Here is a 57,671-nt window from a genome sequence, read left to right as displayed (position 1 = left end):
GTGACCGATTCGCCAACCAGTTGCGCAGTGCTCTGCACGCTGGTGCGAACGTTGGAAAAATCCGCCGTCGGCGCAACCTCGGCGGTGCTATCCACCGAAGACGTCACGTTGGAAAAATCTGCTTTCTTGTCGACATTCATTGCCGCAATCCCTGTGCATCACGATGACTGCAGGGTGCGCGGTGCGCTGTTAAGCGTGGATCGCGCCACCGTGAAGCTGGCGCGATCCTTGGTTGGGCGCGATCACTGGCGCAGGTCGCGGAAGATCGACAACGGTGTCGGCACGTTGGGCGAACTACGCAACGGGTTGATGTCCAGCCCGCCACGGCGGGTATACCGCGCCTCCACCACCAACCATTCGGGTGCGCAACGGAGCAGCACGTCATTGAAAATACGCTCCACGCATTGCTCATGAAACCCGGCGTGGTCACGGAAACTCACCAGATAGCGCAGCAGGCCTTCGCGATCGATCGGTGCGCCGCGGTAACGCAGCGTGACGCTGGCCCAATCCGGTTGACCGGTGACCGGACAATTGGATTTGAGCAGGGCCGAGGTCAGCACTTCTTCCACGATCGGTTGTGCGTGCGCCGACAGATATGCCGCATTGGGCGGGCCGTAGTCGTCGATGCTGACATCCAGCGCGTCGATCGATTCGCCCTCGCCCACCGCATCGATCGGCGGCAGACCGAATTCCAGCGCCACATCGGCGCCGGCGCGCGTGGACAGGTCCGAGACGATGCGCGTGCGCACCGCTTCGGCGCTATTGAAGCGGGTGGCATTGAGCGAGTTGAGATACAGCTTGAGCGACTTGGATTCGATCAGCGACGGCGAATCGCTGGGCACATGCAGGGTCGCCGTGGCCACGCACGGCTTGCCCTGTGCATCGAGCCAGCTGAGTTCGTAGGCATGCCAGCGATCGCGACCGATAAAGGGCAGGACCGCGGTCAGGCCGATCGCCTTGCGTCCGGCCGCGCGTGGAATCGGGAACAACAGCGACGGATCGTAGCCGCTGGGATAGGCGACCTCACGACCGAGGGCGGAATCTTCTGGGGTATTCATCGCGCCATTTTAGGCCGAGCGGGCTGGCCGTGAGATATATGGCGGACGCTGGAGTATCCAGCTGGCAGCAGAGCAGCGGGCCTTCAAACGGCCCGCCGCCACCGCACGATCACCAACGCTCAGCGGAAACAGCGCAACTGCACAGGATTCCCGATTCCCGATTCAGCTAGCCTCACCCTGATGCAGGTAATCCAGCGAGACCTGCAACAACGCGCGCAAGCCCACGTCCAGCGACGATTCGTCGAGCAGGAACTGCGGCGAATGGTTGCTGGGCGCGGTCGCCGGGTCGATGCCCTTGGCGGTGGAGCCGACGAAGAAGAACATCGACGGCACCTGCTGGGCGTAGAACGAGAAGTCTTCCGCGCCCATCTGCAACGGCGGCTCGTAGACATTGTCGGCGCCGACCACGGCCTGCAGGCTGGGCAGCATCCTGGCGGTCAGCGCCGGGTCGTTGACCGTGGCCGGGTTGCCGGGCTGGTCCGGCACCTGCGCCTGCACCTTGGCCCCGTGGGCGGCTGCGGTGTGCTCGGCCACCATCTTGAGGTCGGCGAAGATCTGCTGGCGCATGGCTTCGTCGAAAGTGCGGATGGTGCCGACCATTTCCACGTCGTCGGGGATGATGTTGTAGCGGATGCCGCCCTTGATCGCGCCGAAGCTCAACACCGCCGGTTGTTTGGACAGGTTGGCGCGGCGGCTGATCACGGTCTGCGCGGCGCCGATCATGTCGGCGCTGGCCACGATCGGGTCGATGCCGTTCCACGGCGCCGAGCCATGCGTCTGGCGGCCGATCATCTTGATAGCGAACCGGTCCGAGGCCGCCATCAGCGGGCCGCTGCGCACCGCGATCTTGCCGGCCTGCACGCTGGAGAACACATGCAGGCCGAACACCGCCTGCGGGGTGAAGTCGGCGAACAGGCCTTCCTTGAGCATCAGCGACGCGCCGCCCTCTTCATTGCCCGGCGCGCCTTCTTCGGAGGGCTGGAAGATCAGCATCACTTCGCCAGGCAGCTGCTCGCGCATGCCGACCAGCGCTTCGGCCACCCCGAGCAGGATCGCGGTGTGGGCGTCGTGGCCGCAGGCATGCATCACCCCGACCTGCTCGCCGCGGTACTCGGCGGTGACCTTGGAAGCGAACGGCAGGCCGGTCTGCTCCTTGACCGGCAGTGCGTCCATGTCGGCGCGCAAGGCGATCTTCGGACCCGGCTTGCCGCCCTTGATGATGGCGACCACGCCGTGATGGGCGATGCCGATGCGCGGCTTGAGGCCGAGCTTGCGCAGCTGCGCGGCCACGGTGGCGGCGGTGCGCTCCTCGCGGTTGGACAGTTCCGGGTGCTGATGGAAGTCGCGGCGCCACTGCACCAACTTGCTCTGCAACGGCGCGGCAGCGGCCTGGACCTCGGGCCGGGGCGCAGCCTGGGCGGCGGCGAGGGTGGGCAGGGCGAGCAGCAACGCGCTGGTCAGCAGACGGGAGTGGCGCATCGGCGATCCTCTAAAGACGGTTGCCTAATGTAGTGCAGATGCGCGCTCGGTGGGCTGCGGTGGGGCTCGATTCAGGCCAGCGGTCAACCGCATCGGCCCTGGTGCGTTGCCGCTGAACCGCATCTGTGAACGCTGCGGTCGTCTGGTCCGGCGGGCCGTTACTTCAGTAACGCTCAATTGCCTGATCGCAACGATATGCTTCGCACAGCCGCCCCACGGTCGCACCAGCGCCCGGCCCGCCCTCAGGAGTTTCGCATGTCGCGTTTTTGGAAGATCACACTGCTGGTCGTAGCGGTGCTCGTCTTGGTGTTCGTCGCAATGCGGATGTTCGGTGGGGGCAACCACGGCAAGCGGGCGGACGCGCCGGACGGCGATGGCACCGAGAACAGCGGCCCGGTACCGGTCACGGTCGTGGCCGCCACCACCCAGGATGTGCCGGTCTACGCCAGCGCGCTGGGCACGGTGACCGCGCTCAACACCGTCACGGTCAGCCCGCAGGTCGGCGGCCAGCTGATGAGCCTGAATTTCAAGGAAGGCCAGGAGGTGAAGAAGGGCGAGCTGCTGGCGCAGATCGACCCACGCACGCTGCAGGCCAGCTATGACCAGGCGCTGGCGGCCAAGCGCCAGAACCAGGCGCTGCTGGCGACCTCGCGGGTGAACTACCAGCGCTCCAACGACCCGGCCTACAAGCAGTACGTCTCGCGCACAGACCTGGATACCCAGCGTAACCAGGTGTCGCAGTACGAGGCGGCGGTGTCGGCCAACGATGCGCAGATGCGCTCGGCGCAGGTGCAACTGCAATTCACCCGCGTGACCGCACCGATCGACGGCATCGCCGGTATCCGCGGCGTGGACGTGGGCAATATCGTCAGCGCCAGCTCCACCATCGTCACCCTGACCCAGATCCGCCCGATCTACGTGTCCTTCAACCTGCCCGAGCGCGAGTTGCAGGCGGTGCGCAGCGGCCAGGCGGCCGCCCCGCTGGACGTGGCGGCGCTGGATCGCGGCGACGCGCACGTGATCAGCGGCGACGGCAAGCTGGAGGTGATCGACAACCGCATCGCCGCCGACAGCGGCACCTTCGGTGCGCGTGCGATCTTCGCCAATACCGACAATGCGCTGTGGCCGGGCCAGTTCGTCAACGTGCGCCTGCAGCTGCGCACCATCTCCGGCGGCACCGTGGTGCCGACCCAGGCCGTGCAGCGCGGCCCGGACGGCGATTACGTCTACGTAGTCGGCAGCGACAACACCGCGCAGATGCGCACCGTGGTGCAGGGCGTGGAAGTGGACGACAGCCATGTGCAGGTCACCAAGGGACTCAAGCCGGGCGAGCGCGTGGTGACCGAAGGCCAGTTCCGGCTCAAGCCGGGCAGCAAGGTCAGCGCGCTCAAGCCGGGCGAAACCCCGCCGGAGCCGACCGAGGCCGAATTCAAGGCCGCGCAGGACAAGAGCCGTGACGGTGCCGGCGGCCGACGCGGCGGCGGCGGTCCGCGCTAACTCGCGAGCACCGGCGACGGGACTTCCGTCGCCGGTGTGCCTCGGCGCTGCGCGCGCCGGCATCGATTGACGTCTTCAGCAAGGACACCCCCCGTGGGCTTTTCGACCATCTTCATCCGCCGTCCCATCGCCACCTCGTTGTTGATGGCGGGCATCCTGCTGCTGGGCATCCTGGGCTACCGGCAATTGCCGGTCTCGGCGCTGCCGGAAATCGACGCGCCCAGTCTGGTCGTCACCACCCAGTATCCCGGCGCCAACGCGACCACCATGGCCTCGCTGGTGACCACGCCGCTGGAGCGCCAGTTCGGGCAGATCTCCGGGCTGCAGATGATGACCTCCGATTCGTCGGCAGGCCTGTCCACGATCATCCTGCAGTTCTCGATGGACCGCGACATCGACATCGCCGCGCAGGATGTGCAGGCGGCGATCCGTCAGGCCACCCTGCCCTCGTCGCTGCCGTACCAACCGGTGTACAACCGCGTCAATCCGGCCGACGCGGCGATCCTGACCCTCAAGCTCACCTCCGACTCGCTGCCGCTGCGCGAGGTCAACCGCTATGCCGATGCGATCCTGGCCCAGCGCCTGTCGCAGGTACCGGGCGTGGGGCTGGTGTCGATCGCCGGCAACGTGCGGCCTGCCGTGCGCATCCAGGTCAACCCGGCACAGCTGTCGAACATGGGCCTGACCATGGAGTCGCTGCGCAGCGCGCTGACCCAGACCAATGTCAGCGCGCCCAAGGGCTCGCTCAACGGCAAGACCCAGTCCTACAGCATCGGCACCAACGACCAGCTCACCGACGCGGCGCAGTACCGCGAGACCATCATCAGCTACAGCAACGGCCGCCCGGTGCGGCTGGCCGATGTGGCCAACGTGGTCGACGGCGTGGAGAACGACCAGCTCGCCGCCTGGGCAGACAACAAGCCGGCGGTGCTGCTGGAAATTCGCCGCCAGCCCGGCGCCAACATCGTGCAGACGGTGGAACAGATCCGCAACATCCTGCCGCAGCTGCAGTCGGTGCTGCCGGCCGATGTGCATCTGGAGGTGTTCTCCGACCGTACCGAAACCATCCGCGCCTCGGTGCATGAGGTGAAGTTCACCCTGGTGCTGACCATCGCGCTGGTGGTGGCAGTGATCTTTCTCTTCCTGCGCCGGTTGTGGGCCACCATCATTCCCTCCGTGGCGGTGCCGCTGTCGCTGGCCGGTACCTTCGGGGTGATGGCGTTTGCCGGTATGTCGCTGGACAACCTGTCGCTGATGGCGCTGGTGGTGGCGACCGGGTTCGTGGTCGACGATGCGATCGTGATGATCGAAAACATCGTGCGCTACATCGAACAGGGCAAGAGCGGGCAGGAAGCGGCCGAGATCGGCGCCAAGCAGATCGGTTTCACCGTGTTGTCGCTGACCGTGTCGCTGGTGGCAGTGTTCCTGCCGCTGCTGCTGATGCCGGGCGTGACCGGGCGCCTGTTCCATGAGTTTGCGTGGGTGCTGTCGATTGCAGTGGTGATCTCGATGCTGGTGTCGCTGACGCTGACGCCGATGATGTGTGCCTACCTGCTCAAGCCCGACGCCCTGCCCGAAGGCGAGGACGCGCACGAGCGCGCCGCCGCCGCCGGCAAGACCAACCTGTGGACGCGCACCGTGGGCGCCTACGAGCGCAGCCTGGACTGGGTGCTGGCGCACCAGCCGCTGACCTTGGCGGTGGCGATCGGCGCGGTGGCGCTGACCGTGGTGCTGTATGTGGCGATCCCTAAGGGCTTGCTGCCCGAGCAGGACACCGGCCTGATCACCGGCGTGGTGCAGGCCGACCAGAACGTGGCATTCCCGCAGATGGAGCAGCGCACCCAGGCGGTCGCTGCGGCGCTGCAGAAAGACCCGGCCGTGACCGGCGTGGCCGCCTTCATCGGCGCCGGCACCATGAACCCGACCATCAACCAGGGCCAGCTGTCGATCGTGCTGAAGACGCGCGGCGACCGCGAGGGCCTGGACGAGGTGCTGCCGCGCCTGCAAAAGGCGGTGGCCGGCATTCCCGGCGTGGCGCTGTTCCTCAAGCCGGTCCAGGACGTCACCCTGGACACCCGCGTGGCCGCCACCGAATACCAGTATTCGCTGTCGGATGTGGACAGCAGCGAGCTGGCCACCTGGGCCGGGCGCATGACCGAGGCGATGCGCAAGCTGCCCGAGCTGGCCGATGTGGACAACAACCTGGCCAACCAGGGCCGTGCGCTGGAACTGAGCATCGATCGCGACAAGGCCAGCATGCTCGGCGTGCCGATGCAGACCATCGACGACACGCTGTACGACGCCTTCGGCCAACGCCAGATCTCCACGATCTTCACCGAGCTCAATCAGTACCGGGTGGTGCTGGAAGTGGCGCCGGAGTTCCGCAGCAGCACCGCATTGATGAACCAGCTGGCGGTGGCCAGCAACGGCAGCGGCGCGCTGACCGGCACCAATGCCACCAGCTTCGGCCAGCTGACCTCGTCCAACTCCTCCACCGCCACCGGCGTGGGCGCGCAGAACACCGGCATCGTGGTCGGCGCCGGCAGCATCATTCCGCTGGCCGCACTGGCCGAGGCCAAGGTCACCAACACGCCGCTGGTGGTCAGCCACCAGCAACAGCTGCCGGCGGTCACGATCTCGTTCAATCTGGCGCCGGGCCATTCGCTGTCGCAGGCGGTGGAGGCGATCGAGCAGGTGCGCCAGGATCTGAAGATCCCGACCCAGGTGCATGCGGCGTTCGTCGGCAAGGCGGCCGAATTCACCGGCAGCCAGACCGATATCGTGTGGCTGCTGCTGGCCTCGATCGTGGTGATCTACATCGTGCTGGGGGTGCTCTACGAGAGCTACATCCATCCGCTGACGATCATCTCCACGCTGCCGCCGGCCGGCGTCGGTGCGCTGCTGGCGCTGATGATGTGCGGGCTGAGCCTGTCGGTGGACGGCATCGTCGGCATCGTGCTGCTGATCGGCATCGTCAAGAAGAACGCGATCATGATGATCGACTTCGCCATCGATGCCCGCCGCGAAGGCGCCAACGCGCACGAAGCGATCCGGCGCGCCTGCCTGCTGCGCTTCCGCCCGATCATGATGACCACCGCCGCCGCGATGCTGGGCGCGCTGCCGCTGGCCCTGGGCACCGGCATCGGCTCGGAACTGCGGCGCCCGCTCGGCATCGCCATCGTCGGCGGCCTGCTGCTGTCGCAGCTGGTGACGCTGTACACCACCCCGGTGATCTACCTGTACATGGAGCGTGCCGGCGAGCGCCTGCGCGATTGGCGCGCGCGGCGTGCCGCCCGCCATGACGGCGTGCCCCCGGCCTCCAGCTCGGAGCGCCCGGCATGATGACCGATGGCGTCATCGCTGATCGGTCTGCCGGCCCACGGCACCGCCTTCCCGCACGCGCGTATGGCAACTGCGCTGGCTGTTGCCTTTCCCGATTCCCGGCAGTCACCCCATGAACATCTCCGCGCCCTTCATCAAGCGCCCGATCGGCACCGCGCTACTGGCGATCGGCTTGTTCGTGATCGGATTGATGTGCTACCTGCGGCTGGGTGTGGCGGCATTGCCGAACATCCAGATTCCGGTGATCTTCGTGCATGCCACGCAATCCGGCGCCGATGCCGGCACCATGGCCTCCACCGTCACCGCACCGCTGGAACGCCACCTGGGCCAGCTGCCCGGCATCGACCGCATGCGCTCCTCCAGTTCGGAGAGCAGCAGCATGGTGTTCATGGTATTTCAGAGCAATCGCGACATCGATTCGGCCGCGCAGGACGTGCAGACCGCCATCAACGCGTCGCAATCGGACCTGCCCTCCGGCCTGGGCACTCCGATGTACCAGAAGGCCAATCCGAACGACGACCCGGTCATCGCCATTGCGCTGACCTCGGACACGCAATCGGCCGATGAGCTCTACAACGTTGCCGACTCGCTGCTGGCGCAACGGCTGCGTCAGATCACCGGCATCAGTTCGGTCGATATCGCCGGCGCCTCCACGCCGGCGGTACGCGTGGACGTGGACCTGCGCGCGCTCAACGCGCTGGGCCTGACCCCGGACGATCTGCGCAACGCCGTGCGCGCGGCCAACGTCACCTCGCCGACCGGGTTCCTGTCCGACGGCAACACCACCATGGCCATCGTGGCCAACGATTCGGTGGCCAAGGCTGCCGATTTCGCCCAGCTGGCGATCTCCACCCAGTCCAACGGACGCATCGTGCGGCTGGGCGATGTGGCCACTGTCTACGACGGCCAGCAGGATGCCTATCAAGCGGCCTGGTTCGATGGCAAACCGGCGGTGGTGATGTACGCATTCACCCGCGCCGGCGCCAACATCGTCGAAACCGTGGACCAGGTAAAGGCCCAGATTCCCGAGTTGCGCGCCTATCTGCAGCCCGGCACCACATTGACGCCCTACTTCGACCGCACCCCGACCATCCGCGCCTCGCTGCACGAAGTGCAGGCCACGCTGATGATCAGCCTGGCAATGGTGATCCTGACCATGGCGCTGTTCCTGCGCCGCCTGGCACCCACGCTGATCGCGGCGGTCACCGTGCCGCTGTCGCTGGCCGGCTCGGCGCTGGTGATGTACATGCTGGGCTTCACCTTGAACAACCTCAGCCTGCTGGCGCTGGTGATCGCCATTGGCTTTGTGGTCGACGATGCGATCGTGGTGATCGAAAACATCATGCGTCATCTGGACGAAGGCATGCCGCGTCTGGATGCCGCACTGGCGGGTGCGCGCGAGATCGGCTTCACCATCGTGTCGATCACCGCCTCGCTGGTGGCGGTGTTCATTCCGATGCTGTTTGCCAGCGGCATGATCGGCGCGTTCTTCCGCGAGTTCACCGTGACCCTGGTGGCGGCGATCGTGGTGTCGATGCTGGTATCGCTGACCTTGACGCCGGCGCTGTGCAGCCGCTTTCTGTCGGCGCATACCGAGCCGGAAAAACCCGGCCGCTTCGGCGCCTGGTTGGACCGCATGCACGAGCGCATGCTCGCGGTGTACACGGTGGCGCTGGATTTCTCGCTGCGGCACGCCTTGCTGCTGTCGCTGACGCCGCTGCTGCTGATCGCCGCCACCGTCTTTCTCGGCGGCGCGGTCAAGAAGGGCTCGTTCCCTGCGCAGGACACCGGCCTGATCTGGGGCCGCGCCAATTCCAGCGCGACGGTGTCGTTTGCCGACATGGTCAGCCGCCAGCGCCGCATCACCGACATGCTGATGGCCGACCCGGCGGTGAAGACCGTCGGCGCGCGACTGGGCTCCGGCCGGCAGGGCTCCAGCGCCTCGTTCAACATCGAGTTGAAGAAGCGTGACGAAGGCCGCCGCGATACCACCGCGCAGGTGGTCGCGCGGCTGAGCGCCAAGGCCGACCGCTACCCGGATCTGGATCTGCGCCTGCGCGCGATCCAGGACCTGCCCAGCGACGGCGGTGGCGGCACCAGCCAGGGCGCGCAGTACCGCGTCTCGCTGCAGGGCAACGACCTGGCGCAGCTGCAGGAATGGCTGCCCAAACTGCAGGCCGCGTTGAAGAAGAATCCGCGCCTGCGCGATGTCGGCACCGACGTGGACACATCGGGCTTGCGCCAGAACATCGTGATCGACCGCGCCAAGGCCGCGCGCCTGGGGATTTCGGTCGGTGCCATCGATGGTGCGCTGTATGGCGCGTTCGGCCAGCGCTCCATCTCCACCATCTATTCGGATCTCAACCAGTACAGCGTGGTGGTCAATGCGCTGCCCTCGCAGACGGCAACGCCCAAGGCGCTGGATCAGATTTTCGTACCCAACAGCGCCGGCCTGATGGTGCCGATCACTGCCGTCGCGATCCAGGTGCCCGGGCTGGCGCCGCCGCAGATCGTCCACGAAAACCAGTACACCACGATGGATTTGAGCTACAACCTCGCACCGGGCGTCAGCACCGGCGAGGCAGATCTGATCATCAAGTCCACCGTGGAAGGCTTGCGCATGCCCGACGGCATCCGTCTCAGTGGCGACGACAGCTTCAACGTGCAACTCAGCCCCAACTCGATGGGTGTGTTGCTGCTGGCCGCGGTGCTCACCGTCTATATCGTGCTGGGCATGCTCTACGAGAGCCTGATCCATCCGGTCACCATCCTGTCCACGTTGCCGGCCGCCGGCGTCGGCGCGCTGCTGGCGTTGTTCCTCACCAACACCGAATTGTCGGTGATCTCGATGATCGCGCTGGTGCTGCTGATCGGCATCGTCAAGAAGAACGCGATCATGATGATCGATTTCGCGCTAGTGGCGCAGCGCGTGCACGGCATGGATGCGCGCGCGGCCGCACGCGAGGCCTCGATCGTGCGCTTCCGCCCGATCATGATGACCACAATGGTGGCGATCCTGGCCGCAGTCCCGCTGGCGGTCGGCCTGGGCGAAGGCTCCGAACTGCGCCGCCCGTTGGGCATCGCGATGATCGGCGGGCTGATCTTCTCGCAGAGCCTGACCCTGCTCAGTACCCCGGCGCTCTACGTGATCTTCTCTTGCCTGAGCGAACGCTGGAAGGCGCGTCGCGCACGTGCGCGTGCACGCCGGGCAGAGCGCGCGGCGGCACGGCGCCCGGCTGCGTCGGCGCACTGAGGCGAAGCGGCACATGCGCCGGTCTGCATGGGCCGGCGCGTGCCGGCTGGTCAGCGGCTCTGGCGCGGCATCCATGCGGCTCAAGGTCCCGCGACGGTGAGCGGGCAAGGACCAGTCGAGATCATCGGTGTGCACAGTTAAGAACAGCAAGAGCACCACCGACCGACTCTCTGGTGCGGTGTCCTCGCCGGTTGCGGGACCCTTGGCGGCATGGATGTCGCCACCGAGCCTCCACGGACGGATTCACGGCGTGTCCCGCAAGCGATGAGGGCACCGCGCACTCGACTTACCAAGCTTTTGACTTAAGCATCGGATCGCGCCTAAACGCCGCCACTGTTGCAAATCCCGATTGCTTTGGCGATCGTGCTCCGAAAGCCTGGTCAGCGCGGATCGATCAGTTGCAGAGCGGATGATCTGCGGCTTGGTTGCAGGGCCCTTGCCCGCCCACCATCGCAGGACACGCCGCAAGTACGTCCTTGTAGGCTCTGGCGCGGCATCCATGCCGCTCAAGGTCCCGCGACGGTGGGCGGGCAAGGACCTGTCGAGATCATCGGTGTGCACAGTTAAGAACAGTAAGAGCAGTGCGTGATGCGCGTTGTTCGATACTGATGCGCCGGCTCGAGGTCCGACACATGTTCGACAAGCGGCTTTTCACCCAACCACCGACCGACTCTCTGGTGCGGTGTCCTCGCCGGTTGCGGGACCCTTGGCGGCATGGATGCCGCCAAGGAGCCTCCACGGACGGATTCACGGCGTGTCCCGCAAGCGGTGAGGACACCGCGCGATCGACTCACTGGGCTTTTGAGCTGAGCCCAGGCGCTTGACCGCATCCAGACGCCGAGACGAGCAAAGATCTCGGTTGCTGTCTTTGTCCTGCTCTCCAGAGTACGCGCCATCCGGATCAGCAGCGGCGCACATTCGTGCAATGTGCACCGCGCGATCACGACACGCCATACGCGACAGGGCCGGCAGATCGCAGGCATGCAAATGCACGCGCCGCGCCGTGACCGCTACACCAGCAACGCCTGCAGCGACGCCCGCTCCAGCTGTGCGTACAACGCGCACTCATCGTGCACCTGCGCACCCAGCGCCTGTTCGAAGCTGCGCTTGCTCGAATGGGCGGCGTAGGCGCGTTGTTCGGCGCCACCGAGATTGGACTGGAAGATGCCGGCCGCACTCACCGGCAAGAAATCTTCATAGATGATCGGATCGGCACTGAGCAGACCGAGCGCAATGGCGGTTTCTGCCGGCATTGCCGCCACCTGCGCAGGGTCGGCACGTCCAGCCTCGGTCAGCGCGTAGCGGAAATAGCCCAGGCCTTCCTGACGCAGCACGGCTTCGTCGTCGGGAAACGCCACGAACGCGGTCTGCAGCCGCGTCGCGTAATCGGTACCGGTGCTGCCCGCGCCATCGCTGTCGCGCGCCTGCGCCAGTAGCGCGTCGTACAGCGCGCGGCCCTTGGGGGTCAGCGCGAGCCCGCGTTGTTCGATCTCGCCGAAGCGCGCGGTATGCGTACCGTGCTCGGCCTGCCCGCCGTCGCCGACAAAACGCACCGGCTCCTCCAGAGCCTTGAAGCTGGTCTGGCGCAATAGGATCGGCACACGTCGACGCGGCGGCCCTTCGATCACCGCCTTGGCATCGATACCGGCGCGCTGCATCTGCGCCTGCGCCGCGTCGATATCCAGCGTGCGTGGCGTCAGGTGATTGATATGCGGGCCGTGGAAGCTCACAACGTCGGCAATCAACTTGTGCGCCTCGCTCAGCGCGCGGTAGGTCGGCAGCGACACCGTGGCATCGCCGTGCCAGCGGAAGGTTTCCAGCGCCTCGGCCACGAACTGCTGCGCCTGCGCCGCCTCCAGCCCGCCGTGACGCTCGTGCTGCTCGATCAGGTCCAACGCGGCGGCGGTGAAGATCTGCCGCTGCTCCAGGATCTGCGCCGCCTGCGCGCGCAGCGTGGCGTCTTCGATCAATTCCAGCCGCAGCAACGAGGTGAACACGCGGAACGGATTGGCCGACAGCGCCGCCTCGTCGATCGGGCGGAACGCGGTGGAATGCACCGGCACACCGGCCACCGATAAATCGTAATACCCCACCGGATGCATGCCCATCACCGCAAACAGCCGCCGCAGCGTGGCCAGTTCCTGCGCCGTGCCGACCCGGATCGCGCCATGCCGTTCCAGGTCCAGCCGCGCGCGCTCGTCGTTGCGCTGCAGGCGCGCGGCCAGGGCGGGATCGGCGCTCAGGGTGTCGGCATTGACCTGCGCCACCAGCGTCATCAGGTCGCCGTACAACGGCACCTCGGCGCGATACATGTCCGACATCGCCTGCGCGAACAGGCTGCGGATGTGATCGGGGGAGACAAACACGGTATCGCGCATGGGCTGGTCTTGGCAGTGCCGGCCAACGCCGGCGTTGCGGCATTCTCGCCGACCGCGCCCTGCGGCGACCAGCTGCACGGCAGCATGCCGGCGCCTGTGTTGCCGCGCAGACAGGCGCGCAGCCTGTTGGTCACCTCACGTCTTGCCACTGCGCAGGTTCCCACCAGGCATAAACCGCACGCAGTGGCGGCGGGCAAGCCGCGGCGAGCAGTCGTCGGCTGGATGCGGCTGGCGGGCAAGCTCGGAATCCCAGCGCACGGCGTGGTCCATGCCGGTCCTAACGCCGGCTGCACCCATGTGGCCGGGAGCGCAGTCATCTTGTGGGTCCTCCGAGGATGGCTACAAGCGAGAGAAGCCGCCAGCCTCGCCCAGGCTCAGCGCATCGAACGGCTGGCACAGCTCCGGTGCCACGACCTGCAGCGAGTTGAAGCCGAATAGCACGCTGCCGCACCGGTAGCCGACACCACCTTGAGCCGGCAGCCGCCGGATGTGCGTGGACGGCGCGCAGGAAACGCAGCGTACGAGTGGTCACGCCGGTTCCCATCGCCGCACCCGCCTGGCGGCTACGCAGTCGGCTTGCCAGCCGCTCTAAAGTCCGGCCTGCGCCGCCGCCTCGGCCGCCTCGCTGGCCTGGCGCGCGGCTTCCAGCCGTTGCGCGTGATCGCCGAGCTGGCGGCGCAGGAGTGCGTCCAGGGTGATCGGACGTTCCCAGCGGTCGTAACTGGCGACGATGGCGTGCCGCAGCGCGCGCAGATGCACGGTCTCCGGCGTGACCGACAGCCGCGTGATCACGCCCTCCCAGCCGTCATGATGGTCGCGGCTGTAGGCACGCACGGTGTCGCGGCAGGACAACTGCAGCGTCTGCGCCCAGAAACAGGCGAAATAGATGTCGCCGGCGTGCCAGCCATGCACCTGCAGCAGCGCCTGCACATAACCGCGCGGGGTGCCGGTGTAACGCGCAACTTCGCCGATGAAACTGTCCGGGTAACGCTGCGCGTAGCTGCCCATGTCGGCCAGATGCTGGTCCACCCAGGCATCGCCGGTGCCCGGCGTCACCACGGGCGCAGCAGCGGCGGGCGCGGACCCGGGTGCGGGCGGCGTCTGCGCAATTGCCAGCATCGGCAGCAGCAGCGCGGTCAGCAGCAGGGATCGCAACAGCGAAGTAAGCAGCGAAGGCATGCGCCGATGATGCCGCATGCCGGCGTCGGTGTCAGGCCGACCGCAGCGTGCCGGCCAACTGCATCTGCAGATCCAGGCCGCGGCGCTGGCCGCGACGGAGGTCAGCTTGGCGCGTGCCGCCGGGCCAATGCATCCAGCGCATGCACCGCCGCCGGCCAGCCGGCGGCATCGGGCACTTCGCGCATGCGCGGCTCGTCGGCGGCCACGCCGTGCTCCTGCTCGTGCGCCCAGGTCACCGCGTAAGGGGTGTAGATCCCCCAACCGCCGATGGCCAGCACCGGCTCCACGTCCGAGCGCAACGAATTGCCGATCATCACAAAGCGCTGCGCCGGCAGGTCGAATTCGCCCAGCACGCGCGCATAGGTCTGGGGATCCTTTTCGGACACCACCTCCACGCGCGGAAACAGATCGGCCAGACCGGATTGCTCGATCTTCTGCTCCTGATGGAACAGGTCGCCCTTGGTGATCAGCACCACCGCATAATCGGCAGCAATCGCGCCGACCGCCTCGCGCACCCCGGCAATCACTTCCACCGGATGCTGCAGCGTGGCGCGGCCGATCTCGACGATGCGCTGGATGTCGCGTGCGGCAATGCGCGCCTGCGTCAGTTCGATCGCCGTCTCGATCATCGACAGCGTCATGCCCTTGGCGCCGTAACCGAACACCTTGAGATTGCGCCGCTCCACCGCCAGCAGGTGCTGCTGCATGCGGCTATCGGCCAGATCCAGGTAACCGGCCAGGATCGCTTCGAAATCCGCTTCGGCACTGCGGTAATAGTCCTCGCTTTTCCAGAGGGTATCGTCGCCGTCGAAGCCGACCAGTTGGATCGCCTGGCCGTCGCGCTGTGCAGAAGAGGTCATCGCGCCAGTTTAGCAGCGCACTGGAGCGCTGCTGCGATCAATCCCCTGCAGCATCGCCCGGACCGGGCTGGTAGCTGGCGAATTCGTCGCGCGACAGGCGCCCATCGCCATTGTTGTCGAAGCTGGCAAAATTCTCGCGCAGGACAGGGTCGGCGCCGGCTTCGGCCATGGTCAATGAGCCGTCGGCGTCGCTGTCCAGGTTACGGAATGTACGAGGCGCCAATGTGCCGGCCTGCGGCGCCAGCGCCGCTTCCGCACCGCCTTTGGCAGCCGATGGCGCTGCAGCATCGGCCGGCAGCAAGGGTGTGGTGGCAGGCGGTGGCGGGTCGATCGGCAACGGCGCCATTGCCGGTGCTGCCGGCCCTGCGGTGGAGGTCCCACGCGGTGGGTTGGCTGGCGGCAACTCCGGTGGCGCCGCGAGCGCCCACAGTGGACTCGACAGGCCGATCAGCACGGCGATACGCAACAACATGACGGCATGCCGAAACGATGGACTCGTGACTTTAGCGCGGCGCACGTAAAAAAAAACGGGAGCGACCCTGGCAGATCGCTCCCGCATGTCCATCCTGTTGCGTGGTGATGCGTTTGCTTACCGATGTTGGACATCCGCACGGATGCCACTGGTTGACGACAACGCCTACTCAAACGGCTGCTGTTGCGAAAGCTGCCTCCTGATGTCGAAAAATACGTCAGCAAACCAACTCACTACCTTGCGACCTACTACCTCAGTTGCCTTGCGACCCACTTCCCGCTGCGCCGCTTTGCTGCTTGGCGACAAACGCCTTGTATTCATCAGGGGTCAGCTTACCGTTCTTGTCGGAATCTGCGTCATTGAAGATCTGCGCAAGCCCGGCGTTGACCTGGGCTTCCTGTGTGCTGATGGCACCGTCGCTATCGGTGTCGACGCTCGCCCAGGTCTGGCCGCCGCCGGATTGCGCAGGCTGTGCCGCCGTGGTGGCAGAACTGCCCGACTGGGCCGACGTCGCGGCGGCATCCTGTGGCGCGCTCTGTGCCATGGCCGGCAGCGCCATGGCGGCGGCAAGGGCGGCGGTGGCGGCGAGCAGCGAGGTGCGGTTGCGATTCTTCATTTGGGTGGTCTCCTTGGCTTGGGAATGCGCGGTGTCGCCGCACATGGCCCCACCTTACCCAGCCCGAATGAACGTAAAACCCGCCGCAATTTCGCGCAAAACATCCTCTTAACCACCGGCCGGGTGTTTGCGCCTAGCCATCTGTTAGCCATCGGTGAGCCAAACAGAAGCACCTCATTCAATGCATCGGAATATGCGAACCACGCCGCGTTTTAGCGTGTGGACTCACGCATTCGGCGTCTCGTCATCCCAGCTTCCGGAACTGAACAGTTTCCAACCCGTCACCACACCGGCGATCGCCCCGGCCACTTCCAGCACCACGCGCGACCCCAGTTCGTTGGGATCGTGGATCTTGGCCAGCGCCAGACGCGCATAGAGCGGCGACTCCAGCCGCACGATGCTGGTGTAGACGAGATTCCAGATGTCGTAACCGCCGCCGATGGCGACCGCGAGCAGACAGGCGATGCCCAGCGTATGCCCGTGGGTGAAGTGCAGACGCCGGCCGATGTGCTCCACCGCAGCGAAGACCAGCACGCCCAGCACCAACGCGATCAGGCCGGCCTCCAGCGAGCCGAGCAGACCGAAGTGCAGGGGCAGATTCATCGTCGGGATCCAGGTGGCAGGCGCATCAGTCTAGCGGTTGCGGGCGATGGATCCGCGCCGGAGCCGCAAGCGCAGGCGGTCAGGCGCGTGCGGATCGACCAAGCGCTCCGATTGCCCGCTGCTGCGACATGCCGCGCTCACGCATCGTCCTGCCCCCGCGCACTCACCTGCGCCTCGCCTTCTTCGTCCCATCGCACGCTGACCGAGATCGGCTTGCAGCACACCTGACAATCCTCGATGTAATGCTGGTCGCCGCCGGTCAGATCCAGCGTCAGGGTGATCCACTCCCCGCAATACGGGCAGGCGATATCGATGAAGCGTTCCGGGTCGGACATGGCAATTCCTTGCAGCGGCGTGGGGGTGATGCACAACATGGACAGTCCGGTGGCCGGGTCACCGCCTGCGGCGCGGTTGCTCAGTTGACCGGCACATCGAACGCGGTATCCGGCATCGGCTCGGGACGGAAGGTGAAATGCCACCACTCCATCGGATAGTTGGCAAATCCCTCCGCCGCCATCGCACCCAACAGCTGCTGGCGATGGGCACGCTGGGCAGGACTGATGTCGCGCGCATCGGTGTGCGCACGCGCATCGAAGAAATCGAAGTCGGTGCCCATCGCCACCGGCTGGCACGGGCCCTGCCGGCAATCGAGCAAGCCCAGATCCAGCGTTGCGCCACGGCTATGCCCGGAAGTCTCGGCGATGTAGTCGCCCAGTAGCGCACGCTTGTCCACGCGCGGGTAGTACTGCGCCTTGGTCGACTGGTCCTGCAGATCCGCGGCCCAGGCCACGAACGCCTGCACCGCCCGCACCGGCCGGTAGCAGTCGAACACCTGCAGTCGATATCCCTGAGCCTTGAGCGACCGCGCCACCCGCGCCAGGGCCTGCGCCGCCGGACGCAGCAAATAGCATGTGGGCGCCTCATACCCCGGCACCACGCGCCCGGTGAAGTTGTTGCTGCCCGCATAACGCATGTCCACCGCGATCTCCGGCGCAAGGCCCCGCACATCGACCAGACCGGCCTGTGCGGCGGTCGTTGCCGGCGAGAGGATGGGAGCCGCTTGCACGTTGAGGCCTGCGCACAGAAGAACCAGCGCAGACACCTGCCACCCGATGCGCTGCAGGGTGCATGCGATGTGGTGCGATACGCGATTTACCGGGGATCGTGCTTGCGTCATGCGCCAAGCATAAGCCACCACAAGCAAGCTGCCTGCACAGGAGCGCTCGAACAGGCAAAGCACGTGGCTCGCTTGACGAACAACGGCTCGGGACGGACAGACCGGATCGCTGCGCTCGCCACCCACACATCGACGCACTATCCCCGCTCCTGCGCAATCGCCAGTCCGGTCGAATGCCGGACTGGCGATTGCTGTCGCACAGATTCGCAACCTGATGAGAGGTGCCTAGCGCGCAGGACCCGATTGCGTCTGCGCGGTCTGCGTGCGCTGCTGATCCTCCTGGTTCTGCCGCTGCGTTTCCGCTGTGAGCTGTTGCTGACTCTGCTCCAGCGGCACCGATGCGGCCTGCTGCTTGTCCACATAGGCACGATTCACATCGAGCGGGTTGTTGGGATTGCGCTCCACTGCAATCAACCCCTTGCCATTGGTGCTCGGCAGCAACTCGTCGATACGCGACATCCCACTGACCTTGGCTTCGAACGCGATTTGGCCAGCGGCACGCTGCATTTCGTCGCGACTATTGAAGCCGCCGTTCGGCCCATGCTTCTGAAGATGGTCCATTGCCTGCTTGACCAAAGGATCGACTGGACGTTGCGTTTCCCCAGCGACAGACGCGGAGAGCTTGGCCTCGCCAGCGTTCTTAGCCTGGCCCTGTTGCTTGCCGAGCGCTTCGAGCGTGGCCTTATCGGCGATCCCCGTCGGCTCCATGCCCTTCTCGCGCTGCAGGTTTGCTACCACTTCCTTGGTCCTGTCGCCGTAATAGCCGGTACCGGACAGCAACTTGCCGCTGTTGTCCTTCATCCCGAGTTCGATCAGGGCCTGCTGCATTGCCTTTATATCCGCACCTTGCTCGCCCGGCCGCAACGATGTGCGTGTCGGATGGTCCTGATTCTGCGACTGCGTCTGCTGCCTGTCCTGCAGCAGGTCGCGCGCCTTGGCGAACGGATCGGACGCAAACAACCTGGCGTTCTGGTTGTTGGCCAGATACGTGTCCAAGGGCATGGTGTTGACGCCCTTTGTGCCGCTGGACTGGCTGACCTGCAGTTCGCCGCTCTTCGGGTCGCGCACCACCATCAGGATGTGATCGATGCCCTTCCAATGGTCATGCCCCGAATTCCGGCTGGCATCCACGCCGATGACCATGCCTTCCTTCAACGCACCGGGCTTGAACAGGTCCTGGCCCTGTAGCAGCACGCCGGAATCGTCAAACGCTTTCTTGACAATGCCGCCGGAGCCATTCATTCCTTGCGCCAGCATGTCCTGGCGGCCGAAGACGTCGCGGCCGGCCTTCTGATTGATCTCCCGCATCGTGGCGTTCTGCAGCTCGGACACCCAGCCGGAGCAGTCGATGTAGCCCTGCTCCAGGTGCTTGCCGTCCACGCCCGGATGGAAGAGCCGGTGGCCTTTGATATTGATCGCGTACTTCACATCGTCGTACTTGACGCCCATCTCATACGCGGCGGTGAGCTTGATTGCGTCTTGACTGGCCTGCCCGGCCGCAGCAGCCGGATGCGACTGCACGCGGGCCGGCGCAGCCGGCTGCTGCGACTGGCCCTCGGCAACCGGCTTGATGCCCTTTTCCGGGATGGCGATATGGTCGAACTTGGTGTCCCAGTATTTCAGAAAGGTCTTGGCCATGTCCTGATCGGACATCTTCTTGAACTCGGCCAGCGAGCTGCCGGTGTAAGCCTCGAACTGTTTGGCACCGGCCGCATCCTTTTCGCGCGGCACGTTGTTGATGATGTTCGCGCGCGTATCTGCACGCGCGAAACTGCCGCCGGCAACCGCCGCCTGGACCGACCGATAGCCGGCAGCGCCCTGCTGGTGCGCCATGTACATATCCAGCCCGTCGGGCTGCGGCTTGCCAGACAGGTAAGGACGATTGTCTTTATCGTGCTGGCGGGTCAGCGACCTCGCATTGTCCTGATACAAACGCGCCGCGGCGTCGGTATTGGCCACAGCATCCAATTCACGGCCGCTGATGCCATAGGCCGCGGCGGTACCCGGAGTGAACTGGAACAAGCCCTTGGCGCTGTTGGGGCCACGGCTGGCCTGCTCGTCGAACCTGCCGCCGGTTTCGATATAGGCAAAACGCATGAAATCGTCGACCGGAATGCGGCGTTCCCTGGCTTCACGCTCGATGATGTCGAGGTTCTCGGCCTTCGTGTAATCGCGTGCCATCTCGTGTTACTCCTTGAGGTTGATATACGGCGCTGGGCGCCGACAAGGTCAACCGAGCTCGTCCATGAGCTAATTGGTGTGCGGTCAACAAGACTGTTCGGTGTTGCAAGTCGCAATTTCTTGCTGCTGCCGCTGCATCGCTCCGTGGAGCGGCGCACCGACCGATTCACTAGAGGTCTTTCGGCAGGTACTGGCCGCTCGCTTGGTCATACACATAGACCACCGCATCGGATGCATCGAGCATGCGCACCCGGCCGGGACCGGAAACAACCGTGCCCTGCAACGCCACCTGCATGGCCGGCATCCGCTCGCCGGGCACCGGCTGGAAGCTCAGCGTGCCGGTGCTGGAGACGTGCGGAACGCTGCCCTGTTCGTCGCTGCTGAGCTCGTTCTCTTCGCCGGCTGCAAGCGTTCCACGGTAGACCCAGCCCTGGTAGTCGCCCAGGTCGTTCTTGTCCGGATCGAAGGTAAATAGCGCAAAACCGAAGCTGGTGACGCCATTGTCGACACTGGAGGTCGGCACCGCCAACAGTAGGTGGCCGTTGTCCAGGATGTGCCGCTGCGGCTTGCGCGCCTCGTCGACGGCGTCGGCGCGCTCGTAACCACCGAAACGGCCCACGTACTGTTGCGCATGGAACAGCATCCACGGCCGCTCGCTGTCCGGCGCGGTCAGCAGAAACGTGGCCTGGCTGATCGACACGCCTTCGCCCGGATCCGGGAAGGTCTCGGCTTCGTCATTGCCGTACTTGTTGGGCGTGGCGTAGGCGAAACCGGTGTAGTACTGCTTGCCGCCCAGATCGAAATGCTGGCCGTGCCAGAAACTGGCAACAGCACCGTTATCGATCTGGTACGAGAGCGCGCCGTCCCCATCCATGCCGTAAATCAGATACAGCACGCTCCCCGGGTAGGGCGGTGCCACGGTCGTGACGGCTACTTGAGTGTCGTTGGACATGTGCAGAACATCCTGTATGTGTTGAAGAAGCCGGAACTACAACCGCAAATCCCGACATGTCATGCCCCGTGTCCGGAAAGGCCGTCATCTTGCGCATCGCGGACATCGCCCGACCCGCACAGACGCAGCTGTCGCAGGCGCGGCTTCGGACAGAAAACGGTGGATTGCGATCCGGCCCCAAGACAGGGGCGGTGATGGCGATTCGCGCATGGCAAACCGCAAGCCGGCGATCCACTCCGGCATTTCGGGCGAGTGCAGCATCCATTGCCGCTCGCGAATGACTCGCCTGATCATCAGGCCCCGTGGGCGAATCTTATCCAGTTCCCGCGCCCGAAACCAGCCGGCTCTGCCGACCGGTCCGCGCCCCGTGCCGCCCCGCAACGGACCGGCACACGGAAAGGCTCAGCGATCCAGCGGCGGTGTGTACTGGTGTTTGGCTGCGTCGTAGGTATAGGTGACCCCGTCGGCCGGGCCGAGGCTGCGGACCTTGCCGGGGCCGACAATGGCGGTACCACGCATGGCCACACGCAGGCTCGGCATCGATCCACTGCCGGGTTCGAAGCTCAGCGTGCCGGTGCTCGACGCGCACTTCATGTTGCCCTCATCGTCGCAGGCCGCGCTGTTGTCTTCGCCGGTGGCAACAGTGCCCAGGTAGACCCAGCCCTTGTAGTCGCCCATGTCGTTCTTGTTCGGATCGAAGGAAAACACGGCGAAACCCGCGCTGCTGATGCCGTCGGCGAAGCGCGTGGTCGGCAGCGCGAGCAGCAGGTGGCCATCCTTGGTCTCGGTGCGCTGCGGCTTGCGCTTCGGGTCCAGCGTGTCGGCCTTCTCGTTGCCGCCGAAATCGCCAGCCCATTGCTGCGCATGGAACAGCCCCCATGCCGGTTTGCCACCCGCGTCGTCCAGCACATAGGTCGCCTGGCTGATGCTGACGCCGACGGCAGGGTCCGGATAGTTCTCTTCCTCGGATTTGCCGTACTTGCCGGGGCCCGCGTTGGCGAAGCCGGTGTAGTAATGCTTGCCGCCAAGGTCGAAGCGGTAGCCGTACCAAAAGCTGGCCAAGGCGCCATTGTCGATGGTGTAGGACTCCGATCCGTCGCCCTTGATTCCATAGATGTCGGCGAGCACATGCCCGGGTGCCGGCACCTCGGCGTCGGCCGTGGCAGGACTCGCCGCCGCCGCTGGCGCAGCAGCAGGAGCGCTCTGCGAGGGCGATGCCTGCACGTCTCCGGGCGCTGCGCCGGGTGTCCTGGTGCAACCGCCGATCAGCAGGATCGTGGCGGCCCATAGGGCGGTCTTTCCTAGCCTCATCACACAAGGTCCTTCAAGAGTTTGGGCGAGCGGATGCTACCAAGAATGCGGTCGGTATCCAGTACACGCCGCGTTGGTAAGGGTGACGCGAAGCGGTCATGCTGGATTGCTACGGCGCATCCGGTTCGATGGGCGCCGGCGGAAGCTGCAATTGCCGCAGCGCTGGTCGGGTCAACGCATGCAGAATGCGCAAATCCTCGGCATCCAGCGTGCGGGCATCGCTGCCGCGGTAGTGATGATGAAACGCCTGCAGCGTGGCGGCGGGATCGTCGAGGCTGTAGCCGAGCAAGACGAGCGCCTGCCAGGGATCGACGCCTGCCGGCGCGGCGGGGGCATCGGCGGCAGGCCAGCGGCCGAAGCCGGCATCGGCCAGCCGCTTCCAAGGAAACAACGGGCCGGGATCGTTCTTGCGGGCCGGGGCCACGTCTTCATGGCCGACGATCTGCGTGCGCGGAATGCGCAGGCGGGTGCACAGGTCGTCCAGCAACACCAGCAGGCTGTCGATCTGGGCAGGCGCGAATGGCTCGCTGCCGTCGTTGTCCAGTTCGATGCCGATCGACGCGGAGTTGATGTCGGTGATGGTGCCCCAGCGCCCGGCGCCGCCATGCCAGGCGCGCTGGTCGTCGCTGACCAGTTGATAGCGCGTGCCATCCTCGCCAATCAGATAGTGCGCACTGACCCGGCCGCCACTATTGCGCCCGCGCAGCGTGCCCAGGCTCTGCCGCACCGACTGCTGGTCGGTGAAGTGCAGCACGATCAGGACCGGCCGCCGCGTGTCGTAATTGGGCGAGGGCACCCACCGGGCCAGCGGGTTGCGCTGCGGCGCATGCGCACACGCCCCCAGTGACAGCACCACCAGACATAGCGCGGCACGTAGCCAGGACGATGGTGACAGCGTTGGAGCAGATGACATCGGATTCTCCTGGCGAAACGGCAAGGGCCTGCGCTGCGCCAGCACCCTGATGAGCCGCGCAGGCGATGCGCCCATTATCTGCCGTGCGGGCGATGGCGTGCATCACGCGGCCGCAGCCGGTGGCAGGCAGACTGCACATGCGCAGATACTGACGGGCCTACAGCGCCACTGCGCCATGCGACACGCACCAGGGGATACTTGCGCATGCGTACACTACAAGCCGGCGCGGTCGGCGCAGGCCCGCGTGCGTGCGGTCGTGGTCCCCTGTAAAAGGCCTCGCCAGTCGCTGCATCCATCAAGAGCCCTCTTCATGCCACTGTCGCGCCGCTTGCTGACGTTGTTGCTGCTGGTCATCGGACTGTCTTGGGATGCTGCTGCGGCAACTCCTGCCACCCCGATACCGCAAACGGCACCGTTTGCGGTCAGCGATGCGCAGCTGACCGCCGACTACTGGATCCAGCGCAGCGGCAACGCGCAGACGCTGCGCATGACTGCCGCACAGATCGCCGGCTTCAATGCGCGCTTGCTGCGTGACGACGGCTCCATGCACGACCTGTCGCAACTGGCCCAGGTGCTGCCGGCGGCCGAGGTGCGCGCGCGTATCGAAACACTGTCGGCCATACCGACGCGTGCGCTGTACGACAGCGAAGCTCGCAGCATCGATGCCTCTCGCCTTGCGACGCTGCGCCACGCCCTGGCACTGGATGCGCTGCCTGCGCAGGTCACGCCACGGTTCGCACTGGTGGTGCAGCGCGCGGCATTGCGCACCTTCCCCACCGCGCAACGCCTGTTCAGCACTACCGACGACCACGATATCGACCGCTTCCAGGAATCGGCGCTCTACCCCGGCACACCGGTGGCGGTGCTGCACACCAGCGCCGATGGTGCATGGCACTTTGTGCTGGCGGCCAACTATGCGGCCTGGATCGCCGCCGACCGGATCGCCCTGGGCACGCGTGACGAGGTGCTGGACTACGCACAACGCAGCCCACGGCTGGTGGTCATCGGCGCCCACGTGCAGAGCGTCTACACCCCGGAAGCACCAGCCATCTCCGCACTGACGCTGGATATGGGCACCAGCGTGCCGCTGCTTGGCGACTGGCCGCCGCAACAGCCGGTCAACGGCCAGTTGCCACAGGCTGCCTACGTGGTGAAGTTGCCGCTGCGCAACCGCTATGGTCGCTTGCAGCTGGTGCCGGCACTGATCCCGCGCGGCGCCGATGTGCGCATTGGCCCGCTGCCGGCCACCCATGCAGCGCTGCTGCGGCAGGCGTTCAAATTTCTCGGCGAACGCTATGGCTGGGGCAACGATTACGATGCGCGCGACTGCAGTGGTTTCGTGCTGGACGTGTATCGCAGCCTGGGCATTGCATTGCCGCGCAATACCGGAGATCAGGCACGCAGTCCGGCGCTGCTCGGCGTTCCGTTCCAGACGCAGGCAACACTGCCGCAGCACCTGCAGCAACTTGCGCGGCTACAGGTCGGCGATCTGATCTACATCCCCGGACATGTGATGCTGGTGATCGGACATGAGCACGGTGCGCCATGGGTGATCCATGATGTAGCCGGCGCCAGTTACCGCGACGCAGCCGGCAACGTGCAGCGTGCGCGCTTGAATGGTGTGTCGGTGACGCCGCTGCTGCCCTTGCTCGCCAGCGACGGCACACCGTTTGTCGATCACATCACCCGCATCCAACGCATCGCACCGATTGGCTCCCCATGAAGATCACCGGCTTCCGCCTAGGCATGCTGCGCGTGCCATTGAAAACCCCGTTCAAGACAGCGGTACGTACCGTGCAGGCAATCGAGGACGTGGTGGTGCTGCTGCAGACCGATAGCGGCCACATCGGCTACGGCGCTGCACCGGCCACCGCCCCGATCACCGGCGATACGCATGGCTCCATCATCGCCGCCATCGATCATTGCATCGGCCCCGCGTTGATCGGCCAGGACGTGGCCGATCTCAACCGGCTGTGCGCGCTGGTACAACACGCGCTGGAGCGCAACACCAGTGCCAAGGCGGCAGTGGAGATCGCGCTTTACGATCTGTGGGCGCAGGCCCTGGGCACCCCGCTCTACCGGGCGCTCGGCGGTGGCGCGCCGCGCATCACCACCGACATCACCATCAGCGCCGATAGCATCGATGTGATGGTGGCAGCGGCACAGTCCGCGCTGGCGCGCGGCTATCGGTCGCTGAAGATCAAGGTCGGCAAGGACAGCGGCTCGGACCTCGAGCGGATCACGGCGATGCATGCCGCTGTCGCTGGTCGCGCATCGCTGCGCCTGGATGCCAACCAGGGCTGGACGCCCAAACAGGCAGTGCGCACCATGCGTACGCTGGAACACGCCGGTATCGTGATGGAACTGGTGGAGCAGCCGGTCAAGGCCGCGGACATCGACGGACTGGCGTTCGTCACTGCACGGATCGACACACCGGTGATGGCCGACGAAAGCGTGTTCTCGCCTTGCCAGGTGATCGACCTCATCCAGCGCCGCGCCGCCGATATCGTCAATATCAAACTGATGAAGACCGGCGGGTTATCCAACGCAATCCGCATTGCCGATATCGCTGCCCTGTACGGCGTGCCGTGCATGATCGGCTGCATGATCGAATCCAGCATCAGCGTGGCTGCGGCAGTGCATCTGGCGGTAGCCAAGGCCGACAGCATCACCCTGGCGGATCTAGATGCGCCCGCGCTCGGGCAGTTCGATCCCACCGCGGGCGGCGTGCACTTCGACGATGCCCAGATCCATATCGACGACTCGCCGGGCCTGGGCATCCGTCGCATCCGCGGACTGGAGCTTTTGCCGGCTTAACTTGCCGGCGAAAACGCCAGTTGGATCTCCAGGCCGCGTTGGTCCCGTATAGCGCCCTCAGCGCTTCTTTGCACACGCAGTCACCCGGACAGCGAATGTTGTGCGTTGCCTGCACCATGCCCACCGACCATCCCGACAGGTGCTTGTCCGCCCACCGTCGCGGGACCTTATGCGGCATGGATGCCGCATAAGAGCCTACAGGGAAGGTACCTGCGGCGTGTCCTGCGATGGTGGCGTTTAGGTGCAGTCCGATGCTTAAATCAAAAGCCCGCTGAGTCGAGTGCGCGGCGCCCTCACCGCTTGCGGGACACGCCGTGAACCCATCCCTGGGGGCTCGGTGGCGGCATCCATGCCGCCACACGGTCCCGCAACCGGCAAGGACACCGCACCAGAGAGTTGGTCGGCTGCTTTTGAAAGCTTGTTGCTCGGCTAGCGGTAATAGCTGAGACGTTTTAAGTTGCGTGTTGAAGCCTGTCTGCTGCTCGGCTTGCGATGGGAAGCTGGTGAGGCGCTAGTCGAACGCACAAGTGATCCGGCCAGTGCGCTTCTATGCTCTGCTTGCGACCATGCACACCGACCATCCTGACGGGTCCTTGCCCGCTCACCGTCGCGGGACCTTATGCGGCATGGATGCCGCATAAGAGCCTACAAGGACGTACTTGCGGCGTGTCCTGCGATGGTGGGCGGGCAAGGGCCCTGCAGCCAGGCCCAAAATCAGCCGCGTTGCAACCGGCTCAGCCACAGCGGCCACGCCTCCCAGAAAAACAAAGCACACTCGCTAACCGTTATAAGCCCCGCCAAGAAAGCGCCGGACCAGGCGCGCGCATGCGGCACACGGCCGCATTGCTGAGTACAGTAGCGACATGATGGTGTGCCCCCAACGGTGCCAGAGCAGCGCACTGCCTCCGTCAACCGTGTATCGATCCAAGACCCGTCCCCGCTCGACCCATTCTCCCGGAGCCTGCATGCGCCTTGCCACCTTGTTTCGATCCGTCGTGCTGTTGGCGCTGGCAAGCTGCAGCAGCGTTGCCGTCGCTGCCGGGCCGATCGCTGCCTTGAATCAAGCGCGCGCATTGATCGTGGTGACCACGCCGGATTGGGACAGCACCCAGGCGCGCTTGGAGACGTTCACCCGTGTGGACGGCCACTGGCAACCAGCCGCAGCGGGCTTTGCAGTCGCGCTCGGGCGGCATGGCAGCGCCTGGGGCGACGGTCTGCATCCAGCGCAGACGCAAGGCCCGCAGAAGCGCGAGGGCGACGGCCGCAGCCCGGCCGGCGTATTCGCGATCGGCCCGGCCTTCGGGTACGCCCAACAGATCGACAGTGCCATGCCATACCAGGCGATGAGCGCCACCCACTACTGCATGGATGTGCCGAGTTCGCCGCTGTACAACCGCATCGTCGACGCCGCGCAGGTCGGTCAGGCCGCAGTGGCCGGGTCGACCGAACCGATGCGCCTGGACCTGCAACATCCCGGCGATGCACGTTACAGCGAAGGCTTTGTGATTGCCCACAATCCCGATGCGGTTCCCGGGCGCGGCAGTTGCATCTTCGCGCATCTGTGGCGCACGCCGGGCCAGTTCACCGCCGGCTGCACCGCGATGGCGCCGGCCGATATGCAACGCCTGCTGGCCTGGTTGACGCCGGACGACAAACCGCTGTTCGTGCTGTTGCCGCGTGCCGAATACGCACGCCTGCAAGCCCGGTGGCAGTTGCCCGAGTTGAAGGAGCCGGCACAATGAGCCCCCCGGCCCCTGCACCCGATTCCACTGGCCTGGTTCGCGTGGTCAGCCGCTGGCAGATCGTCGGCCTGTCGATCAACGATGTCATCGGCAGCGGCATCTACCTGCTTCCGGCGGCCACCGCTGCCCTGCTGGGGCCGATGAGCCTGTGGGCAGTGATGCTGGCCGGTCTGGCGGTGGCGTTGCTGGTGTTGTGCTACGCACAGGCGGCGAGCTACTTCGACACGCCGGGTGGCAGTTATCTGTACACGCGTGAGGCATTCGGCCCGTTTGTCGGCTTTCAGATCGGCTGGATGATCTGGCTCACGCGCATCAGTTCGGCAGCGGCATTGAGCAACGGCCTGGCCGATGCGGTCGCGCGGTTCTGGCCGACCGTGGCGACCGATCACTGGGCGCGCTTGCTAGTGGTCGTCGGCTCCTTGGGTCTGCTCACCGCCATCAACGTGATCGGCGTGAAATCGGCGGCGCGTACCGGCATCGCGCTGGTGATCGGCAAGCTGGTGCCGTTGCTGCTGTTCGTGGCAATCGGCCTGTTCTACGTGGATTGGTCGTGGGCCTTTGCCGGCACGACGCCGGATCTGCGCGATCTTGGCAATCTCGGCGAAGCGGCTTTGCTGCTGCTGTTTGCCTATGCAGGCTTCGAAAACATTCCAGCGGCCGCTGGCGAATACCGCAATCCACGCCGCGACGTGCCGTTTGCGCTGATCACCATGATCGTCACCGTCACCTTGATCTATGCGGCGGTCCAGGTCGTCGCACAGGGCACGCTGCCAAATCTTGCGGCATCGCCCACTCCCTTGGCCGATGCCGCAAGCCGCTTCGGCGGTGAGGCGCTGGCGCTGATCCTCACCGTGGGTGCCACCATTTCCATCCTCGGCACCACCAGCAATACGGTCATGCTCGGGCCGCGCTTTCTGTTCGCGCTGGCACAAGATGGCTACGGCCCCGCATTCCTGGCACGTGTGCATCCGCGCTTCCACACCCCGGCTGCGGCAGTGCTGACCCAGGGCGTGCTGTCGCTGGCACTGGCGTTGTCGGGCTCGTTTACGCAGCTGGCATTGCTGTCGATGGTCACCCGGCTGTTTGCCTATATCGGTACCGCTGCGGCAGTGATCGTGCTGGCGCGTCGCTACCGGCAACGCACCGACACCTTGCGCCTGCCTGGCGGGCCCACCATTCCCATCGCAGCGCTGCTGCTGTCGCTAGGCCTGCTCGCCAGCGCCAGCTGGCAGAACCTGGCCGCCGCCGGTGTGGCGCTGCTGGTGGGCTGGGTGATCTACCTGCTTCCGCGCAAGCCTGCGTAGCGGTGTTCGCAGGACGCTCGCGCGGCGATCACGCACGACTAACCATGCGCGCCCAAGGCTGCAGTTCTCACCTGTATGGGAGCCTGCGATGAAACTGCGTCGTGTCTACAGCACGCCCGATATCGAGAGTGCGCAACGCGTCATGCAGGCTGCACGCAGCGCCGGCATCGACAACGATGCGCTGTCGTTGATTGCCCGCTCGGATATCGAACTGGAAGGCGTTCCCGATGAGCGCAAGGACGCCAAGACGGATTTTCTCCCCGCTGCAGCGCGCGGCGCCGCCACCGGTGGCGCTGCAGGCCTGGTCGCCGGGCTGGTTGCCATCGCCGTGCCGCCGATCGGCCTCACCATCGCCGGCGCCGGTGTGATGGCACTGGCGGGCGCTCTGGTCGGCACCTGGTCATCTGCACTGATCGGAGCCACCGTGCCCGATCCGGTGCGCCGCCAATTCGAGGACGAAATCCAGGCAGGGCGCGTCCTGGTCATCATCGATGCCGACGAGCCATCGCTGCAGCATGCCGAAGCCAGCCTGCGTGCCGCCGGCGCCACGCCGCTGCCGTATGAAGCTGCATCGGCAGCGACGTGATACAAGCGTGAGCTGCCAGTGCCGAGCGTACGAGGCAAGGCACTGGCATCGCGGCGCGCCTGCAAGCACTGCCGGGCACTGCAGGTCTTGATCCCCTCCTCACCTGCCCTGGCAACGGATTTAACGCCTGCCCGCCTAGGTTAGGTCGCACATTCACCACGGAGTCGAGCATGAACGTGCCGTATCAGATTCCAGGCCGCGCGCCGGACGAAGACCGCAGCCAGAACGTGTCCAATTATTGGCGCGAGCGCTTCACCGAAGAATCGTATTACACCGAAGGTGACCGCTACGAAGATTACGAAGGCGCCTACCTCGCAGGACACCAAGCGCGTATTCGCGAAAATGCACGTGCCTACGACCAAGTGGAAGCAGAATTGCACCGCGACTGGGAAGCCAACCGCGGCACCGATGGCCTGAGTTGGAGCAAGGCCCGTCACGCAGTCAAGCGCGCCTGGGAAAATGCTACTGACCTCGTCACCGGCGACAGCAAGTCCAAGCCCTGAAGACTACAACGCCACCATCGAGGTGGCGTTGTTGTATCGGTTGAGTCATGTCTTTCAGATGCCGGCGGCACTGTGCGCGCCGCGCTGTCGACACCCGTTGCGTCAGGCGTGTTCTGCTGCATGCGACCGTACCGACTACGTTCACTGCACCTGGCATTGGATAAGAATTTTCCGCTCCGCAACAGGCTTGCATCGACCGATTCGAGGGCCAGCGACTTCGGTGCGGCATGTAGCAATGCGACCGAGGTTCTCGCGATGTGCCATGGAGCCGCCTTTTCATGATGAAACGACGATTCGGGACAAGCGTGCTCCGCAGAGAGTGATCTACGACAAGGGCGGCCTCGACGGCGTCGTGTAAGGTGTTTGAAAACCCAACGCAGGCGATGTTGCGGGAGGGCTGCAACGTCGCTGCGCCCATCCCCCTGGAGGACCTCATGTCTATCCGACGTCTGCTTGCTCTGGCCTGTTCGGCCAGCTTGTTCACCACCGCAGCCGCATGCGCTGCGCCTGCCGTCGCGCCGGCTGCCGCCATTCCCAAGGCACAGTGGCCGTTCCAGGCCACCACCGTCGCCGATTTCGACGAACCCTGGGCAATGACCTTTCTGCCCGACGGTAGCCTGCTGGTCAGCGAAAAACGCGGCGCATTGATGCGGCTGGATCTCAAGACCAAGCGCAAGAGCGCCATCACCGGCATTCCGGCAGTGGCCTACGGCGGTCAGGGCGGCTTCGGCGATGTACTGGCGCATCCGCGCTTTGCCAAGAATGGCCTGGTCTATGTCAGCTACGCCGAACCCGGACAGGGCGATACCCGCGGCGCGGCAGTGGCGCGCGCCAGGCTCACGCTGGACGCCACCGGCGGCGGCACGCTATCGGACTTGAAGGTCATCTGGCGGCAGGATCCCAAGGTTACCGGCAACGGCCACTTCGGGCACCGGCTCGCCTTCGGCCCGGACGGCAAGCTGTGGATCAGTTCCAGCGAACGCCAGAAGTTCACTCCTGCCCAGGACATGCAAGCCAATCTGGGCAAGCTGATCCGTTTGAACGATGACGGCAGCGTGCCGGCCGACAACCCGTTCGCTGCGCAGGGCGGCGTTGCCGCGCAGGTGTGGTCGCTGGGTCACCGCAATATTCTCGGCCTGGCCTTCGATGGCAAGGGACGCCTGTGGGAACACGAGATGGGCCCGCTCGGCGGCGATGAGTTGAACCTGATCCAGCGCGGCGCCAATTACGGTTACCCGATCGTCTCCAACGGCGACAACTACGACGGCACCCCGATTCCCGATCACAGCACCCGCCCGGAATTTGCCGCGCCCAAAATCAGCTGGACGCCGGTGATCTCGCCAGCCGGCTTTGTGATTTACAGCGGCAAGCAGTTTCCTGCATGGCGTGGCAACGGCTTTATCGGCGGCTTGTCGTCGATGGCGCTGGTGCAGGTTTCGCTTGGCGATCAGCCACGCGAGGTGGCCCGCTATGACATGGGCGCGCGCATTCGCGAAGTGGAGCAGGGTCCGGACGGCGCGCTGTGGTTGCTGGAAGACGAAGCCAGCGGCAGCACCGGGCGCCTGCTCAAGCTGACGCCCAAGAGCAAGGCGGCAGTCGAGAACGACGCGTAACGCCGCGAGTTGCGTCCAGGGGAATCGTGCCATCGCCACGCATCAACCGCGTGCTGGCGGTGGCCACGATTTTCGCGGCGAAGCCGCGTTCGATCCGGCGCGGTGCCTGTCGCGACATATGGAGATGTCCGCAAACCCGTGGTTCACATCGATCAGGCACCCAGCTACATCACCTCCGACCCGATGACGGCGAGCCCCTGGGCCACGTCCGTCATTGTCACACCCCGTGCTAGTCGTCGCACTGCGCCGCCTATCGCGCGACGCCCGTACGTGTTCAGGCGTCAAGCAACTCGAACGTCACCGCCTCGCCGCTCTTGGCCGACGCGCACACCCAGACATCGAACACGCCCGGCTCGGCACCAAACACGTTCCTGTGGTTGGTAAAGGCCAGTGCGTCGCGCGTCAGGGTGAACACCACGTCCGCGCTTTCGCCAGGCTGCAACAGCACCTTGCGGAACCCCTTGAGTTCGCGCACCGGGCGCACCCGGCTGGCCACACGATCGTGCACATACAGCTGCACCACCTCTTCGCCGGCCACGCGGCCGGTATTGGTAACGCGCGTGGTGATGGTCAGCGTCTGGTCCCAGCCGAGCTGCGCACTGCTCAGCTGCGGCTGCGCATACGCAAAGGTGGTGTAACTCAAGCCATGACCGAACGGATACAACGGCTCGTTGGGCATCTCGCGCCAGCGTGCCTTGTACTCGGACAGCGTCGGCAGTTCCGGGCGGCCAGTGCGCAGATGGCTGTAGAAATACGGCTGTTGCCCGGTCACCTGCGGAAAGCTGATCGGCAGACGCGCGGAGGGGTTGTAGTCGCCGAACAACACATCGGCCACGCCGGTACCGGTCTGCGTGCCCAGGTACCAGGTGACTGCAATCGCATCGGCATCGCGCACCGCACCGCTCAGGGCCAGCGCGCGGCCATTGCGCAGCAACACCACCATCGGCGTGCCGGTGGCGGCGATGGCTTCGGCCAATGCCTGCTGCGCCGGCGGCAACACGATCTCGGTGCGTGACTGCGCCTCGCCACTGAAGCGCTGCGGCTCGCCCAGCGCCAGCACCACCACATCGGCGGCCTGCGCCGCATCGATGGCGGCGGAAATGCCGCCCGGCAGCGCCTCTTCCAGGCCGCAGCCCGGCACCACCGTCAGATGCTCGCCATCGACCACCGCACGCACGCCCTGCTCCAGGGTCACGTAGCGCTGCTTGTCGCCGAACAGCGTCCAGCACCCCTCGATGTTCTCGCGGTCCTGCACGAACGGCCCGATCAGCGCGATGTGCTGCCCGCTTTTCTTCAGCGGCAACACCTCGCCCTGGTTCTTCAGCAACACGATCGAACGCCGCGCCGCATCGCGCGACAACGCATCGTGCGCGGGCAGGTGCGCGGTGTCGGCTTCGCGTGCCGGATCCAGCGAACGGTACGGGTTGTCGAACAACCCGATCGCTTCCTTCAACTGCAGCATGCGCCGCACACTGGCATCCAGCGTGGCCATCGGCACCTCGCCGCTTTCCACCAGCGACGGCAGATGCGCCGCGTAAAAGCCGCTCTGCATGCTCAGATCCAGGCCGGCCAGGAACGCTTTCTTGGTCGCATCACGCTCATCGGCCGCATAGCCGTGCGCAATCAATTCCATGTCGGCGGTGTAGTCGGAAATCACCACGCCGGGGAACTGCCATTGCCCGCGCAGGATCTCGGTCAGCAACTCGTGGTTGGCACTGGCCGGCACGCCGTTGATGTCGTTGAACGAGGACATCACGGTCAGTGCGCCGGCATCGAAGGCGGCCTTGAACGGCGGCAGATGCACATCGCGCAGTGTCTGCGGCGCGATGTCCACGGTGTTGTATTCCATGCCCGCGGCCACGGCGCCGTAGGCGGCGAAGTGCTTGGGGGTGGCCAGCAGGCAATCGTCGGCCTTCAGATCGCTGCCCTGGAAGCCGCGCACGCGGGCGGCGGCAAACGCTGCGCCCAGCACCACGTCTTCGCCGGCGCCTTCCGCGCCACGGCCCCAGCGTTGGTCACGCGCAATGTCCACGGCCGGTGCGTAGGTCCAGTGCAGGCCGGCGGCGGTCGCCTCGATCGCGGTGGCGCGCGCGGTGCGCTCGGCCAGCTCCGGCTCGAAGCTGGCCGCTTCGCCCAGCGGAATCGGGAACACCGTGCGCATGCCGTGGATCACATCCGCCGCCAGGATCACCGGGATGCCCAGGCGGCTTTCTTCCACCGCCACCTTCTGGATCTGCACGCCCAGCGCGGCGCCGACGCCATTGAACAGCGAGCCGACCCGGCCCGCGCGCACCTGCTGCAGCACCTCGTCGGCGTTGAGCACATTGGCTTCGGGATTCACGTCCGGCGCGAACGGCCGCACCATGTCGGCGAACACACCCAACTGTCCGACCTTCTCTTCGACGGTCATCTGGGCAATCAGGGTTTCGATACGATCAGCAGCCATGAGATCCTTGAGAAAACGTTTACATGGCCGTCAATTCTAGCCTGACGCGACCGCGAGGGTGCAAGTGTCAGGATTTGGAATTGGGGATTGGGGATTTGTCGGGTCCGGTTGAACCGCGCTTTGGGCTGGGATCGGTCGCGTGGTCGTGGATCGCTGGTCCGGCGCCGCCTGGATCTTCCGGGTTCGGCTGTGGATAGGAACGCGCCCACTGGTGCCGGCGGCGGTCAGCGGGCTCGCTCACGCTCGATGATCACACCCACCGCCTGCGCGCCGCGCACCGCGCCGGGCTTGCTCAGCTTCAACCGCAGCCAGTACACGCCGAACTCGTCCAGCACGATCGCCGCGCAGCGCTCGGCCAGGGTCTCCACCAGCCCGAAGTCCGAGGCCTGCACGAATTCGATCAGCCGCTTGCTCACCGCCTTGTAGTTCAGGGTGTCGGCAATGTCGTCGCTGGCGGCCGGGATGCGGTTGTCGAAGCCCATCTCCAGATCGAACCGCAGCGTCTGGCGGATGCGCCGCTCCCAGTCGTAGATGCCGATCAACGCATCGATTTCCAGGCCTTCGATAAACACTTTGTCCATAGGTGGGGAATCGGGAGTCGGGATTAGGGAATGGTGGGAAGCACAAGCAACGACGGGGCAGCGCGGACGGAATCGAAGTAGCGCTTTTACCATTCCCGATTCCCTACTCCCGATTCCCCCGCCGCCAGCGGCGGCAGCGCAGCCATATCCCAGCGCGGCGTCACATGCACTGCCGCACCGGCGCGCTCGCCGGCTTCCAGCCGCAGCGCGCCGGCAAAGGCGATCATCGCGCCGTTATCGGTGCACAAGGCCGGCCGCGGGAAGCACACCCGGCCGCCGCGCCGCTGCGCCGCGTCCTGCAGACGTGCGCGCAAGCGCTTGTTGGCGCCCACGCCGCCGGCCACCACCAGGGTGTTGCAGTCGGCCGCGTCCAGCGCGCGCAGGCATTTGATCGCCAGCGTCTCCACCACCGCATCCTCGAACCCGCGCGCGATATCCGCCCGCGTGGTGTCGGACTGGTCGCTGCCGCGCCAGGCCAGCAGCACCTGGGTCTTGAGCCCGCTGAAACTGAAATCCAGCCCGGGACGGTCGGTCATCGGCCGCGCGAACCTGTAGCGCCCCGGGATGCCGGTTTTGGCCAGGGCCGCCAGCTGCGGCCCGCCCGGATACGGCAGGCCCATCATCTTGGCGGTCTTGTCGAAGGCCTCGCCGGCCGCATCGTCCAGCGTCTCGCCAAGCACCTCGTACTGGCCCAGGGCCTTCACCGACACCAACTGGGTGTGACCGCCCGAGACCAGCAGCGCCACGAACGGCGGCTGCGGCGGGTCGTCCTCCATCAGCGGCGCCAGCAGATGGCCCTCCATGTGATGCACGCCGATCGCCGGCACGTCCAGCGCCCAGGCCAGCGACCGCGCCACACCGGCACCGACAAGGAGTGCGCCAACCAGGCCCGGGCCGGCGGTATAGGCCACCCCATCGAGTTCGCCGATACCCAATCCGGCCTCGTCCAAAGTCTGGCGGATCAGCGGCAGCAACTTGCGCACATGGTCGCGACTGGCCAGCTCCGGCACCACGCCGCCGTATTCGGCATGCAGCGCAATCTGGCTATAGACCGCGTGGGCACGCAGCGCCGTCACGCCGGACAGCGCGGTGTCGTAGACCGCCACGCCGGTCTCATCGCACGATGATTCGATCCCAAGAACTTTCACGGCAACTCGGCAGGCGGGCACATGCGGCCTATTTTCGCAGCTTTTGCCCTGCGCAGATCGGCCAGAGGCGATCTGCTGCACCGCCGTGTGACCGCCACCGCGTCACCCGCAGCCGCAGGCTTTATCGGGCTCGCCCGCGCTGATGCTGCAGGGGGCTTGCAGGTCGTTGGCAAGTCGTTATAATGCGCGGCTCGCCGGGGCAACCCGGAAATTCCGTCACGCGAGTCCGCTCGCACCCGCCCGGGGCTCCCGGACGGAAATCCCATTATCTGGAGAACCCATGCCCAGCGTTAAAGTCCGCGAGAACGAGCCCTTCGAATTTGCGCTCCGCCGTTTCAAGCGCACCTGCGAAAAGGCCGGCGTGCTGGCCGAAACCCGCAAGCGCGAGTTCTATGAAAAGCCGACCCAGGAGCGCAAGCGCAAGGCTGCCGCTGCTGTGAAGCGTCAGTTGCGTCGTTCCTCGCGCGACGTCACCAAGCGCCAGCGCTTGTACTGATCGAACGCGGTTCCGCCGATGGGTATGCGCTGAAGGCGCGGCCCATCGGAGTGGAACCCAGGAGCCGGCACGCGCAAGCGTTGCCGGCTTTTTGTATTGGCCCGATGCCAGGCAACCGTTGCGCTCTGCGCAACCGCCGGGGCGACCGGCATCGCTGCCGTCATCCGCGCCTGTCCGGCCCGACTTCCTGCCGATGCACTGCGCCCGTCATGGCGCATCGGCACATCTGCAACACGCACTCCCAGGAGTTACACCCATGCCCCTCAAGCAGCAGCTCACCGATGACATGAAGGCCGCCATGAAGTCCGGCGACAAGCACAGCCTGGGCGTGATCCGGCTGATCAATGCCGCGATCAAGCAGAAGGAAGTGGACGAACGCGTCGAGATGGACGATGCCGCCGTGATCGCCGTGCTCGACAAGATGGTCAAGCAGCGCAAGGACTCGGTTACCCAGTTCGACGCCGCCGCACGCGACGACCTGGCACAGATCGAGCGCGAGGAGATCGTGGTGATCGAGCGCTACCTGCCGGCCAAGATGGGCGAAGCCGAGATCGTCGCCGCCATCCAGGCAGCCATCGCGCAGACCGGTGCCAGCGGCCCGGCCGACATCGGCAAGCTGATGGGCGCACTCAAGCCCAGACTGGCCGGTCAGGCCGACATGGGCCTGGTCTCGACGCTGGTCAAGCAGCATCTGGCAGGCTGAGTTCTTCGCCTGTGCAGTGCCCTGTGCCCGAGGGTCAGGGCACTGCAGCGAGCCGCCTGCATGCACCTGGCTGCAGCGCCGTTTCAATAGCAGCACGCGCGCGCCATCCAGCGCTCGCTTTCACCCGCTCTTTGAACACGCCCTGTTAGAACACCTTCGCCAGCACAGGTCCGGGTGAAGCATTCCGCATGCCGGCTTCGCCTCACGACGCCTGCGCGCACAACGGTATGCCCAAGGATTCCCCGCCGGTGACGAAGCTCTCAACCGAACACCTGCAGAAGCATCTGAGCCGCCTGCAGCGCAGCCTGCCGATGGCACTGCTCAATCGCTTTCTCGAGATCGACGTGATGACGCAGGCCGCGTCGCTGTCGTTCTACGCCTTGCTGTCGCTGGCACCGCTGCTGGTGTTGCTGCTGTGGCTCACCGCATCGCTGTATCCGCCTGCGCAGGAAGCGCTGGTACAGCAGATCGCGCAACTGGCCGGCGGTAGCGCGGCGGAAGTGGCCGACACGGTGATCCGCAACGCCACCGATCAACCCGGCGTGGGGTCGTTGGCTGGACTGTGGAGCACGTTGCTGCTGTTCATCGGCGCCACAGCGGTATTTGCGCAGTTGCAGAACGCCCTGAACCTGATCTTCCGCACCGACAAGCAGCGCCTGGAAGGCCTGATGGCGTGGCTGAAGAAGCGCGTGTTCTCGTTCGGCGTGATCCTGGCGCTGGGCTTTTTGTTGATCGTATCGATGATTGCCACCACCGCATTGCAGGTGGTGTTCGCACGGCTGCCATCGGTGCTGCCGGCGATCGGCTACATCACCACCCTGGCGCTGTATTCGCTCGCCTTCGCTTTTCTGTATCGGTATCTGCCCGATCGCACCGTCAACTGGCGGCAGGCCTTCGTCGGCGGCGTGATCACCGCGCTGTTGTTCGCACTGGGTCGCTACGGCATCGGCCTGTACATCGCCAGGGCCGCGCCTGGCAGCGCATACGGCTCGATGGGCACGTTGGTCATCCTGCTGGTATGGATGTACTACGCCTCGGTAGTGTTCTTCGTCGGCGCCCTGCTGACCGCGGTGATCGACGAGCGTGTGCGCTCGCATCGCAAGCTGCGCGAGGCCGGCGTGGACACGGACAACCTGCCGCCGGCCGCCGCCGAACCAGACGCCGCGCTGCAGCCGCCGGAAGCGCCCACGCGCAGTTGATCGCGCATGCCGAGCCTGATGCCGCGCATGCCCGCGTGGTAGCCACCGCTTCGCCGAGGGCCATCGCTGGCTGAAATCGGCGAGCGCCGCGGCTGGGATATCCTAGCGGGATGGCCCGCATCCCCGACGCATTCATCGACGAACTGCTTGCACGCACCGATATCGTCGAGGTGGTGGGCGGCCGCGTGCCGCTCAAGCGTCAGGGCAAGGAATACTCGGCGCGCTGCCCGTTCCATGACGAGCGCTCGGCTTCGTTCACGGTCTCGCCGACCAAGCAGTTCTACCACTGCTTCGGCTGCGGCGCGCACGGCACCGCGATCAGTTTCTTGATGAATTACGACCGCCTCGAATTTCTCGATGCGGTCGACGAGCTGGCCAAGCGTGCCGGCATGGAAATCCCGCGCGAGACCCAGCAACGCACCCCGCAGCAACAGGATGACAGCCGCGAGCTGTATTCGGCACTGGAGGCGGCGACCAGGTTCTTCCAGCGTCAGCTCGATAGCAGCGAACGGGCGCACGATTATCTGGACGGCCGCGGCGTGGATGCCGACAACCGCGCGCGCTTTCAGATCGGCTACGCACCCGATGGCTACAGCGCACTGAAGGACACGCTGGGCACCGATGCGCGCCGCATGAGCGTGCTCGAACGCGCCGGGCTGTTTTCCAAGAACGATCGCGGCCATGTCTACGACAAGTTCCGCGACCGGGTGATGTTCCCGATCTTCGACCGCCGCGGCCGCGTGATCGCCTTCGGCGGACGCATCCTGGGCGCGCCGGCCGATGGCCGCGATCCGGGGCCGAAGTACCTCAACTCGCCGGAAACCGCGCTGTTCCACAAGGGTCGCGAGTTGTACGGCCTGTGGCAGGTGCGCCAGGCCAATCAGAAGATCGAACGGCTCATCGTGGTGGAAGGCTATATGGACGTGGTCTCGCTGTTCCAGTTCGGCGTTACCCAGGCGGTGGCCACGCTGGGCACGGCGACCACGCCCGAACATGCCGAGCTGCTGTTCCGCAACGCACCGGATGTGTACTTCTGCTTCGACGGCGACAACGCCGGCCGCAAGGCCGGCTGGCGTGCGCTGGAATCGGTGCTACCGCGCATGAAGGACGGCCGCCAGGCGTTCTTCCTGTTCCTGCCCGACGGCGAGGACCCGGACACCATCGTGCGCAAGGAAGGCGCACCGACCTTCGACCAACGTCTGGCCCAGGCCACGCCGCTGTCGCAGTTCTTCTTCGACGAAATGTCGCGGCAGATCAATCTGCACACGCTCGATGGCAAGGCGCGGCTGGCCGAACGCGCAAAGCCGATGCTGGCGCAGATCCCCGAAGGCGCGTTCGGCGATCTGATGAAGCAGGAGCTGTCGCGCCTGACCGGCGTGGGCGCCAGTCACGCGGCGCAGGCGTCCGCATCGCAGGCACGGCCACCGGCACGCATGGGCGCGCCCACGCAAAAGCGCAGCCTGGTGCGCGCGTCGATTGCGATCCTGCTGCAACAGCCATCGCTGGCGATGAGCCTGGAGGGCGACCACGATTTTTCCGGCCTGCGCCTGCCCGGCATCGAGCTGTTGATGGAACTGCTGGCACTGGTGCGGCAACGCCCGGAAATCAGCACCGGCGCACTGCTGGAACATTTCGCCGAGCGCGAGGAACAGGCCGCCTTGCAGAAACTGGCCGCGCAGGCATTGCCCGGCGACGAACACAGCTGGGCGATGGAGCTGCATGACGTCGTCGCGCAACTGGACAAGCAATTGCTGCGTCAGCGCCTGGACGAACTGCAGGACAAGCAGCGCGCGCAGGGCCTGGACGACACCGACAAGTACGAATTGCGCGAGCTGTTCAAGGCGCTTGCCGCGTTGTAGGCGGGTTGGCGCAACGGGATCAGGTCATGCTGTCGTGTGCGGTGCCAGAGCGCACGCTGCACGACGCCATGGCCCAGCTGGACCGGCAGCTGCTGCAGCGGCGCCTGGAAGAGCTGCACAGATCAGGCAACGCGCACAATGACTCGGCGCGACCGACAAGGACAGGCTGCGCCTGCGTCCGGGCGCGCGCCGAACATCCAGCGCATGCTGTCAGGCCACCTGTTGCCGACGCACTTGGCCAGCCCTGGCCGCTGCATGCCGGCGCGCGCTCATAGCTGCTTGAACAAGGTCTTGGCCATCGAGCCAAGCGCCGCGCTGACCGCTTCGATCTTCTCGGCATCGGCCAGTGCGGCCTGGCCGGCATGCGCGGTCAGGCGCTCGATCAGGGCATCGCGCGCAGGCGCGCCATCGGCACTTTGCGTCTGCGGCGTGCCAGCCACGGGGATGAGCCAGTCGGCAATCAGCGCCTGATAGGCGGTGGTGTGCTGGTGGGCCATCTGCTCGAGAAATTGCACGATCGTGGTCGGGGTGCCGGTGAGCGTACCGCTCAGCGGCTGGTTGCCGATCTGCCGGTAGTTCACCGTGGACGCTACTGCATTGGCGATGGCCACATCGACCAGCACATCGATCTCCCTGATCGGCGCATTCCCGTACAGCGTCTTGATCTGGTTGAGCATCGGCACGGTCCAGGCATGCGGCACGCAATCGAGCGTGTTCCACAAGTCGGCATTCCAGATCTGGTACGGCGCCGCGCCCGGCGCTGGAGAGGGCAATGCCTGCGCATACAGCGCGGCGAACCCGCCGTTGCCCGGCGTGGCGCCGGCGGTGGGATAGCAATGCACGGCGCTGAAATTGTCCAGTTTGCCGTTGGTCTTCAACCAGGTCGCCAAGGTCGGCGACAGCGCACCGCCCAGGCTGTGCCCGGCAAAGATCACCGTCGCCTTGCTGCCATCCCGCGCTTGCAGGAAATCCAGCAACGTGGTGTTCGGCGCCACTGCGGTGGGGGGGCTGACCATGTTCAGCAGATGCCATACACCGGTGGCGGCCCCCATCGAGATGACCGCCGCACCTGGCTTGACGGGTTTCTTCGCCGCAACCGGCGCGGTGCCGAGCAGCGGCGTGTAGGTCGCAAAATCCACCACCGAGGACACATCGAAGTCTTCGGTGAACCAGTCGTAGAGCGACTCCGGGTTGGTGGCGCTCAGCGCGACCACATATGCCTCGCCGATGCCCGGCATGGCGTCGGTACGCGCCACGTACATGGCATTGCCCGACAGCGACGAATCGGCCGCCTGCCAGACCTGCGGCCCCCACACCAGTTGCCAGTCGCCGATCCTGTCCTGGGTGTCGGCCGATGCCAGCGTCTGCAGCAACGTGGCCTGGTAGTCCGCCTGCAACGCCGGCTGGCTGCCTCTGCGATCGCCCACCCAGTTGGCCAGGGCGGAAAGCGCGAAGGTCTGTTGATATTGGTCGTAGCGCATGGACTGGCTCCTTTCCTTAAGCCTTGCGTGGAAACACGATCGAACACGAGCGCGCGCGGCGTGTGCAACCGGAATCTAACAAAGGATATGCGTGCCCGAAGCGTCCACGCAGCGGATTTTCGACGTATCGCACGAATCGCTCACCGCTCCGAGTGGCGCTGCCCGCACCGCTGCAGGCAGACGCAACCGCACCCTCCTGCCGGAGCCGGTGCGAGCACGCATGCGTCCCCGGCCTGCGCTGCGCGGCCGACTCGCACGGTGCACGCTGCCCTCTACAATGGCACTCTGCAGACAGCCCTCCCCCTGAATACGCACGATGATCAAACACTGGCTGGCGCGGTTGCGCATCGATCCGTTCACCCTCGCGCTGCTGTGCACGGTCACGCTCGCCTCGTTCCTGCCGGTCTCCGGCACCGCCGCGGCGATCATGGACGATGTCACCGACGTGGCGATCGCCGCGCTGTTCTTCCTGCACGGCGCGCGCCTGTCGCGCGAGGCGGTCAAGGCCGGCGCGCTGCATTGGCGCCTGCATCTGGTGATCCTGGCCTGCACCTTCGTGCTGTTCCCGCTGCTCGGGCTGTTGTTCAAACCGCTCGCGCATCTTGCGCTGACACCGGAGCTGTATGTCGGCGTGCTGTTCCTGTGCGCGCTGCCGTCCACGGTGCAATCGTCGATCGCCTTCACCTCGATGGCGCGCGGCAACGTGCCGGCAGCCGTGTGTGCCGCCTCGCTTTCCAGCCTGCTGGGGGTGTTTTTCACGCCATTGCTGATGGGCGCCCTGGTCGGCAGCCAGGGCGCGATGGCGCACCCGGCCGAAGCGATCGGCAAGATCCTGCTGCAGTTGCTGGCGCCGTTCCTGGCTGGCCATTTCATGCGCCCGTGGATCGGCGGCTGGGTCGAACGGCATCGCGCCGTGCTGCGTTACACCGACCAGGGCACCATCCTGCTGGTGGTGTACACCGCCTTCAGCGCATCGGTGAATGAAGGCCTGTGGCAGAAGACGCCGTTGCCGGCCTTGCTTGCGGTGCTCGGTGCGGCCGCGCTGCTGCTGGCGGTGGCGATGCTCTCGATCACCTTCATCGCGCGGCGCCTGCGCTTCAACCGCGCCGACGAGATCGCGATCGTGTTCTGCGGCTCCAAGAAGAGCCTGGCCACCGGCGTGCCGATGGCCAAGGTGATGTTCGCCGGCGGCGGGCTGGGCGCGATCGTGTTGCCGATCATGCTGTATCACCAGCTGCAGCTGATCGTCTGCGCATTCGTGGCCGCGCGTTACGCGCGCACCGCACCCGGGGAGCCGCAGACCACTGCCGGTGATCATGGAAGGTAACGGCCATCGCACGGCAGTGGGCTGATCGACGACACCCAGCACAGCCCGCGGCTGCGTGACCTGCAAAAGCCTGCTTGCCGCCGGCGTGGCCTGCGTCGCCATCGCCAGGCCGCTACGCCCGGCGCGCCACTGGTTCGGGTTGCGTGCCGGTGCCGGTTGTAAGCAGATAGACAACGGTCATGACGCACTCCGACGCTGGCACAGCGCCTCTCGCTAGAGTGTTCGATCCACCTCGCTGCCGTCCCCCATCGGTGATTGCCATGACGCTGTCGTTCCGACGCCCTGCCCCGTCCCTGATCGCGCTGCTGGCGGTACTGGCCACGCTTGCTGCCTGCAACAAGCCCGCCACGCCGCCAGCACCGGCACAGACCAAGGCGGCCGCCACATCGGCACCCGCGTCCAGCATCGCCTGGCGCGAGGGCGATGTCGAAGATGCCTTCGCCGAGGCCAAGGAAAGCGGCAAGCCGATCCTGCTGTACTGGGGTGCGGCCTGGTGCCCGCCCTGCAATCGTCTGAAGGCCACCTTGTTCAAGGACCCGACCTTCATCGCCCGCACCCAGCAATTCGTGGCGGTGCACCTGGATGGCGATTCGGAGGGTGCGCAGGCCTGGGGCGAGCGCTTCGGCATCAAGGGCTATCCGACCATCATCGTGCTGCGCCCGGATCGCAGCGAGATCACCCGCCTGGCCGGCGATGCCGACAACGCACGCCTGGCCGATGTGCTGCGCGTGGCCGCGAGGAGCACCAGTACCGCCAGGCAACTGCTCGACACCGTATTGCAGACCCCGCAGCAGCTCAGCGCGGACGACTGGGCCGTGCTCGGCAACTACGCCTGGGGTACCGACGATCGGCTGGTCAAGCCGGAGCAGGCCGTCGATGTGCTCACGCGCCTATGCAAGTCGGCGCCACAGCCGGCCCTGCAACGCCGCTTCGCCCTGGCGGCGATTACCGCAGCCAAGGAACCGCCTGCCGCCAGCGCGGCGTCGCGCACGTTGCTGGAAGCGGTGCTGGCGGATCCGGCAGAGGTGCGCGCCAATCTCGGCACGCTGAGCTACATGCCCGCACGGCTGGTCGCCGCTGCCAGCAGCGATGCCGGCGAACGCACCGCCTTGTCCAACGCGCTGAATCTGGCATTGGACAAGGTCTACGCCGACACCGCACTGCCGATCGCCGACCGGCTCGGCACCGCGCACGCACGGATCCAGCTGGCACGCCTGACACAAGGCCAGCCCACCGAAACCCAGGCCAAAGGCCCGCAACCGCCGCTGCCCAAGACCGTGGTCGACACCGTGCAGCAACGCGTGCAATGGGCGACCGCCACCGCCAGGACCGATGAGGAGCGCCAATCCACCATCAGCACCGCCGCGACATTGCTCGGCGAGGTGGGCGACAGCAGCGGCGCCGAACAGCTGCTGCTGGCCGAGTTGACGCGCAGCAAGACGCCGTACTACTACATGCCCGAACTGGCCGATCTGGCCGAACAGCGCGGCGATAAGAAGACCGCGCTGTCCTGGCTCAAGAAGGCGTACGACAGCGCGCAAGGACCCGCCACCCGCGTGCAATGGGGCGTGATGTACGTGGATGGCCTGGTCCGGCTCAGCCCGGACGACACCGCCGGCATCGAGACAGCTGCCACGCAGGTGATCGGCGAGCTGGCCGGGCAACCCGATGGCTACCGCCAACGCACCCGGCAGCGCTTCGCCACGCTTGGCGCCACGTTGAAGACCTGGGGCAGGCAGCATCGCCAGGAAGGCGATGCGGTGCTGACGCGACTGCAGCAGAAGATGCAGAGCAGCTGCGGCAGCAAGAACACCAGCGAGTGCGCCAGCTGGTTGAGCTGAGCCGGCGTGAGGGCACAGCCAGCTACGCAGCGAATGGGAATGCGCTCACTGGCGATCGGCCGCCGGATGCCGGACGGCGCGCGCAATTGGTGTGTCCGACTGAAATGGGCCGGTTCCCGGCGCCAGCGGCGTCCGCCTGACGGCTACGTCAGTCGCGGGTCGATCGCCTTGGGGGCAGCAGCGGGCTTTTCTTCGCTGGCCGCTAGCGCACCCACGGCAACAGCAGGTGATCCACCATCAAAAATGCGAACAGCGCCATCAGATAGACGATGGAGTAACCGAACATCTTCATCGAGAACAGCTCGTCCGGCGGGTCGAGCATGCGCCAGGCGTACCAGAGGAACACCACGTTGAGCACCACCGCGCCGCCCAGGTAGAACAGCCCGCTCATGCCCACCGCCACCGGCAGCAGGGTCACGATCGCCAGCAGTACCGTGTATACCAGGATCTGCTTGCGCGTATGCGGCACGCCATGGGTGACCGGCAGCATCGGGATCGCCGCCTTGGCGTAATCGGCACGGCGGAAGATCGCCAGCGCCCAGAAATGCGGCGGCGTCCAGATGAAGATGATCAACACCAGCAGCGAGGCATTGATCCAGTCGGCGCTGGTCGGCAAGCCGGTCACTGCGGCCCAGCCCAGCATCGGCGGCGTAGCGCCGGCCAGACCGCCGATCACGATGTTCTGCGAGGTCGCACGCTTCAGGTACACGGTGTAGATCACCGCGTAACCGATCAGCGACGCAAACGTCAGCACCGCCGTGATCACATTCACCCAGACCACCAGGATGGTCATGGAGATCACGATCAGCACGCTGGCAAACAGCAGCACCTGCCACGGCCGCACCTTGCCCACCACCAGCGGGCGCCATGAAGTACGCGCCATCTGCGCGTCGATCTTGGCGTCCAGCAATTGGTTGATCGCTGCCGCCGCCGACGCCGCCAGCCAGATGCCCAGAAAGCCCAATGCACCGGTGCGCACCTGCACCCAGGTCGGCATATCGGGGATGGCCAGGAACATGCCCACCAGGGCAGTGAACACGATCAGTGCCACCACCTTGGGTTTGGTCAGATCCCAGTAATCGCGTGCGCTGACAGCCATGCTCACTCCGGCGCGCGCAGCCGCGCCAGCAGCGAGACCAGCACGAACACCAGTGCGACCGCGCCCCCGTTATGCAGCACCGACACTTCCAGCGGCAACGCCAACTTGACGTTGAGCATACCCAGCGTCACCTGCACCGCTACCAGCACCGCCAAGGCACCGGCCCACACGCGCATGCCCGGCGAACGCGACAGGCGCCAGGCCAGCCACCACAGATACAGCGCCGTCGCGATTGCCCACAACCGGTGCGCCATCTGGATGGCGATGCGCGCTGCGCCATCGAGCACACCGCCTTCGTAATCCACCCCGATCCCGCGCCAGAGCGTGAAACCCTCGCGGAAGTCATGCGGCGGCCACCACTGGCTGACGCAGTGCGGGAAATTGTCGGCCGACCAACTGCCGCCGCCACAGGCCAGCGCCGCGTAGTTGGCACTGACCCAGCCGCCGAGGGCGATCTGCAGGCCCAGCACCGCCACGCCCGCGCGCAACAGCCACTTGAGCCGCGATGCATCGGCCAGCGTGATCGGCAGGTGCGTCGCACGCCAGGCCATCCACACCAGCAGCGAGAACATCAGCATGCCACCGAGCAGATGGCCCATCACCACGATGGGTTTGAGCAACAGCGTCACCGTCCACATGCCCAGCAGCGCCTGGAAGATCACCACCGCCAGCGTCAGCACCGCCGCACGCGCCAGGTCGATATTGCTCCAGCGCAGCGCCGCCAGCAGCAGGATGGCCTCGCCCGCGATCGCCACGCCGAACGCCAGTGCGTGCCAGCCGGACATGTACAGCGGAATCGACAAGGCCACCAGCACCGCGGCAGAGACCACCTGGGCGATGCCCATGCGGCGGCGGCGCACCGCCAGCAACGACAGCACCAGCACCTCCACCCCGAGCGCGCCGGCCAGGAAGCGGTGCACCTGCTCGCGCCAGGCCTTGTGCGATTCCAGCGGACGGATCTTGCTGGCCACATGCGTATTGGCTTCGTCGCTGCTCTGCGGCCAGGTGACGCGGCCGTAGCAGGTCGGCCAGTCCGGGCAGCTCATGCCGGCATCGGACAGGCGCACGAACGACCCGAACAGGATCGTGCTCGCGGTGAACAACGCAGCCAGCCAGGCCATGCGATGGAAGTGGCGGAACAATGCCGGTGGCGCAAACAGGTTCATCAAAACGGGCTCACATCAGTTTCAGCAGCTTGACCAGATCGGCACGCAGGCCGGCCGGGTCGAACCCCGGGGCATACCGCAGGATCACGAAGCCATTCGGGTCGATTACATACACCGGCACACCGGCGGCATCGTTGGCACGCGGCAGGCCCTGCCGGAACCGCGCGTCGTCGCGCAGCACACGCAGGGCCGGCATCGGCGGCAGACCGGCTGGCGGGCTGCCGATCCACAACACCTCCACCTTGTCGGCGCGATGGCCGAGCAGCTGCCACACCTTGTCCAGTTCGGCCGCCAGCATCACGCACTGCTGCGTGCAATTGGCAGGCGGTGCGAGCGCAATCCGCCACATACGTTCGGCAGGCGTCCATGCATACGGCTGCCCGTCCGCGCGCACCGGCACCAACCCGCGCAGGTCGGCAGGCGGCTTGAGCAGTTCGCCGTGGTTGCGCATCGATGCCGGCTGCCATCCGGAGAAGCGCAGCGCACCGGCCAGCAACATCGAGCCGAAGAACAGCGCCGCCAGGGCAATCAGCATCCTGCGGCCGCGTTTGACCGAATGCGGCGTGGCCGATGTGGAGGGGGTCATGCCGTCGATTTTCTCATGCCGCAGGCGTCAGTGCCCGCGTCGCTGGCGGCGACGCGCACGCCAGCTCAGCAGCGTCGCGGTGACCAGCACGGCCACGGCCAGGCCGAACCATTGCACCGCATAACCCAAGTGCCGCGCGGGTGGCAGCGTGTTCGGCAGCATCTCCAGGTCGCGTGCATAACCGACCGGCAGGGCCGGATCCAGGCGCAAGACCTGCGACGAAATGTCGCGCCTGCCAAACGCGCTGCGCAGGGCGGCGGTCTCCAGACGCGTGGCCAGCCAGGTCTGCGGCGCATTGGCGGCCGACAACGCCGGCCCCATCGCAAGTCCGGCCGAGGGCGGCGCAGTCAGCACCCCCTGCAATGTCCGGGTGCCTTGCAGCGGCGTAATCGTCGGCAACTGCCGATTGGCCGGCAACGGCAGCCAGCCCAGATCGACCAGCAGCGTGGCCGGGCTGCCTTGCGGCGCGGCGAGTTGATAGATCCGCACGCCGGCGCGCCCGGCATGCAGCTGGTTGTCCAGCAGCACCTGCTGCGGCAGAAACCGCACCTCTCCGCTCACCCAGGCCAGCGCATGCGGCGTGGCCAGGGCCTGCACCAGGGTCAACGGCGTCTGCCGCACATGCGCCGCACGTTCCAGCAACGCCTGTTTGCCGTGCATACGCTGCAATTGCCACTGCCCCAGCGCCGCAAAGCCTGCGCTGACCAGTAGGGCAAGACACCATCCCAACACCGCCGTGTGCTTGCGCATCATGACAAGCGACGCAAAAAGGCGTGCAATGCCGCTACCACGCCGACGACCACCGGGGCTGTTGTGAACGATTCGCTCAAGACGTTGCTGATTGTCGCCTTCCTGATCGTGATCCTGTGGAACCTGGGCGCGGGCCTCTACTACCTGCTCACCGACCGTGGCCAGACCAAGCGCACCGTCAACGCACTGACCTGGCGCATCGGTCTATCGGTCGCACTGATCGCCGTCGTGATGCTCGGCATCTACACCGGCTGGATCAAACCGCATGGGCTCGGCCGCTGACGCGGCCGGGAATGGGGAATCGGGAGTAGGGAATCGTAAGAGCAAAAGCAGGCTCGCTCTGGCGATTCCCGATTCCCGATTCCCGAATCTCAGCCCTCAAAGTACATACACGAACAGGAACAACGCCAGCCACACCACGTCGACGAAGTGCCAGTACCAGGCCGCCGCTTCGAAGGCGAAGTGGTTGTCGCGGGTGAAGTGCCCGCGCGCCACCCGCAGCCACATCACCGCCAGCATGATCGTGCCCAGCAGCACGTGCATGCCGTGGAAACCGGTGAGCATGAAGAAGGTCGAGCCGTAGATGCCCGATCCCAGCGTCAGATTGAGCTCGGTATAGGCGTGGATGTATTCCTCGGCCTGCAGGAACAGGAACACGCAGCCCAGCAGCACGGTCAGGCCCAGCCACAGCAATAGCGCGCCGCGACGGCCGCCCTTGAGCGCGTGATGCGCGATGGTCAAGGTGACGCCGGAGCTGAGCAGGATCAGCGTATTGATCAGCGGCAGGCCCCAGGCCGGGATGGTCTGGAATTGCCCACCGATCGTGCCGGGACCGTTGGTCGGCCACGCAGCGGAATAGCCGTTCCACAGCAGCTCGTTGGTCATCACGCCATCGCCTTCGCCGCCCAGCCAGGGAAGGGTCAGCACACGCGTGTAGAACAACGCACCGAAGAAGGCGCAGAAGAACATCACCTCGGAAAAGATGAACCACACCATCCCCATGCGGAAGGAGCCGTCCACCTGGCGGTTGTAGTGCCCGGCGTTGGATTCGCGGATGACATCGCCAAACCACATGAACAAGGTCGCCAGCAACATCGCCATGCCGACAAAGAACGTCCAGCGCCCCCATGCCGCATCGTTGAGCCAGCTGGCCACGCCGATCATCATCACGAACATCGCAATCGACCCGACGAAGGGCCACTTGCTCTGGCTCGGGACGAAATACGCATCGGCGTTGGGACTATGGTCGGCCATGGCGTTGCTTCCGTGTCGGTGCTGCGTGTGGATGAAGGATCAAGGCGCCGCGCGCGGCGCGCTGGATGCGCCACCGCCCTGCAACTCCGAGGTCAGGGTGTCGTTGCGATAGAACGTATAGGACAGGGTGATCGTGGTGACTTCCGGCGGCAGTGCAGGGTCGACGATGAAACGCAGCGGCATGTCGCGCGTTTCGCCGGCCTGCAAGGTCTGCGCGGTAAAACAGAAGCATTCGGTCTTGTTGAAATACCCCGATGCCCGCGCTGGCGCCACCGAAGGCACCGCGCTGCCGACCACTGCCCGCGCGCTGTCGTTGCGTGCGAAGTATAGCGCCTCGTTGAGTTCGCCCGGCACCACATCCATCGTCATCTGCTCGGGATGGAAGGTCCACGGCAGTTTGGAATTGACCCCGGCATCGAACTCCACCCGCACCGTGCGTTTGCCAGCCCCTGCAATCGCAGCGGCATTGCCACGCGTATTGCCCGGTGCGCGCTCCATGCGGATGCCGAATACTTTTTCGCACGCGATGCGGTACAGCGGCACCAGCGAAAAGGTCAGCACGAACACGCCCAACACCACGCCCAGCAGCTTGAACAAGCCGGCCGTCGGTGCAGGTGCGGGCGCCCGCGCGTTCACCGCCCGATGACTCCCGACGCGATGAAACCGGCATAGATCAGCAGCGCGATGATGCCGACCGTGATCGCCGTGCGGCGCACCGCGCGACGCTGTTGCGCCTGCCGTTCGGCAGCGGAGAGCAGACGTGCCACAGCCGGCGGCGCGGACTCAGTGACCGATGTCTTCATGCGCAAGATCTCCAGGCTTGATCACCGGCGGCACGGTGAAGGTATGCGCCGGCGCCGGCGACGGCACCGTCCACTCCAGTCCCTTGGCGCCTTCCCAGGCACGTGCGTCGGCCCTGGCCCCGCTGCGCAGCGAGGCGAACAGGATGCCGGCCATCAGGAACGGCGTGGCAAACATGCCGAACGCGCCGATCGAGCTGATCAGGTTCCAGTCGGCAAACACCACGTTGTAATCGGGAATCCGCCGCGGCATGCCGGCCAGGCCGAGGAAATGCTGCGGGAAGAACAGCAGATTGACGAACACCATCGTCCACCAGAAATGGAACTTGGCCCAGGTCTCGTTGTACATCCGCCCGGTCCACTTCGGCCACCAGTAGTAAACCGCCGCAATCAGCGCGAACACCGCACCGGTGACCAGCACATAATGGAAATGCGCGACCACAAAATAGGTGTCGTGATACTGGAAATCCGCCGGCACGATCGCCAGCATCAGGCCCGAAAATCCACCGATGCTGAAGAGAATCACGAACGCCACCGCCCACAGCATCGGCGACTCGAACGTCAGCGAGCCCTTCCACATCGTGCTGACCCAGTTGAACACCTTCACCCCGGTCGGGATGGAGATCAGCATCGTGGCAAACATGAAGTAGATTTCGCCACCGAGCGGCATGCCCACGGTGAACATGTGGTGCGCCCACACGATGAAGCTCAGGAACGCGATCGCCGCAATCGCATAGACCATCGCCTGATAGCCGAACAGCGGCTTGCGGCTGAAGGTCGGGATGATCTCGCTGACCACGCCGAACGCCGGCAGGATCATGATGTAGACCTCCGGATGCCCGAAGAACCAGAAGATGTGCTGGTACATCACCGGGTCGCCGCCGCCGGCCGCATTGAAAAAGCTGGTGCCGAAGAACTTGTCGGTCAACAGCATGGTCACCGCGCCGGCCAGCACCGGCATGACCGCGATCAGCAGGAACGCGGTAATCAGCCACGCCCAGCAGAAGATCGGCATCTTCAGCAAATCGATGCCCGGCGCACGCATGTTGAGCACGGTGGCGATGATGTTTATCGCACCCATGATCGAACTGACGCCGGCAACATGGATCGCAAATACGCTGAAGGCCACGTTGTAGCCGCCCTGCAGCGACAGCGGCGGATACAGCGTCCAGCCGCCGGCCGGCGCACCGCCGGGCAGGAACAGCGTCAGCAGCAGCAAGGTAAATGCCACCGGCAGCAACCAGAACGACCAGTTGTTCATGCGCGGCAACGCCATGTCCGGCGCGCCGATCTGCAGCGGAATCATCCAGTTGGCCAGCCCGACGAAGGCCGGCATCACTCCGCCGAAGATCATCACCAGGGCATGCACGGTGGTCATCTGGTTGAAGAACTCGGGTTTGACGAACTGCAGCCCGGGCTGCATCAGTTCGGCGCGGATCACCACGCTCATCGCCGCGCCGATGATGAACATCACGAAGGAAAACAGCAGGTACAGCGTGCCGATGTCCTTGTGATTGGTCGAGAAAAACCAGCGCTCGACGAAACCGGGCTGGTGGTGTCCGTGGTGATCGACTGCGGTATGCGCCATGACGGAACGACCTCTACGAAGCGGTGCGGTTGCGGGCGATTAAAGAGCGGCGGTCGGTGCGGCGGCCGGAGCAGGCGCTGCGGCTGGAGCGGCCTCGCCGGCAGGCGGTGCTGCAGGTGTGGACGCCGGCACCGGGGTGCCGGGCGGTGCGGCAGGCCCTGCGCTGGCACTGCGACGGGCCGCCAGCCAGCGCTGGAATTCGGCCTTGGGCAGCGCTTCCACCACGATCGGCATGAAGCCATGATCCTTGCCGCACAACTCGGCGCACTGCCCGCGATAGACGCCCGGCTGCTCGATATTGGTCCATGCCTCGTTGACGATGCCGGGGATCGCGTCCTGCTTCCAGCCAAGGGCCGGCACCCACCACGCATGAATCACGTCGTCGGCGGTGATCACGAAACGGATCTTGGTGTTGACCGGCAGCACCAGGCGGTTGTCCACATCCAGCAGATAATGCGGTTGCGATGCAGCGGTCGGACGCTCGCCACTCTGGCGGATGCGGTCCGATTCACGCGCCAGCCGGCTGGTGAACTCCACGCCCTGGCCCAGATACTCGTATTTCCACATCCACTGGTAGCCGGTGACCTTGACGGTCATTTCCGACTCGCGGGTGTCGTACATCGCAATCAGCTTGGCCGTCGCCGGCCAGGCCATCGCGATCAGCACCAGCACCGGGATCACCGTCCACAGCACTTCGGCCGTGGTGTTGTGGCTGAATTGCGCGGCCACCGCGCCCTTGGACTTGCGGAACTTGAAGATCGCATAGCCCATCGCACCGAACACCAGCGCGCCGATCACCACGCAGACCCACAGCGCCACCATGTGCGCCTCGTAGGCCATGCGCGCGGTCTGGGTGACCCCGCGGCCCATGTTGAGCTGCCATTCCTTTGGGTCGGCCGATTGCGCCCAGGCACATGAAGCGCTGGTCAGCGCCAGAATTGCCAAAGCCAACTTCGAATACGTCGCCTTCCAGCTGCTGCGTTGCGTCATTGCCTAGACCCTTACGTCATCGGTGACGGCCATTGGCGGCCGCGAGCAAGCGTTTCAACGTCGTTGCCAGTTCCACACGTTCGGCCGGCCCGAGAAAACTTCCGATCTCGATCTGCTTGCCGCTGCTGACCAGCACCACCCTGTCGTCGCGTTCCATGCATAACCGCACCCAATGCGGATGTGCCTGAAACGCTGGTGGCGCCTGTCCGGACGGAAACACCTCGACAACGGTCTCGCCTATCCGGATCGCTTCTTCGCGCTCGCCGCTTCGCCACAACTGCCGTAGCGCCAGCGCCACCACACCACTGTGCAACAGGGCGAACACCGGCGCGAATGCATTGCCGGTCCACCACCCCAGGCCCGCACATACCCACATCGTTCCGGCCAATACTGCGAACAGCTGCACGAATTGCCTGGCCGACAATGCCCGCGGAGGCCGCAACTGCAACTGCGTCCCGACCCCTTCGGACATCAACGGCAGAACTTCGATCATTGGCAGCACGCAGCGCACTGCGGGAATGGCCCGATGGTAGACCCGCACGAACGCATGCGGCAAGCGTTTCCGGCAATCGATCAATTGCTGCAGTGCAGCTAAAAACACGCATAAATCAACCACTTCCCGATGCATGTGCCGATACCCGCGGCTGCGGCCGGCAACGATCGGGTCCGTTCGGGCCTGCGCCGGCCACGTGCACAAAACGGCAGAAAAGTTGCCGCTTCCACACAAGTGCGCAGGGGCTGCGGCTCTCTAGAATGAGCACGGATTCTCAGGCACCCTTCGCATGAACGCTCAGCTCGACCCGCTTGCCTCTCCCTCAGTTGCGCGCCCGCTGCTGGCGCCCGAGCTGCCTGCCGCACCCGGCGCATTGCGTGCGGCGATCACTGCCGCCTGGCTCAAGGACGAAACCGAACACGTCCGCGAATTGCTCGACCAGGCGCGTCTGCCCGCCGCCGAACAGGCCAGGGTGCAGGCGGTGGCCGCCGATCTGGTCGCCCGCGTCCGCGCACGTGCGCAGGACCAGGGCGCGATCGAGGCCTTCATGCGGCAGTACGACCTGGGCAGCGAAGAAGGCGTACTGCTGATGTGCGTGGCCGAAGCGCTGTTGCGCATTCCCGACCAGGACACCGCGGACAAGCTGATCCGCGACAAGCTCGGCGATGCGGACTGGAAAAAACACGTCGGCGGCAGCGACTCGGTGCTGGTCAACGCATCGACCTGGGGTCTGATGCTCACCGGCAAGCTGGTACAACTCAATGACCTCACCCGCGCCGACGTGCCGGGCGCGTTCAAGCGCCTGATCGGCCGCGTCGGCGAGCCGGTGATTCGCCTGGCCGTGCGCCAGGCGATGAAGATCATGGGCCACCAGTTCGTCATGGGGCGTACCATCGGTGAAGCCCTGTCGCGCTCGCGTAAGGGCGACAACGCCGATTACCGCTATTCGTTCGACATGCTCGGCGAAGGCGCATTGACCATGAAAGATGCGCAGCGCTATCTGCAGGCGTACCGCGATGCCATCCATGCGATCGGCCGCAGCGGCAGTTTCGTCGGCACCGATGTATTTGCCGCGCCCAGCATCTCGATCAAATTGTCCGCACTGTATCCGCGCTACGAACATGCCAAGCGCGCACGCGTGATGGCCGAGCTGGTGCCGGGTGTACTGGAGCTGGCGCAACTGGCCAAGTCCTACGGTATCGGCTACACCGTCGACGCCGAAGAAGCCGACCGTCTGGAACTGTCGCTGGACATCATCGAGGCCACGTTCTCCGACCCATCGCTGGATGGATGGGAAGGCTATGGTTTGGCGGTGCAGGCATATCAGAAGCGCACGCCGTACACGATCGATTTTCTCGCCGATCTGGCACGCCGCGTCGGTCGTCGCATTCCGGTGCGCCTGGTCAAGGGCGCGTACTGGGACGCGGAGATCAAGCGCGCACAGATCGAAGGCCACCCCGGCTACCCGGTCTTTACCCGCAAGCAGAATACCGACGTGTCGTATCTGGCTTGCGCGCGTCGCATGTTCGCGCACAGCGATGCGCTGTATCCAATGTTCGCCACGCACAACGCGCAGACCATCGCGGCGGTAAGCGCGATCGCGACGACCAAGCATTACGAACACCAGAAGCTGCACGGCATGGGCGATGACCTGTATGCCGAAGTGATCCCGGCCGATCGCCTGGGACTGCCCTGCCGCGTGTACGCACCGGTCGGCTCACACGAAGATCTGCTGCCGTACCTGGTGCGTCGCCTGCTCGAGAACGGCGCCAATTCCAGCTTCGTCAATCGCATCACCGACGAGGACGTCGCCATCGAAGACCTGATCCGCGATCCGGTCGAAGCGGTGTCCTCGTTCGGCTCCATTCCGCACCCCAAGATTCCGCTGCCGACCGATCTGTTGCGCAGCCAGAACCAACACAGGAAAAACTCCATGGGCGCCAATCTCGCCAACGACAACGATCTGCGGCAGCTGGCCGAGCAACTCAATGCCGCCATCAAGCCATGGAAGGCCGGCCCGCTGGTGCCCGGCGCGGTGATCAGCACGCCCAGCGAGGCGGTGCTCAATCCGGCGGACCGACGCGAAACGGTCGGGCAGTGGCAGCCGGCCGGTCCGGCCATCGTGCAGACGTCTCTGGCCACCGCTGCTGCCGCGCAGCCGGCCTGGAACCGCACGCCTGCCGCCAGCCGCGCCACCATCCTGGAGCATGCCGCCGACCTGCTCGAGACACGCATGCCCGAGTTCATGGCGATCTGCGTCAAGGAGGCCGGCAAGACCCTGCCCGACGCCGTGGCCGAGGTGCGCGAGGCGGTCGACTTCTTGCGTTACTACGCCGGCCAGGCGCGCGCCCAGTTCGGCGCGCCCGAGCGTCTGCCAGGGCCAACCGGCGAATCCAACGAGTTGCAGCTGCATGGCCGCGGCGTATTCGTCTGCATCAGCCCCTGGAACTTCCCGCTCGCCATCTTCCTCGGCCAGGTCGCCGCCGCATTGGCCGCCGGCAACAGCGTCATCGCCAAGCCTGCAGAGCAGACCAACCTGATTGGCTACGCAGCAGTGAAGCTACTGCACGAAGCGGGCATCCCCGAGGCGGTCGTGCAGTTCCTGCCGGGCGACGGCGCCACCGTCGGCGCTGCGCTGACCAATGACCCGCGTGTGGCGGGCGTCGCCTTCACCGGCTCCACGGAGACCGCACGCGTCATCAACCGGACCCTGGCCGCGCGCGACGCCGCGATCGGCGTGCTGATCGCCGAAACCGGTGGCCAGAACGCCTTCATCGCCGACTCGTCCTCGTTGCCGGAAGCTGTCGTCAAGGATGCGATCTCCAGCGCTTTCATGTCTGCCGGCCAACGCTGCTCGGCAGCCCGCGTGCTGTTCGTGCAGGACGATATCGCCGACAAGGTCATGACCATGCTGGCCGGCGCCATGGGAGAGCTGAAGGTCGGCGATCCTGCCCTATTGTCCACCGACGTTGGCCCCGTGATCGATGCAGATGCGCTCAAGATCCTCGACGATCATGCGACGCGCATGGATCGCGAAGCGCGCCTGATCGGCACCACCACCCCAGATCCAGCCACTGCCAACGGCAACTTTTTCGCCCCACGTGCATACGAGCTAGCCTCGCTCGCGCAGCTGCAGCGTGAGATTTTCGGCCCCGTCCTGCATGTCATTCGCTGGAAAGCCGACCAACTCGACGCCGTCATCGATCAGATCAACGCCACCGGTTACGGACTGACCCTGGGCGTGCACTCGCGCATCGACGAGACCATCGATCGCATCACCGCCCGCGTTGCGGTGGGTAACGTCTACGTCAACCGCAATCAGATCGGTGCGGTCGTCGGCGTACAACCTTTCGGTGGCCAGGGCCTGTCAGGCACCGGCCCGAAAGCCGGCGGCCCGCATTACCTGCTGCGCTTCGCTACCGAGAAGGTCGTTACCGTCAACACAACAGCCGCAGGCGGCAATGCCTCGCTTCTGACACTGGGCGACTGAGATCCAGCCCAAACCATTTCAGGCCATCTCTTGGCTTGCTGAGGAAAACAAGAACCCCGCATCGCGGGGTTTTTTGTTGTGCCCAGATATCCGCATAAGGTGCTGTGCCCGTACATCTGCATTGCGCAGAAGTAAGCGGTAGGTCATTGCTACACAACAGCATCGCTGCCAGCACCCACCTCTCGGCATCGACGCGAAAGTCAGGGGACAGAGGTGAGAAAGAAGCTCAACCTTGGACCGTAACCGACGCGTCAGGTGCTGCGTTACGTGTCGATGAGCCCCAGATCACACCGTGGCAAGGTGCCAAGGATGCGCCTGGAGCGTCCGAGTGCCCGATTGCCCTGGCGCTACTTGGCTTCGGCTCTGCCTTTGGCTTGGCTTTAGCCCTGGCTTTAGCTCTGGTTCTGGTTCTGGTTCTGGTTCTGGCTTTAGCCAGTTGGCTTAAATGTCGCGCAAAAAAGAAACCCCCAGTCCTGTTGGACTGAGGGTTTCGGGTAAAGCCCCTGGCGATGACCTACTCTCGCATGGCTTGAGCCAC

At 65.5% G+C, this 57,671-nt stretch carries 47 protein-coding genes and 1 pseudogene (1 of these 48 running past the window's edge); 18 read left to right on the top strand and 30 right to left on the bottom strand.

The window, feature by feature from the left end; genetic code table 11:
* The 3 genes from FHT08_RS00240 to FHT08_RS00230 form a co-directional block, all read right to left on the bottom strand.
* Positions 1-140: the beginning of a LysM peptidoglycan-binding domain-containing protein gene (locus FHT08_RS00240; protein ID WP_104536487.1), read on the bottom strand. The gene continues 154 nt to the left of window position 1, outside the view; only the first 140 of its 294 coding nucleotides appear in the window; its start codon is at positions 138-140; the stop codon falls past the left edge of the window.
* A gap of 102 nt (positions 141-242) precedes the next feature.
* Positions 243-1,058, bottom strand: a complete 816-nt coding sequence (gene queF, locus FHT08_RS00235; protein ID WP_166773913.1) for an NADPH-dependent 7-cyano-7-deazaguanine reductase QueF — start codon at positions 1,056-1,058, stop codon at positions 243-245.
* A 162-nt stretch (positions 1,059-1,220) separates the two neighbouring features.
* Positions 1,221-2,537 carry a M20 family metallopeptidase gene (locus tag FHT08_RS00230; RefSeq protein WP_166773912.1) on the bottom strand — a complete coding sequence of 439 codons (1,317 nt, stop codon included), beginning with the start codon at positions 2,535-2,537 and terminating at the stop codon, positions 1,221-1,223.
* A gap of 255 nt (positions 2,538-2,792) precedes the next feature.
* On the opposite strand from FHT08_RS00230, the gene FHT08_RS00225 reads away from it, so the two are divergent.
* The 3 genes from FHT08_RS00225 (at position 2,793) to FHT08_RS00215 (ending at position 10,629) form a co-directional block, all read left to right on the top strand.
* Positions 2,793-4,034: an efflux RND transporter periplasmic adaptor subunit gene (locus FHT08_RS00225; protein ID WP_166773911.1), complete on the top strand. Its 1,242-nt coding sequence runs from the start codon at positions 2,793-2,795 to the stop codon at positions 4,032-4,034.
* 93 nt (positions 4,035-4,127) lie between these two features.
* On the top strand, positions 4,128-7,376 hold the full coding sequence (locus tag FHT08_RS00220; protein WP_166773910.1) for an efflux RND transporter permease subunit: 3,249 nt from the start codon (positions 4,128-4,130) through the stop codon (positions 7,374-7,376).
* Between the two features lie 112 nt (positions 7,377-7,488).
* Entirely contained in the window at positions 7,489-10,629 is a 3,141-nt protein-coding gene (locus FHT08_RS00215; protein WP_166773909.1) for an efflux RND transporter permease subunit, read from the top strand.
* A 1,010-nt stretch (positions 10,630-11,639) separates the two neighbouring features.
* Here FHT08_RS00215 and FHT08_RS00210 read toward each other — a convergent pair.
* From FHT08_RS00210 to FHT08_RS00150, 13 genes and pseudogenes are all read right to left on the bottom strand, one after another.
* On the bottom strand, positions 11,640-13,007 hold the full coding sequence (locus tag FHT08_RS00210; protein WP_166773908.1) for a VOC family protein: 1,368 nt from the start codon (positions 13,005-13,007) through the stop codon (positions 11,640-11,642).
* Positions 13,008-13,349: 342 nt separating this feature from the next.
* Positions 13,350-13,475: pseudogene (locus FHT08_RS00205) on the bottom strand (beta-ketoacyl-[acyl-carrier-protein] synthase II); the annotation flags it as partial.
* 120 nt (positions 13,476-13,595) lie between these two features.
* The gene (locus FHT08_RS00200) at positions 13,596-14,204 is read right to left on the bottom strand and encodes a hypothetical protein (protein WP_104607156.1); all 609 of its coding nucleotides are present in this window, start codon (positions 14,202-14,204) and stop codon (positions 13,596-13,598) included.
* Positions 14,205-14,287: 83 nt separating this feature from the next.
* A complete protein-coding gene (locus FHT08_RS00195) occupies positions 14,288-15,046 on the bottom strand; it encodes an HAD family hydrolase (RefSeq protein ID WP_104536496.1) in 759 nt (252 codons plus the stop codon).
* Positions 15,047-15,083: 37 nt separating this feature from the next.
* On the bottom strand, positions 15,084-15,488 hold the full coding sequence (locus FHT08_RS00190; RefSeq protein WP_208408848.1) for an EF-hand domain-containing protein: 405 nt from the start codon (positions 15,486-15,488) through the stop codon (positions 15,084-15,086).
* Between the two features lie 283 nt (positions 15,489-15,771).
* Positions 15,772-16,134, bottom strand: a complete 363-nt coding sequence (locus tag FHT08_RS00185) for an EF-hand domain-containing protein (protein ID WP_166773906.1) — start codon at positions 16,132-16,134, stop codon at positions 15,772-15,774.
* Positions 16,135-16,359: 225 nt separating this feature from the next.
* Positions 16,360-16,737, bottom strand: coding sequence for a hypothetical protein (locus FHT08_RS00180; RefSeq protein WP_104536499.1), 378 nt, complete (start codon positions 16,735-16,737; stop codon positions 16,360-16,362).
* Between the two features lie 137 nt (positions 16,738-16,874).
* Positions 16,875-17,072 carry a CPXCG motif-containing cysteine-rich protein gene (locus tag FHT08_RS00175; RefSeq protein ID WP_104536500.1) on the bottom strand — a complete coding sequence of 66 codons (198 nt, stop codon included), beginning with the start codon at positions 17,070-17,072 and terminating at the stop codon, positions 16,875-16,877.
* Positions 17,073-17,152: 80 nt separating this feature from the next.
* Positions 17,153-17,914 (bottom strand): M15 family metallopeptidase, encoded by a 762-nt coding sequence (locus FHT08_RS00170; RefSeq protein ID WP_166773905.1) that lies wholly within the window; start codon positions 17,912-17,914, stop codon positions 17,153-17,155.
* A gap of 225 nt (positions 17,915-18,139) precedes the next feature.
* Complete coding sequence (locus tag FHT08_RS00165; protein ID WP_104607153.1) at positions 18,140-20,095, bottom strand: peptidoglycan-binding protein; 1,956 nt, start codon at positions 20,093-20,095, stop codon at positions 18,140-18,142.
* 169 nt (positions 20,096-20,264) lie between these two features.
* Positions 20,265-21,047 carry a hypothetical protein gene (locus tag FHT08_RS00160; RefSeq protein ID WP_104536503.1) on the bottom strand — a complete coding sequence of 261 codons (783 nt, stop codon included), beginning with the start codon at positions 21,045-21,047 and terminating at the stop codon, positions 20,265-20,267.
* A gap of 402 nt (positions 21,048-21,449) precedes the next feature.
* Positions 21,450-22,358, bottom strand: coding sequence for a hypothetical protein (locus tag FHT08_RS00155; protein WP_104607152.1), 909 nt, complete (start codon positions 22,356-22,358; stop codon positions 21,450-21,452).
* Positions 22,359-22,467: 109 nt separating this feature from the next.
* On the bottom strand, positions 22,468-23,271 hold the full coding sequence (locus FHT08_RS00150; protein WP_166773904.1) for an N-acetylmuramoyl-L-alanine amidase: 804 nt from the start codon (positions 23,269-23,271) through the stop codon (positions 22,468-22,470).
* 310 nt (positions 23,272-23,581) lie between these two features.
* Between FHT08_RS00150 and FHT08_RS00145 the strand changes: the two genes are divergently transcribed.
* From FHT08_RS00145 to FHT08_RS00115, 7 genes are all read left to right on the top strand, one after another.
* Positions 23,582-24,994, top strand: a complete 1,413-nt coding sequence (locus tag FHT08_RS00145; RefSeq protein ID WP_166773903.1) for an SH3 domain-containing protein — start codon at positions 23,582-23,584, stop codon at positions 24,992-24,994.
* The gene (locus FHT08_RS00140) at positions 24,991-26,088 is read left to right on the top strand and encodes a dipeptide epimerase (protein ID WP_104536506.1); all 1,098 of its coding nucleotides are present in this window, start codon (positions 24,991-24,993) and stop codon (positions 26,086-26,088) included. The genes FHT08_RS00145 and FHT08_RS00140 overlap by 4 nt, the downstream gene beginning before the upstream one ends.
* Before the next feature lie 965 nt (positions 26,089-27,053).
* On the top strand, positions 27,054-27,830 hold the full coding sequence (locus FHT08_RS00135) for a L,D-transpeptidase family protein (RefSeq protein ID WP_104536507.1): 777 nt from the start codon (positions 27,054-27,056) through the stop codon (positions 27,828-27,830).
* On the top strand, positions 27,827-29,134 hold the full coding sequence (locus tag FHT08_RS00130; protein ID WP_166773902.1) for an APC family permease: 1,308 nt from the start codon (positions 27,827-27,829) through the stop codon (positions 29,132-29,134). The genes FHT08_RS00135 and FHT08_RS00130 overlap by 4 nt, the downstream gene beginning before the upstream one ends.
* Before the next feature lie 88 nt (positions 29,135-29,222).
* On the top strand, positions 29,223-29,720 hold the full coding sequence (locus tag FHT08_RS00125; protein WP_104536509.1) for a hypothetical protein: 498 nt from the start codon (positions 29,223-29,225) through the stop codon (positions 29,718-29,720).
* 170 nt (positions 29,721-29,890) lie between these two features.
* On the top strand, positions 29,891-30,223 hold the full coding sequence (locus FHT08_RS00120; protein WP_166773901.1) for a hypothetical protein: 333 nt from the start codon (positions 29,891-29,893) through the stop codon (positions 30,221-30,223).
* Positions 30,224-30,657: 434 nt separating this feature from the next.
* Positions 30,658-31,836, top strand: a complete 1,179-nt coding sequence (locus tag FHT08_RS00115; RefSeq protein WP_104536511.1) for a PQQ-dependent sugar dehydrogenase — start codon at positions 30,658-30,660, stop codon at positions 31,834-31,836.
* Positions 31,837-32,110: 274 nt separating this feature from the next.
* On the opposite strand, the gene FHT08_RS00110 is transcribed toward FHT08_RS00115, so the two are convergent.
* The 3 genes from FHT08_RS00110 to tsaD all read right to left on the bottom strand — a co-directional run bounded on the left by FHT08_RS00110 (position 32,111) and on the right by tsaD (position 36,011).
* Positions 32,111-34,282, bottom strand: coding sequence for a glycoside hydrolase family 3 N-terminal domain-containing protein (locus FHT08_RS00110; RefSeq protein WP_104536512.1), 2,172 nt, complete (start codon positions 34,280-34,282; stop codon positions 32,111-32,113).
* 224 nt (positions 34,283-34,506) lie between these two features.
* The gene (gene folB / locus FHT08_RS00105; protein WP_104536513.1) at positions 34,507-34,863 is read right to left on the bottom strand and encodes a dihydroneopterin aldolase; all 357 of its coding nucleotides are present in this window, start codon (positions 34,861-34,863) and stop codon (positions 34,507-34,509) included.
* Positions 34,864-34,949: 86 nt separating this feature from the next.
* Entirely contained in the window at positions 34,950-36,011 is a 1,062-nt protein-coding gene (tsaD, locus tag FHT08_RS00100) for a tRNA (adenosine(37)-N6)-threonylcarbamoyltransferase complex transferase subunit TsaD (RefSeq protein WP_166773900.1), read from the bottom strand.
* Between the two features lie 280 nt (positions 36,012-36,291).
* Between tsaD and rpsU the strand changes: the two genes are divergently transcribed.
* From rpsU to dnaG, 4 genes are all read left to right on the top strand, one after another.
* Positions 36,292-36,507 carry a 30S ribosomal protein S21 gene (rpsU, locus tag FHT08_RS00095; RefSeq protein ID WP_002808376.1) on the top strand — a complete coding sequence of 72 codons (216 nt, stop codon included), beginning with the start codon at positions 36,292-36,294 and terminating at the stop codon, positions 36,505-36,507.
* A 256-nt stretch (positions 36,508-36,763) separates the two neighbouring features.
* The gene (locus FHT08_RS00090; protein WP_104536515.1) at positions 36,764-37,210 is read left to right on the top strand and encodes a GatB/YqeY domain-containing protein; all 447 of its coding nucleotides are present in this window, start codon (positions 36,764-36,766) and stop codon (positions 37,208-37,210) included.
* Positions 37,211-37,458: 248 nt separating this feature from the next.
* On the top strand, positions 37,459-38,409 hold the full coding sequence (locus FHT08_RS00085) for a YihY/virulence factor BrkB family protein (RefSeq protein WP_166773899.1): 951 nt from the start codon (positions 37,459-37,461) through the stop codon (positions 38,407-38,409).
* A 110-nt stretch (positions 38,410-38,519) separates the two neighbouring features.
* Complete coding sequence (dnaG, locus tag FHT08_RS00080; RefSeq protein WP_166773898.1) at positions 38,520-40,268, top strand: DNA primase; 1,749 nt, start codon at positions 38,520-38,522, stop codon at positions 40,266-40,268.
* A 269-nt stretch (positions 40,269-40,537) separates the two neighbouring features.
* On the opposite strand, the gene FHT08_RS00075 is transcribed toward dnaG, so the two are convergent.
* The gene (locus FHT08_RS00075; protein WP_166773897.1) at positions 40,538-41,749 is read right to left on the bottom strand and encodes a hypothetical protein; all 1,212 of its coding nucleotides are present in this window, start codon (positions 41,747-41,749) and stop codon (positions 40,538-40,540) included.
* Positions 41,750-42,065: 316 nt separating this feature from the next.
* On the opposite strand from FHT08_RS00075, the gene FHT08_RS00070 reads away from it, so the two are divergent.
* Together FHT08_RS00070 and FHT08_RS00065 are read left to right on the top strand one after the other, a co-directional pair.
* A complete protein-coding gene (locus FHT08_RS00070; RefSeq protein ID WP_104536519.1) occupies positions 42,066-43,076 on the top strand; it encodes a bile acid:sodium symporter family protein in 1,011 nt (336 codons plus the stop codon).
* A gap of 260 nt (positions 43,077-43,336) precedes the next feature.
* Positions 43,337-44,917 (top strand): thioredoxin family protein, encoded by a 1,581-nt coding sequence (locus FHT08_RS00065; protein ID WP_166773896.1) that lies wholly within the window; start codon positions 43,337-43,339, stop codon positions 44,915-44,917.
* Between the two features lie 202 nt (positions 44,918-45,119).
* Here FHT08_RS00065 and cyoE read toward each other — a convergent pair whose 3' ends face one another.
* From cyoE to FHT08_RS00045, 4 genes are read right to left on the bottom strand one after another with little or no spacing between them, the layout of a single operon-like run.
* On the bottom strand, positions 45,120-46,016 hold the full coding sequence (gene cyoE / locus FHT08_RS00060) for a heme o synthase (RefSeq protein ID WP_104536521.1): 897 nt from the start codon (positions 46,014-46,016) through the stop codon (positions 45,120-45,122).
* Positions 46,017-46,018: 2 nt separating this feature from the next.
* Positions 46,019-47,182, bottom strand: a complete 1,164-nt coding sequence (locus tag FHT08_RS00055; RefSeq protein ID WP_166773895.1) for a COX15/CtaA family protein — start codon at positions 47,180-47,182, stop codon at positions 46,019-46,021.
* A gap of 10 nt (positions 47,183-47,192) precedes the next feature.
* Entirely contained in the window at positions 47,193-47,768 is a 576-nt protein-coding gene (locus FHT08_RS00050; RefSeq protein WP_104536523.1) for a hypothetical protein, read from the bottom strand.
* A 27-nt stretch (positions 47,769-47,795) separates the two neighbouring features.
* Positions 47,796-48,521: an SURF1 family protein gene (locus FHT08_RS00045; protein WP_104536524.1), complete on the bottom strand. Its 726-nt coding sequence runs from the start codon at positions 48,519-48,521 to the stop codon at positions 47,796-47,798.
* A gap of 60 nt (positions 48,522-48,581) precedes the next feature.
* Here FHT08_RS00045 and FHT08_RS00040 point away from each other — a divergent pair, with 60 nt between their 5' ends.
* Positions 48,582-48,800 (top strand): twin transmembrane helix small protein, encoded by a 219-nt coding sequence (locus FHT08_RS00040; RefSeq protein ID WP_166773894.1) that lies wholly within the window; start codon positions 48,582-48,584, stop codon positions 48,798-48,800.
* Between the two features lie 96 nt (positions 48,801-48,896).
* On the opposite strand, the gene FHT08_RS00035 is transcribed toward FHT08_RS00040, so the two are convergent.
* From FHT08_RS00035 to FHT08_RS00010, 6 genes are read right to left on the bottom strand one after another with little or no spacing between them, the layout of a single operon-like run.
* Positions 48,897-49,772, bottom strand: coding sequence for a cytochrome c oxidase subunit 3 (locus tag FHT08_RS00035; protein ID WP_016902806.1), 876 nt, complete (start codon positions 49,770-49,772; stop codon positions 48,897-48,899).
* Positions 49,773-49,811: 39 nt separating this feature from the next.
* The gene (locus FHT08_RS00030) at positions 49,812-50,408 is read right to left on the bottom strand and encodes a cytochrome c oxidase assembly protein (protein WP_104536527.1); all 597 of its coding nucleotides are present in this window, start codon (positions 50,406-50,408) and stop codon (positions 49,812-49,814) included.
* Positions 50,405-50,575, bottom strand: a complete 171-nt coding sequence (locus FHT08_RS00025) for a hypothetical protein (RefSeq protein ID WP_024938846.1) — start codon at positions 50,573-50,575, stop codon at positions 50,405-50,407. Before FHT08_RS00025 ends, FHT08_RS00030 begins: the two co-directional genes overlap by 4 nt.
* The gene (gene ctaD, locus FHT08_RS00020) at positions 50,556-52,160 is read right to left on the bottom strand and encodes a cytochrome c oxidase subunit I (protein WP_104536528.1); all 1,605 of its coding nucleotides are present in this window, start codon (positions 52,158-52,160) and stop codon (positions 50,556-50,558) included. The genes FHT08_RS00025 and ctaD overlap by 20 nt, the downstream gene beginning before the upstream one ends.
* Before the next feature lie 39 nt (positions 52,161-52,199).
* On the bottom strand, positions 52,200-53,150 hold the full coding sequence (coxB, locus tag FHT08_RS00015) for a cytochrome c oxidase subunit II (protein WP_166773893.1): 951 nt from the start codon (positions 53,148-53,150) through the stop codon (positions 52,200-52,202).
* Between the two features lie 16 nt (positions 53,151-53,166).
* Positions 53,167-53,643, bottom strand: a complete 477-nt coding sequence (locus FHT08_RS00010) for a DUF2244 domain-containing protein (protein ID WP_104536530.1) — start codon at positions 53,641-53,643, stop codon at positions 53,167-53,169.
* Between the two features lie 289 nt (positions 53,644-53,932).
* Between FHT08_RS00010 and putA the strand changes: the two genes are divergently transcribed.
* Positions 53,933-57,133: a bifunctional proline dehydrogenase/L-glutamate gamma-semialdehyde dehydrogenase PutA gene (gene putA, locus FHT08_RS00005; protein WP_166773892.1), complete on the top strand. Its 3,201-nt coding sequence runs from the start codon at positions 53,933-53,935 to the stop codon at positions 57,131-57,133.
* Positions 57,134-57,671: the final 538 nt, after the last annotated feature.

The sequence above is a fragment of the Xanthomonas sp. CFBP 8151 genome, from assembly GCF_011761885.1.
Classification (GTDB): domain Bacteria; phylum Pseudomonadota; class Gammaproteobacteria; order Xanthomonadales; family Xanthomonadaceae; genus Xanthomonas; species Xanthomonas arboricola_B.
This window is presented reverse-complemented; position numbering and strand designations above follow the sequence as displayed.

Coding starts and splice junctions, on each gene's coding strand:
- queF (WP_166773913.1), bottom strand. CDS start 1,058: ATGAATACCCCAGAAGATTCCGCCCTCGGTCGTGAGGTCGCCTATCCC.
- FHT08_RS00230 (WP_166773912.1), bottom strand. CDS start 2,537: ATGCGCCACTCCCGTCTGCTGACCAGCGCGTTGCTGCTCGCCCTGCCC.
- FHT08_RS00225 (WP_166773911.1), top strand. CDS start 2,793: ATGTCGCGTTTTTGGAAGATCACACTGCTGGTCGTAGCGGTGCTCGTC.
- FHT08_RS00215 (WP_166773909.1), top strand. CDS start 7,489: ATGAACATCTCCGCGCCCTTCATCAAGCGCCCGATCGGCACCGCGCTA.
- FHT08_RS00210 (WP_166773908.1), bottom strand. CDS start 13,007: ATGCGCGATACCGTGTTTGTCTCCCCCGATCACATCCGCAGCCTGTTC.
- FHT08_RS00200 (WP_104607156.1), bottom strand. CDS start 14,204: ATGCGGCATCATCGGCGCATGCCTTCGCTGCTTACTTCGCTGTTGCGA.
- FHT08_RS00195 (WP_104536496.1), bottom strand. CDS start 15,046: ATGACCTCTTCTGCACAGCGCGACGGCCAGGCGATCCAACTGGTCGGC.
- FHT08_RS00185 (WP_166773906.1), bottom strand. CDS start 16,134: ATGAAGAATCGCAACCGCACCTCGCTGCTCGCCGCCACCGCCGCCCTT.
- FHT08_RS00180 (WP_104536499.1), bottom strand. CDS start 16,737: ATGAATCTGCCCCTGCACTTCGGTCTGCTCGGCTCGCTGGAGGCCGGC.
- FHT08_RS00175 (WP_104536500.1), bottom strand. CDS start 17,072: ATGTCCGACCCGGAACGCTTCATCGATATCGCCTGCCCGTATTGCGGG.
- FHT08_RS00170 (WP_166773905.1), bottom strand. CDS start 17,914: ATGACGCAAGCACGATCCCCGGTAAATCGCGTATCGCACCACATCGCA.
- FHT08_RS00165 (WP_104607153.1), bottom strand. CDS start 20,095: ATGGCACGCGATTACACGAAGGCCGAGAACCTCGACATCATCGAGCGT.
- FHT08_RS00160 (WP_104536503.1), bottom strand. CDS start 21,047: ATGTCCAACGACACTCAAGTAGCCGTCACGACCGTGGCACCGCCCTAC.
- FHT08_RS00155 (WP_104607152.1), bottom strand. CDS start 22,358: ATGAGGCTAGGAAAGACCGCCCTATGGGCCGCCACGATCCTGCTGATC.
- FHT08_RS00150 (WP_166773904.1), bottom strand. CDS start 23,271: ATGTCATCTGCTCCAACGCTGTCACCATCGTCCTGGCTACGTGCCGCG.
- FHT08_RS00145 (WP_166773903.1), top strand. CDS start 23,582: ATGCCACTGTCGCGCCGCTTGCTGACGTTGTTGCTGCTGGTCATCGGA.
- FHT08_RS00140 (WP_104536506.1), top strand. CDS start 24,991: ATGAAGATCACCGGCTTCCGCCTAGGCATGCTGCGCGTGCCATTGAAA.
- FHT08_RS00135 (WP_104536507.1), top strand. CDS start 27,054: ATGCGCCTTGCCACCTTGTTTCGATCCGTCGTGCTGTTGGCGCTGGCA.
- FHT08_RS00130 (WP_166773902.1), top strand. CDS start 27,827: ATGAGCCCCCCGGCCCCTGCACCCGATTCCACTGGCCTGGTTCGCGTG.
- FHT08_RS00125 (WP_104536509.1), top strand. CDS start 29,223: ATGAAACTGCGTCGTGTCTACAGCACGCCCGATATCGAGAGTGCGCAA.
- FHT08_RS00120 (WP_166773901.1), top strand. CDS start 29,891: ATGAACGTGCCGTATCAGATTCCAGGCCGCGCGCCGGACGAAGACCGC.
- FHT08_RS00115 (WP_104536511.1), top strand. CDS start 30,658: ATGTCTATCCGACGTCTGCTTGCTCTGGCCTGTTCGGCCAGCTTGTTC.
- FHT08_RS00110 (WP_104536512.1), bottom strand. CDS start 34,282: ATGGCTGCTGATCGTATCGAAACCCTGATTGCCCAGATGACCGTCGAA.
- folB (WP_104536513.1), bottom strand. CDS start 34,863: ATGGACAAAGTGTTTATCGAAGGCCTGGAAATCGATGCGTTGATCGGC.
- rpsU (WP_002808376.1), top strand. CDS start 36,292: ATGCCCAGCGTTAAAGTCCGCGAGAACGAGCCCTTCGAATTTGCGCTC.
- FHT08_RS00090 (WP_104536515.1), top strand. CDS start 36,764: ATGCCCCTCAAGCAGCAGCTCACCGATGACATGAAGGCCGCCATGAAG.
- dnaG (WP_166773898.1), top strand. CDS start 38,520: ATGGCCCGCATCCCCGACGCATTCATCGACGAACTGCTTGCACGCACC.
- FHT08_RS00075 (WP_166773897.1), bottom strand. CDS start 41,749: ATGCGCTACGACCAATATCAACAGACCTTCGCGCTTTCCGCCCTGGCC.
- FHT08_RS00070 (WP_104536519.1), top strand. CDS start 42,066: ATGATCAAACACTGGCTGGCGCGGTTGCGCATCGATCCGTTCACCCTC.
- FHT08_RS00065 (WP_166773896.1), top strand. CDS start 43,337: ATGACGCTGTCGTTCCGACGCCCTGCCCCGTCCCTGATCGCGCTGCTG.
- cyoE (WP_104536521.1), bottom strand. CDS start 46,016: ATGGCTGTCAGCGCACGCGATTACTGGGATCTGACCAAACCCAAGGTG.
- FHT08_RS00055 (WP_166773895.1), bottom strand. CDS start 47,182: ATGAACCTGTTTGCGCCACCGGCATTGTTCCGCCACTTCCATCGCATG.
- FHT08_RS00050 (WP_104536523.1), bottom strand. CDS start 47,768: ATGACCCCCTCCACATCGGCCACGCCGCATTCGGTCAAACGCGGCCGC.
- FHT08_RS00045 (WP_104536524.1), bottom strand. CDS start 48,521: ATGATGCGCAAGCACACGGCGGTGTTGGGATGGTGTCTTGCCCTACTG.
- FHT08_RS00035 (WP_016902806.1), bottom strand. CDS start 49,772: ATGGCCGACCATAGTCCCAACGCCGATGCGTATTTCGTCCCGAGCCAG.
- FHT08_RS00025 (WP_024938846.1), bottom strand. CDS start 50,575: ATGAAGACATCGGTCACTGAGTCCGCGCCGCCGGCTGTGGCACGTCTG.
- ctaD (WP_104536528.1), bottom strand. CDS start 52,160: ATGGCGCATACCGCAGTCGATCACCACGGACACCACCAGCCCGGTTTC.
- coxB (WP_166773893.1), bottom strand. CDS start 53,150: ATGACGCAACGCAGCAGCTGGAAGGCGACGTATTCGAAGTTGGCTTTG.
- FHT08_RS00010 (WP_104536530.1), bottom strand. CDS start 53,643: ATGATCGAAGTTCTGCCGTTGATGTCCGAAGGGGTCGGGACGCAGTTG.
- putA (WP_166773892.1), top strand. CDS start 53,933: ATGAACGCTCAGCTCGACCCGCTTGCCTCTCCCTCAGTTGCGCGCCCG.